This is a genomic window from Streptomyces sp. NPDC039423 (genome assembly GCF_055598725.1).
On sequence record NZ_JBVKAH010000005.1, the window covers coordinates 149,246 to 202,408 of the forward strand.

Here is a 53,163-nt window from a genome sequence, read left to right on the forward strand (position 1 = left end):
CGGCGAACACGGTGAGGAACAGTCCGAGGCCGCGCAACAGCGTCGCGTCCACTCCCAGGAGCCGCCCGAGCGCCCCGGGCGCGAGGGCGTACGCCAGGCCGTTGGCGCCGGTGACGACGGCGTCCAGGGCGAGAAAGCGACGCAGCGCTGTCTGCGGCCGGGTGGTGCGCGAGATGCCGGTGAGCAGGGCCTGGGACATGGCGGATCAGCCTCCGTGAAGGTCCTCGGTGATGGGCCCGGAGCCCGGCCGGAGTGCGAGACCGCCCGGGTTCCGGTGACCACCACGATGGCGTCCGCGACGGCGGGGGTCGATTACCGCGGAGGTCATGGAACCCCGGAAATCGGGGTCGTGGACGCGGGGTCATGGAAGCGGTTCCCCGGCCACGGGGTCATGGAGGCGGTGCCCCGGCCGCGGTGATGGCCCCGGTTCCCGTCAGGGGGCGACGAGGTCACGCACGCGCCGCTCGGTCCAGTGGCCCGCGGCACCCGGACAGGAGGCCAGGTAGCCGGTGACGGTGCCGGTGTCCCAGGCACCCGCCGCGAGGAGGCCGGCGGCGAGGTGGCGGAGGTAGTCGGCGGAGGGGCTGTTCCACTCGACGTCGTGCAGGCCCCAGGGGGCGGTGAAGGTGAGCATGGGCAGCCCGTCGAGCGTGCCGGGACGGACCAGGGTCTCGTAGCGGCCGCCGCCCAGGACCGCCCGGCCGTCGCGGAGGACCCCGGTCAGGTCGAGGTCGGTGTCCGGGCCGGGCTCGCGGTACATCTCCTGGGCGGCGATGTCGGAGAACTGCCCGGCGGTGATCCGGTGCGCCCGTGCCAGGACGCGGCCCTCCGCGGCCGGGTCGTAGAACGCCCGGCCGCCGGTCCACACCGGGGACTCGGTGGCGAAGTACAGGACGCCGTCCAGTTCCACGGGGACGGAGGCGGTGGGCAGCCGACGGTCGCGGCAGCCGGGGTAGGAGCGGGCCCCGCCCGGGGGCGTACCGCCGAGGATGTAGTGGGCCAGCCGGTCGACGTGCGTGTTGGAGCCGTAGGACGTGTACCAGACCTCCGTCGTCATGCCTCGAACGTAACGGGCGCGGCGCGTGAAGCTGCGCTGTTGACCCGCTTAAGAAAACCTCGATGGACGCGGCGGGTCCGGGTCGGCAGATTGGTCCCGTTCGCGATCTCCGCGTCCGCAGACCCCCTCCCCCCGCCTGGAGCCGCACCATGAAGGCACTCGTCAAGCACAAGGCCGAGCCCGGTCTCTGGCTCATGGACGTCCCGGAGCCCGAGACGGGCCCCGGCGACGTGCTGATCCGGGTGCTGCGCACCGGCATCTGCGGGACGGACCTGCACATCCGCTCGTGGGACGGCTGGGCGCGGCAGACGGTCTCGACGCCCCTGGTGCTGGGACACGAGTTCGTCGGCGAGGTGGCGCACGTGGGCTCGGACGTGCGGGACATCGCGGTCGGCGACCTGGTCAGCGGTGAGGGCCATCTGGTGTGCGGCAAGTGCCGCAACTGCCTGGCCGGCCGTCGGCACCTGTGCCGGGCGACGATCGGGCTGGGCGTCGGGAGGGACGGGGCGTTCGCCGAGTACGTGGCGCTGCCGGCGTCCAACGTGTGGGTGCACCGCACGAAGGTGGACCTGGACGTGGCGGCGATCTTCGACCCGTTCGGCAACGCCGTGCACACCGCGCTGTCCTTCCCGCTCGTCGGCGAGGACGTGCTGATCACGGGCGCCGGCCCGATCGGGATCATGGCGGCGGCGGTCGCCCGGCACGCGGGTGCCCGCAACGTGGTGATCACCGACGTGAGCGAGTCGCGGCTGGAGCTGGCCCGCAAGGTGGGCGCGACGCTCGCCGTGAACGTCGCGGAGACCGGCATCGACGAGGCGCAGCGGCAGCTCGGCCTGCGCGAGGGTTTCGACATCGGCCTGGAGATGTCGGGGCGGCCCGAGGCGATGCGGGACATGGTCGCCAACATGACGCACGGCGGCCGGATCGCGATGCTGGGCCTGCCCGCCGAGGAGTTCGCCGTCGACTGGTCGAAGATCGTCACCTCGATGATCACCGTCAAGGGCATCTACGGCCGGGAGATGTTCGAGACGTGGTACGCGATGACCGTCCTGCTGGAGGGCGGTCTCGACCTCAGCCCGGTGATCACCGGCAGCTACGGCTACCAGGACTTCGACGCCGCCTTCGACGAGGCGGCCACGGCCCGCAGCGGCAAGATCATCCTCGACTGGACCGTCTGACCCACCCCCAAGGAGTTCTCTGATGTACGCGTCCGTCCGCGACGAGCTGCGCGCCACCCTCGACGAGATCCGCGACGCGGGTCTCTACAAGCCGGAGCGGGTCATCGGCACCCCGCAGAGCGCCACCGTGTCCGTCCCCTCCGGTGACGTGCTGAACTTCTGCGCCAACAACTACCTGGGCCTCGCCGACCACCCCGAGGTCGTCGCCGCCGCCAAGGAGGCGCTGGACCGCTGGGGCTACGGCATGGCGTCCGTGCGCTTCATCTGCGGCACGCAGGACGTGCACAAGGAGCTGGAGCAACGGCTGTCGGCGTTCCTGGGGCAGGAGGACACGATCCTCTACTCGTCCTGCTTCGACGCCAACGGCGGTGTCTTCGAGACGCTGCTCGGGCCCGAGGACGCGGTGATCTCCGACGCCCTGAACCACGCCTCCATCATCGACGGCATCCGGCTGTCCAAGGCGCGCCGCCACCGGTACGCCAACCGGGACATGGCCGACCTGGAGAAGCAGCTCAAGGAGACGCAGGACGCCCGGCGGCGCCTCATCGTCACCGACGGCGTGTTCTCGATGGACGGGTACGTGGCTCCGCTGCCCGAGATCTGCGACCTCGCCGACCGGTACGACGCGATGGTGATGGTCGACGACTCGCACGCGGTCGGGTTCGTCGGCCCGGGCGGCCGGGGCACCCCGGAGCTGCACGGCGTGATGGACCGGGTGGACATCATCACCGGCACGCTCGGCAAGGCGCTGGGCGGCGCGTCCGGCGGCTACGTGGCGGCGCGTGCGGAGATCGTGGAGCTGCTGCGCCAGCGTTCCCGCCCGTACCTCTTCTCCAACTCCCTCGCCCCGGTGATCGCGGCGGCGTCGCTGAAGGTCCTCGACCTGCTGGAGTCGGCCGGTGACCTCCGGGAGAAGCTGGCGGCCAACACCAAGCTGTTCCGCACGAGCATGACCGAGGCGGGCTTCGAGATCCTGCCCGGTGACCACGCCATCGCCCCGGTGATGATCGGGGACGCCGCGGAGGCCGGGCGGATGGCGGAGCTGCTGCTGGAGCGCGGCGTGTACGTGATCGGCTTCTCGTACCCGGTGGTGCCGATGGGGCAGGCCCGCATCCGGGTGCAGCTCTCGGCGGCGCACTCGACCGAGGACGTGGAGCGGGCGGTGGCGGCGTTCACCAACGCGCGGGCGGCGATGGCCGGCTGACGGCTGGGTGACAATGGCAGGGTGATCGACCCCCGGCGGCTGCGCATCCTGCGGGCCGCGGCGGACCACCGTACGGTGACCGCCGCGGCCGCCGCGCTGTACCTGACCCCGTCCGCCGTCTCCCAGCAGCTCGCCGCGCTGGAGCAGGAGACGGGGCACGTGCTGCTGACGCGCAGCGGCAAGGGCGTGCGGCTGACGGCGGCCGGGGAGATCCTGCTGGAGCACGCCAACGAGGTGCTGGCGCAGCTTGAGCGGGCGGAGGCGGAGCTCGCGGCGTACGCGGGCGGGGCGGCGGGCGAGGTGACGGTCGCCGCGTTCGCGACCGGGATCGCCGAGGTGCTGGCGCCCGCGATCGGCCGGCTGGCCGACACGCACCCCGGCATCCGGGTGCGGGTGCGGGACGCGGAGGGCGACGAGTCGCTGCCGCTGGTCCTGGACGGCGAGGCCGATGTGGCGCTGGCCGTGGAGTACCGGGGCGCGCCGCGGGAGGGCGACCGGCGGCTGGCCCGGGTGCCGCTGTACGCGGAGCCGTTCGACGCGGTGCTGCACGCGGGGCATCCGCTGGGCCAGGAGCCGGAGGTGGCGCTGGCCTCGCTCGTGGACGCCGACTGGATCGCGCCGTACCCCGGCAACCCGTGCCACGACATGGTGGTCCTCGCCTGCGAGCTGGCCGGTTTCGATCCGCGGCTGGTGCACTCCTCGGACGACTTCCGCGCGGTGGTCGCCCTGGCGGGCGCGGGCGCGGGCGTGGCGCTGGTGCCGCGTTCGGCGCTGCGGGGCATCGAGCTGAAGGACGTGGTGGTCCGCCCGGTCGCGGGCCCGGCGGCGTTCCGGCGGGTCTTCGCGGCGGTGCGGCGGGGCGCCGAGGAGCACCCGCTGATCCGGCCGGTCCTGGAGGCGCTGGCGGCCGCGGCGCGCGGGCTGTCCGCGCCGGGCGGCTGACGGGTACGACACGGCCCAGGACGTGGCCCCGGGGCCGCCCGTTCAGCGGACGCGGAACACCGGTCCCCGTGCCGTGAAGGGCAGCGTCGCGCCCTCCGGGACGAGGTAGGCGTGCTCGCGGCGCACCCGGAGCGTGTCGCAGTGCCCGTCGGTGATGATCAGCACCGGCGCCCCGGGCGGGAAGTCCCCGGCGCGCTGGAGGAGGTCCAGGCCCGGCTGGAGGACCGTTCCGCCGCGGCCCCGGACCCGGACGCGCCCGGCTATGTCCGTGGGCGCCAGGTACCCGGCGTCGTACGCGGCCGCGTCGCAGAACACCACCCGGGCCGCCGGCACGTCCCTGGCCTCGGCGTACGAGGCGATGGCGCCGAGCGCTTTGCCGAGCAGCCGCCGGTCCATGGAGCCGGAGGTGTCGAGGACGACGCCGAAGGTGCACCGGGCGATCTCCTCGGGCGGGACGTACCGGCCGGCGCGCGGGATGTCGGGCGTGGCCGCCTGCCGGCGGGCCGGCCGCGCGAAGCTGCGCACCGGGTGCGGGCGGGGCACGAACTCGTCGAACCAGCGGGCCAGCCGGGCGTCCCACGGCACCGGCGGGTGCGCCAGCGCCCGGATCTCCTCGACCAGCCCGGCCGGCAGCAGACCGCGCTCCCCGCTCGTGTGCAGGTCGAGGCCCTGCACCAGGCCCCGCCGGTAGAACTCGTCCAGATCGACGTGGTCACGGGGGCGCGGCCCCAGCGGCTCGCCCAGGATGTCGCCGACGCCCTTGCCCCGCAGGGTCGCCAGGCGCCGCGTCCGGCGGGCGTCGGCGGCGATCCGGTCGTACACCTCCTCGGCCGACAGCCCCTTAAGGTCCGGGTCGTACAGCAGGCCCTCGGGCATGGCGCCGACGCCCATCTCCACCAGCCAGCCGTTGACGACGTAGTCGGCCGCGACGTTGAAGAGGTACGGGTCGCGGGCACCGCGCCGGTCGCCGTGGCGGAGCGCGGCGTGGAGCATCTCGTGGGCGAGGACGAACCGCCACTCCTCGTCCTCGTACCGGCGCAGCGGGTTCAGGTAGATCTCGCCCAGTGTGGCATCGACGGCGGCGATCGAGACGCCGTGGGCGCGGGCGAACCCGGCGTCGGCCACCAGCGTCATCCCGGAGGCGATGCCGCCGAGCAGCGGGTAGGAGGAGACGAACCAGCTCAGCGCCCGGTCCCACGGCTCCTTCGGCCTGACCTCGCCGGTCAGCGTGTCACGCCGGCCGCCGGCGACGTCCATCGTGGCGGAGACGGTACGGGTCAGGGCCTGCGCGAACGCAAGCTGCCAGTCGGGGGCGGAGTGCCACCGCGACCAGGCGACCAGGACCTGGTCGGGAGCGTCACCCGCCGTGCCGCGGTGCTCGTGTCCGGCGGGGATCCCCGTCCTGCGCCAGCGCGAGGCCAACTGCTCCTCGTCTCCGTCCGGGTAGGTCTGCGGATGGTCCTCGGGGGCGCGGCCGATGTGCAGGGTGAGCATGAAGCGGTTGACGACGGCGCAGCGGGCGGCGAGGTCGTAGGGGTCGGGCTGCGGGCGGCGCGTGTCCTGGTGGGCGGGAACATGCCCGAATCCGAGGTGCAGCAGGCAGTGGGCGAGGGCCCACGCCCAGTCGGCGGGCTCGGCCCGGCGACTGGGATGGACGTGGACGCGACCGTTGGAGTCGACGGCGGCGAGCCCGTGGCGGGGGCTCAGTTCACAGTCGCGGGAACGGCAGACGTCCGCGTCCAGCGCGGCGAGGGCCGGGTGGCGCTTGACGAGGGCCAGCCCGGCGAGGAACGCCTCGGCGGCCGGGTCGTCGCGCTTGCTCCTCGCGCGCGGTGCCGGGCTCACCGGCGGGGCTCGCTCGGCCGCGCGTAGCCGCTCACCGTCGGGCCTCCACCAGCCGGGGCATGTCGCGGGCGGCCTCGACGAGGAACCACGCGGGCAGTACGGGCCGGCCGTCCTCGTCGTCGCGGATGACGGCCTGGGCCACCTCGACGGAGATCTCGGCGAGCTGGACGAGCAGCGACTTGGCCCGGTGCGCGGCCTGCCGGAGCGCGGGCGGTATCCGGTCCTTGGACGCGGGCAGTTCCCGGATCAGACGCCCCCGGAACGCCTCGGCCAGGTAGTAGAGCAGGTCCCGGTCCTCGACGCGGTTCGGCCAGGACGCGTCGCCCTTGATGATGGCCTCGATGCCGTACGTGTGCCGGACGATCTTGACGTATCCGCAGAAGGAGACGGCGTGCGCGGGGGTGAGGGTGCCGTGCGCGACGATCTTCAGCGTGTCCTCGTCGAGCGCGTGCCCGAAGGAGTGCAGCGCGTCCGAGAGCATGTGCCAGGAGCGGGGCGTGGAGAACGGCTCCTCCGTCTTGGGCGGCTGCGACCAGAGGTGGTCGGGGCGGTCGGTGAGGTAGTCGGTGACCCACGGGTGGATGCCGTTCTCCCCCGCCCACACCAGCCAGTCGGTGACGGAGGCCCGCAGGTGGACGTGGGTGAGCCGGTTGACGAGCGCGGAGGCGATGGGGCGTGCCAGGGCGTTGTCGGTGGCGCGGTTGCCGGCGCCGATGACGAGGGACCCGGCGGGCAGTTCGTAGTTCCCGATGCGCCGGTCGAGGATCAGGGAGTAGAACGCCTTCTGCACATCGGGCGTCGCGGCGTTCAGCTCGTCGAGGAACAGGCAGTACGGCTCGTCCCGGGCGATGGCCTCCGGTGGGCAGAACACGGATCTGCCGTCACGGATCTGCGGCACGCCGATGAGGTCCTCGGGAGCGAGCTGGGTGCCCAGCAGGCTCACGCACTCCAGGCCCAGGGACTCCGCGAAGTCCCGGACGAGGGACGACTTGCCGATGCCGGGCGCCCCCCACAGGAAGACGGGGCGGACGGTCGCGAGGCCGAGCAGCAGCTCGGGGATCCGGGCGGGCGTGACGGTGACGGCGGCCTGCAGGGCGAGCTCCCGGGGGTGTACGGAGGCCCGGCGCGGCGGCGCGCCCGGACCGTTCGGCGCCCGAACGGACGTCGGACCCGTCCAGTCTGATCGCCCGCCGCCCTCGTCGCAGCCGGTTTTCCGGGCCTCCGGTCCCGCCCCGCGGGGCCGCCGGCGGGGAGGCCCGGCGCCCCCGGGCCGGCGGGGGTCAGCCGCGCTGCTTGCGGGCGGACATCCACGCGTAGACGAGCACGCCCGCGAAGAGGAACAGCACGCCCTGGTAGACCGCCGCGTAACCGGAGCCGGCGACCAGCCACATGGAGAACGCGAAGGCGATCACGGCGAGGACGGCGTCGCGGACGAGGCGGGGCCGGTCGACCCGGTCGGACCGGCCGGAGGCCAGGAAGTAGATCTGCGCGGCCGTCGACAGCAGGTACGGGACGGTAGCCGTGAAGGTGGTGACGAGGACCAGGACCTCGAAGACGCCCTCGGGGCCGGCCGTGTAGTTGTAGACGGTCAGCAGGGAGGCGAGGACGACGGTGACGAGGACGCCGTACGTGGGGACACCGCGCCGCTTGTGGGTGAACGCCTTGGGGAACAGGCCGTCCTTGGCCGCCGCGTACGGGGTCTGGGCGCTGAGCAGGGTCCAGCCGTTGAGCGCGCCGACCATGGAAACGAGCGCCATGCAGGCGACGGCGGTGCCGCCCCAGGAGCCGCCGAACATGGTGTTGACGGCGGCGGAGAAGGGCGCGTCGGAGTCGACGAGCCGGTCGTGGGCGACCAGGCCGAAGACGGAGAGGGTGCCGAGCAGGTAGATGACGGCGGCGCCGAGCGTACCGAGGATGGTGGCGCGGCCGACGTTGCGCTGCGGGTCGCGGACCTCACCGGCGCTGACGGCCGCCGACTCCACGCCCAGGTAGCTGAAGAGCAGGATGGCGGCGGACGCGGAGACCGCGCCGACGGCGCTGGAGTCACTGGCCTGGAAGGGGCCGAGGTTGGCGGAGTCGAAGAAGAACAGGCCGCCGACGGCCACCAGCAGGAGGGGCACGAACTTCAGGACGGTGGCGACGAGCTGGACCGCGCCGACGTAGCGGGTGCCGGCGAGGTTGGCGAGGGCGGGCAGCCACTGGAGGGCCAGCGCCGCGGCGATGGTCGCGGCCTTGGACTCGTGGACGGGCACCAGGACGTCGAGGTAGCCGACGGCGGCGACGGCGAGCGCGGCGTTGGAGACCCAGGTAGTGATCCAGTACGACCAGGCGGCCAGGAAGCCGGCGAAGTCGCCGAAGGCCTCCCGGGCGTACACGTAGGGCCCGCCGGTCATCGGGTGGCGCCGCGCGAGGCGGCCGAAGACCAGCGCCAGGGCGATGGCGCCGAGGGTGAGCACCGCGAAGGCGACCAGGCTGATGGTGCCGTAGGGGGCGACGGAGGCGGGGAGGAGGAAGATCCCGCCCCCGATGATGTTGCCCATGACCAGGGCGGTCGCGATGGGCAGTCCGAAGCTCCGGGCGTGCTTGGACCGCTCGTCGGGGGTCGGGTCGGTGATCAGGGGGGTGCTGGTCATGGGGGGTGGTGCGCCTTTCGCCGTACAAACCTGAACATGGTCAGGTACGGCGAACGCTGCACCAAATCACCCGTGTTTGTCCGGTGCGACGCGGTCGGCGACCGGAAATGCTTCTTCCGGTCGGGGGCGGGACGGGGATTCCTGCACGGGTTCGCCCGCCGGACCGAGCGGCACCTGCGGGCCCTGGGTCTCGCGCAGCCAGCGCCGCAGCACCCGGTGCACCTCCTCGGCGCCCACCAGTCGGCCGCCGTCCACGACCGGCGCGGACAGGATGCGCGGCGAGAGAAGGAAGGCCTCGGACTGCTCGCCGCCGAGGCCGCCGTGCGAACCGATCTGCTCCTCGAAGGCGTGCACGGTGCCGGTGGCGGTGTCGTACCGGGAGTTGATCATGATGTCGGCGACGTGCGGGAAGGAGTCGGTGCGCCGGACCGCGTCGGCGGCGCCGGGTCCGTAGGGGGCGAGCGGCCCGTCGTCGGTGAGGTCGTCGACCGGCACCTCCGCGCCGCCGGGGCCGAGCACCACCGAGCCGTGCTCCTCGCTGCGGACGAGCACGAAGCCGATGCCCGGGTGGTCCGCCAGGGTGCGCAGCAGGCCGGGGTGCCGGCGGTCGATCTCCTCGCGGGAGAGCCGGTAAGCCACGTCGGGGAAGGAGACCAGCCCCAGGTTGCCGGAGGCCAGCACGACCGGGTCGGAGGGGCGGGCCGCCGGGCGGTCCCGGCGCTCCTCCTCCGGCAGGTGCACCGCGGTGCGCAGCGCGCCCCGGGCCTCGGCGCCGCCGGGGGTGTGCCGGGCCCGGCGCGGTACGGGCAGCCCGCAGCCGGCCCGGACCAGGTCGCGCAGGGTCAGCCCGTACGCGGACGCGAACGTCTCGCCGCGGCTCTGGCCGTGGTCGGAGAGCAGCACGATCCGGTAGGGCCGCGGGGCGTGGGCGGCGACGTGGGCGATCAGGGCGATGGACCGGTCCAGCCGGCGGAGCACCTGGAGCGCGTCACGGCCGTGCGGCCCGGAGTGGTGGGCCACCTCGTCGTACCCGACGAGGTCGGCGTACACGGCGGTACGGCCGGCCAGCAGGTCGCCGATGACGGCGGCGACCACCACGTCCCGCTCGACGACGGTCGCGAAGGCGCGGATGAAGGGGTACAGCCCGCCGCGGCCGACCCGCGGGGTCTCCCCCGCCAGCCGGGACCGGGTGGCCTGGCCGATCTCCCGGCACACCTCGGCGACGAACGAGAGGGCGGTGCGGACGGCGTTGGCGGGATCGCGGAAGTACGCCACGTACCCGGCGCGGGAGCGGTTGCGGCGGCCGCGGCGCGCCGAGACCGACAGCACCAGGGCGAGCTGGTCGGCGCCGCCGCTGAAGAGGTTGCCCCGGCTGGCGCCGTCCAGGGTGAGCAGCCCGCCGTCGCCGGTGCGGGCGATGGCGCGGCGCTGGAGTTCGACGGCGCTCGCGGGCCGGTTGCTGACCATGAGCCGGCCGGTGTCCTTCTCGTACCAGCGGAAGGCGGGGACGTCGTGGTTGGTGCCGTGCAGGATGGCGAGCTGGCTGGCCCCGGTCTGGCTGGACCAGTCGGTGCGCCAGGACGTGAGGCGGTGGGTGGCGCCCAGCCAGCCGGCGACGGTCGGCATGACCCCGTCGGCGACCGCGTCCCGCAGCACCCGGTGTCCCACGCCGTCGAGCTGGAGGAACAGCGTGCCGGGCAGCCCGCCGGGGACGGCCGCCCGGGGCCGGGAGCGCCGCCGCCCCGCGAGCCGGTACAGGCGGCGCCGGTAGGCGTCGTCGTCCCGGACGGCGAGGGCGGTGGACGTCGCGGACGCGACGGCGGACATCACGGCCGCAACCACGACGGCGTTCTCCGGGGCGGACTCGCCCCGCCCGTCGGGGACGAGCCAGAGGGCGAACAGCAGCAGGGAGCCGTTGAGGAAGAAGGCGAGGAGGCCCAGCACCAGGGCGGGCACCAGCAGCAGCGCGCGGACGGCCAGCGGCCACACCAGCGCGCTCAGCAGGCCGAAGGCGCCCGCGGCCCAGGCGGCGGTGACGGCGGTACGGGTGGCGCTGTCCCCGTCGTCGGACTGGAGCCGGAAGTCGGGCAGGAGGCCGGCGAGCGCGAGCATCGTGAGCGTGGACACCGCCCACACCACGACGACCCGCAGCAGGGCACCGCCCGCCGTACGCCACCGTGCCGGTACCACGCCGTTCGCTCCCGCTCCCGCTCAGCGGCCGTCGTAACCCGCCGTCGGCATGGACAGCCGCCGGTGCACCTGGGCCTTCATCGCCGCGTCGTAGGCCGGTTCGTCCAGCCCGGCCTCCTCCAGGCGCACGCCCCGGCGCCGGCACTCCGCCGTGAAGTCCCGCGCGGAGGTCAGCGCCCGGTGCAGGACCCGTTCGTTGGGCACGACGAACAGGTCGACCGCCCCGGCCTCGACGTCGGCCCACAGCATCCGGTGGTCCGGCCGTATGCCGTAGAACAGGAGCTGCCGGCTGACGACGTAGCCCCGGCCGGCCGCCCAGCGCTCGCACATGGCGTGCTGGCTGCGGGTGTCGACCAGGAAGGGGTCGCGGTCCAGCTCCTCGAGCGGCGTCAGGCTGGCGATCGCCGCCACGCGTACGTCGTCCATGCCGCCGACACTACTCCGATTGGGTCCGGGCGAGGAGGCGCGCCCTTACGCTCGTAAGAGCGTGCGGGAGTGACGCGGGAGCGAGGAGGGCGGGCGTGCCGGTGGAGGTCACGTGGTGGGGTCATGCCACTTGTACGGTGCGGGACTCGGGCGTGCGGGTGCTGACCGATCCGCTCTTCGTGCGCCGGCTGGCCCATCTGCGGCGGCGGCGCGGTGCGCTGCCGCCGCCGGCCGCCGCCCGGGCGGACGCGGTGCTGATCTCGCACCTGCACGCCGATCACCTGCACCTGCCGTCGCTTGCCCGGCTCGCTCCGGGAACGCGCCTGGTCGTGCCCCGGGGCGCGACGCGCGCGGTGCCGGGACTGCGGCGGCTGGGCGGCTCGCGGGGCCTGCGGATCACGGAGGTGGCGGCCGGGGACGAGGTGAAGGTGGAGGGGCTGGTGGTACGGGCGGTGCCGGCGCGCCACGACGGGCGGCGGCTGCCGGTGGGCCCGCACGTGTCCCCCGCGCTCGGGTACGTGATCGGCGGGGCGGCGCGCACCTACTTCGCCGGGGACACCGGTCTGTTCGACGGGATGGCGGCGGCGGTCGGCGAGGTGGACGTGGCGCTGCTGCCGGTCGGCGGCTGGGGCCCCTTCCTGGGGCACGGGCACCTGGACGCGGCACGGGCGGCCGAGGCGCTGGCGGCTCTGGCGCCGCGCGCGGCCGTCCCGGTGCACTACGGCACGTACTGGCCGATCGGGATGGACGGGGTGCGGCCGCACGAGTTCCACGCCCCGGGCGACGAGTTCGTACGCCATGCCGCGCGGCTGGCGCCCGGGGTGGCCGTGCACCGGCTGGGTCACGGCGAGAGCGTACGGCCGGAGGTGTCCGGGTGACCGGGGCGATGGCCCTGCTGCCGCCCGAGCCGACCCAGCAGGCGGTCGGCTACCCGGCGCTGTTCCTCCTGGTGGCCCTGGGGGCGCTGGTGCCGGTGATCCCGACCGGGGCGATCGTCAGTTCGGCCGCGGTGGTGGCGTTCCACCAGACGTCGCCGGTGGCGCTGCTGGTGGTGTTCCTGCTGGCGGCGGGCGCGGCGTTCCTCGGTGACGTGGCGCTGTACTGGCTGGGCCGGCGCGGGGTGCACTCGCGGAACGGCTCGCGGTGGCTCCGGTCCCTGCGCGGGCGGGCGGCGCCGGACCGGCTGGAGCAGGCGCAGGCCAAGCTGCGGGACCACCGGGTGTCGGTGCTGGTCCTCTCCCGGCTGGTCCCCGCGGGCCGGATACCCGTGATGCTGGCGTGCCTGCTGGCGGAGATGCCTCTGCGCCGCTTCGTGCGCGGCAACCTCCCGGCGTGCCTGGCGTGGGCGCTGACCTACCAGTTGATCGGCATCCTGGGCGGCTCGCTGTTCGCCCGCCCGTGGCAGGGCGTCGTCGCGGCGATCGCCCTGACGGTGCTGCTCAGCGCGGTCCCGTGGGCCTGGCGCCGCCTCCGCCGCTCCTCCCCCTCGCCGTCCCGCGCCGCGCGCGGCGAGTGAGCCGAAGGGGCGCGGCCGGTGTCGAAAGGGAGAACGCGCGGAGGCCGTGAGGAACGAACGGCCGAGCACGATCGACCGTCGACACCGGCACGAGCGCCCCGGAGGCGAACCGAGCCCCTACAGTACGCGTGAGCAGAAGGGGCGCGACGGTGTCGAAAGGGAGAACGCGCGGAGGCCGTGAGGAACGAGGGGTCGAGCACGATCGACCGTCGACACCGGCACGAGCGCCCCGGAGGCGAACCGAGCCCCTACAGTACGCGTGAGCCGCCGACCGGGAGGTCCCAGAGGCGGTCGCGGGGCAGGCCGGCCTTCTCCCAGGCGGCGCGGACGCGGGTGATTGGTTCCATCACGGGTTCGGAGGAGAGGACGAACGTGGCCCAGTGCATGGGGGCCATGTTCCGCGCGCCGAGGTCCTGGAAGGCCTGGACGGCCTCTTCGGGGTCGGTGTGGACGTCGCGCAGCCACCAGCGGGGGGCGTAGGCGCCGATGGGCAGGAGCGCGAGGTCGATGCCGGGGTGGCGGCGGCCGATCTCCTCGAACCAGTGGCCGTAGCCGGTGTCGCCGGCGAAGTGGACGCGGTGTCCCTGCGGGTCGGTGAGCACCCAGCCGCCCCAGAGGGAGCGGCAGGTGTCGGTGAGGGTGCGTTTGGACCAGTGGTGGGACGGCACGAAGTCGAAGCGGACGCCGCGCACTTCGGCGTGTTCCCACCAGTCGAGTTCGGTGACGCGGGTGAAGCGGCGGCGGCGGAACCAGCGGCCGAGCCCGGCCGGGACGAGGACGGGGGTGTCGGGGGGCAGCTTCCTGATGGTGGGGGCGTCGAGGTGGTCGTAGTGGTTGTGGCTGATGACGACGGCGTCGACGGGCGGCAGGTCCTCCCACCGCACGCCGACGGGGGTGATGCGGGCGGGCGTGCCGAGGATGCGGCGGGACCAGACGGGGTCGGTGAGGACGGTGAGCCCGCCGATGCGGATGACCCAGCTTGCGTGCCCGGCCCAGGTGACGGCGACCGATCCGGGGGGCGCGGCGGGCAGCGGGCCGGGCTCGAAGGGCAGGTGCGGGATGTCCCGCAGGCCCTCGGCGGTGGGCCGTACGGCGCCTTCGCGGGCGAGCCGGGCCATGGCCCGGACGCCGGGGAGGGGGGCGGTGAGCCGGTCGGCGAAGGATCTGGGCCAGATGCGGGGTCCGCCGTGGGAGTGGGGCCCGCCATGGGGATGGGGACCGCCGTGAGGGCGGGGTCCGCCGTGGTGGGGGACGCCGTCGCCCCCGTGCCCGTCGTCCCCGAGCCCATCGCCCTCGTGCCGGTCGTCGCCGTGCCCGGCGGGGCCGGACGGGGCACCGTCCGCGGGGGGCCGGCCGGTGGGTGCCGTCCGTTCCGTCGTCATGTGTCAGCTCCGTTCACCGTGGTCACCGCAGTTCGCGCAACGCGGTGCCGAACGTGTCCAACGCTTCCGCCACGTGGGGCAGTTCCAGCGGGTCCGCCGCCGTGAGGGACTCGGCGCGCTGCTCGGGGGTGGCTCCGAGCAGGGGCCAGGTCGCCAGGCGCGCCCGGAGCGCGCCGAGCTCGTCGCCGAACCGGTGGCCGCCGGGGACGAGCACGCCCAGCCGGTCGGTCAGGTACTCCTCGAGCTCCATGGAGTCGGTCACCCCGCGGTCGGCGAGCCGGCCGCGGAAGGGGCCGAGGTCGGCGTACAGGTGCCGGCCGGCGGCCGGGGGCAGGGCGAGCGCGCCGGCGGTGAGCACCGTGTGGTGGGCGGCGGCGGCCACGCGCCCGTGGAGGGCGGCGGCGGCCGTCGCGCGCGCGGTGACGGGCGCGGGTTCGCCGAGCGCGTGGGCGGCGGCCGCGGCGACGGGGCCGGCGACGTGCGCGCCGAGGGCGGTGAGCCGGTCCAGGGTGCGGGCGCGGTGGTCGCGTCCGGGCCCCGCGGGCGGGAAGCGGGCGATGGCGGCGGGCCAGGCGGCGGGGGTGAGCGAGCCGGCGAGGTCGCACAGGACGGTGACGTCGTCGGGGCACATATCGGCGGGGCTGACGAGCACGGTGCCGTGCGGGTCGTGGAGGGTGTCGCGCCAGGTCTCGTCGCTGATGACGTGGAGGCCCTCCTCGACGGCGGCCTCGCACGCCTCGAGCACGACCTCGGGCGGGGCGACGGTGGCGGTGGGGTCGTCGACGACGGAGAGCAGCAGGACCGTCGGGTGGCCGCCTTCGGCGCGGACCCGTCGTACGGTCTCCAGGAGGGCGTACGGGTCGGGGACGCCTCCGCACTCGGCGGGGGTGGGCACGTGGTAGGCGGGCCGGCCCAGGAGCCTGGCCTGGGGGGCCCACCAGGCGGGGCAGGGCCGGGGCATCAGGACGTCGCCGCCGTGGGCGGCCATGAGTGCCGAGAGCAGGGGCTGGGCGCCGGGTGCGGCGGCGACGTCCTCGGGGTGGCAGCGCAGTCCGCGCCGCCACCAGTAGCCGCAGGCCGCGTCGCGCAGCACGGCGCCGCCGCCCGGGGGTTCGGGTTCGGTGCGGTCGGCGGCGGCCGCGAGGACGGCGGTGAGCTCGGGCAGGACGGGCAGGCCGGATTCCGGCGCGTGCGGCCCGTAGCGGACGGGACCGCGTCCCCGGGGGTCCGGCTGCCGCATGTCCTCACCTCCGCCCGCTCGGCGCTGCCGCTGGGGTGCGGGGACATGTGCCCGGCCCCATAGCCCTTTATACGGAGGTTCCTCGCATGTCGCCGCTCCACGGGCCGGTGCGGGCCGGCCGCCGTCCGGGACGGCGGCCGTGTGCGGGGCGTGCCGGGACCGCCGCGTACGGGGTCCGCCACCTCGCGGCCGCCAGGGGGTGTCTTGTCAATCAGGCCGGCAAGATCGGCGAGACGCCCCTAGGTCCCGTCCACAACCTCCCGGGGCAATACACCTAGGCGGCGACGTCCCGCATGATGTCCTCCCGCATCTGGGAGCAGCACCGGCTGATGAGCCGGGAGACATGCATCTGGGAGATGCCGAGGTCCTCGGCGATCCGGCTCTGGGTCATGTCGCGGAAGAACCTCATGTAGAGGATCCTCTGCTCGCGTTCGGGCAGGTTCCGCAGGCGCGGCTTGACCGATTCGCGGTCGATGACGACGTCGAGGGCCGGGTCGGGGCCGCCGAGCGCGTCGACGAGCGTGTACCCGTCCTCGGTGCCGGGCAGCTCCGCGTCCAGGGAGAGGGCGGTGAAGCTGTCCAGGGCCTCCAGGCCCGCCATCGCCTCCTCCTCGGTCATGCCGGCCTTCTTGGCGATCTCGGACACGGTGGGAGCGCGGCCTCCGACCGTGTGCGAGAGCTCCTGGTAGGCGGCGCGGACGCGGCCACGCAGGTCCTGGACCCGGCGCGGTACGTGGAGGGTCCACATGTGGTCGCGGAAGTGGCGCTTGATCTCGCCGGTGATGGTGGGGACGGCGAAGCTCTCGAAGGCCGCGCCGCGTTCGGGGTCGTACCGGTCCACGGCCTTGACCAGGCCGAGGGCGGCGACCTGCTTGAGGTCCTCCAGGGACTCGCCCCGGTTCCTGAACCGGCCCGCGAGCCGGTCCGCCATGGGGAGCCAGGCGCGGACGATGTCCTGCCGGACGGCTTCCCGTTCCTCGCCCTCCGGCAGTGAGGCCAGGCGCTGGAACGCCTCGGCGGTGTCGGGGGCGTCGTCGTGCGGATGCTTGGTGTGAGCGAGGGTACGCATTGCTTTTCAGCTCCCTGAACGGTGCTGACGGTTGGCTGTCACCCCGAGGAGAGCTCCTTTCTCCGGGCAGGGGACACGCCCGGAACGGATGGCCGCTCCTAGGGACGTGCCTCCGGTCCGAAGCACGAGATGCGCATGCCCGGGGCCGACCCCGGCAAACTCCTCCTTCCATGCTGGCCGCCTTCCGGCGTTTCCGCTCCTCGGAGCCGCGGTACCCGGGGCCGTGCTGCCGGGACGCCCCGTAGTTACCGACGAGTACGACACGGGTTCCCGGCCCGATCGGAAGCCCCGTACGAGGCCAGGAGGACCGCAGATGAGCATGGATGTCGCCGACCGGATACTCGCCCGGCTGCGCGAGTGGGACGTCGAGTGCGTGTTCGGCTATCCGGGTGACGGGATCAACGGGCTGATCGCCGCCTGGGGCCGCGCCGAGAACCGGCCGCGTTTCATCCAGGCACGGCACGAGGAGATGGCGGCCTTCGAGGCGGTCGGCTACGCCAAGTTCGGGCGCCGGCTGGGGGTGTGCGTGGCGACCTCGGGCCCCGGCGCGATCCACCTCCTCAACGGCCTGTACGACGCCAAGCTCGACCACGTGCCGGTGGTGGCGATCGTGGGCCAGACGCACCGCAGCGCGATGGGCGGCTCGTACCAGCAGGAGGTGGACCTGCACGCGCTGTTCAAGGACGTCGCCTCCGACTTCATCGCCACGGTCACCGTCCCCGAGCAGCTTCCCAACGTCCTCGACCGGGCGATCCGCACCGCGTACGCGCGCCGCTGCCCCACCGTGGTGATCGTGCCGGGCGACGTGCAGGAGCTGGAATACACGCCGCCGACGCACGAGTTCACGATGGTGCCCTCCAGCCTGGACCGCAGCGCCTGGACGGCCGTGCCCGCCGACGACGCCCTGGAGCGGGCCGCCGACGTACTGAACTCCGGCGAGAAGCCCGCCCTCCTGATCGGCCAGGGCGCGGCGGCGGCCCGCCCGGAGGTCGAGGAGGTCGCCGAGCTGCTGGGCGCCGGCGTCGCCAAGGCGCTGCTCGGCAAGGACGCGCTGTCCGACGAACTCCCCTACGTCACCGGATCGATCGGACTGCTGGGGACCCGCCCCTCCTGGGAGCTGATGCAGGGCTGCGACACCCTGCTGACCATCGGCTCCAGCTTCCCCTACAGCCAGTTCCTGCCGGAGTACGGGCAGGCGCGGGCGGTGCAGATCGACATCGACCCGCACATGGCCGGCATGCGCTACCCGTACGAGGTCAACCTCATCGGCGACGCGCGCGCCACCCTGCGCCGGCTGATCCCGCTGCTGCGGCGGAACGGGAAGCGCGGCTGGCGGGAGAAGATCGAGAAGTCGGTGCGGCGCTGGGACGAGGTGATGGAGCGGCGCGCGGCGGTGGGCTCCGAGGCCGTGAACCCGGAGCACGCGGCACGGGCCCTGTCACCGCTGCTCCCCGACCGTGCGCTGCTGACCTGCGACTCCGGTTCGGTCACCAACTGGTACGCGCGCCACATCACCCTGCGCGGCGACATGCGCGCCTCGCTGTCCGGGACGCTGGCCACCATGGGGGGCGGGGTGCCGTACGCGATCGGCGCCAAGTTCGCGCACCCGGACCGCCCGGTGGTGGCCCTGGTCGGGGACGGGGCCATGCAGATGAACGGGCTGGCGGAGCTGATCACCGCGGCCAAGTACCGGCACCAGTGGGACGATCCGCGCCTGGTGATCGGCGTCTGGAACAACCGTGACCTCAACCAGGTGACGTGGGAGCTGCGCGCCATGGGCGGCGCCCCGTCGTTCCTGCCCTCCCAGGAGCTCCCCGACGTGCCCTACGCGCTGTTCGCCGAGTCGATCGGGCTGACCGGGCTGCGGGTGGAGAAGGCGGACGAGGTGGAGAGCGCCTGGCGGATGGCACTGGCGGCGGACCGCCCGGCGGTCGTCGAGTTCGTCACCGACCCCTCCGTACCGCCGATCCCGCCGCATGCGACCTGGCAGCAGTTCGAGTCGACCGCCGCGGCACTCGTGAAGGGCGACGCCGAGCGTGGCGCGGTCGTGAAGCAGGGGCTGAAGGCGAAGCTGCAGGAGTTCCTGCCGGGAGGGAAGCCGCGGCGGTAGTGCCGGGCGCCGGTGCCGGGCCCGCCGCGGGCGCGGTGGTCCCGGGGCCCGCCCCCGGGGCGGTGGTCCCGCGGCCCGGCACCACCGTCCCGGGGGCGGCCCGTTCCGGCAGGCCCGGCTCGCGCTCCGGCAGGCCCGGCTCGCGCTCCGGCAGCAGGAAGTCCTCGTAGCGCCCCAGGGCGAGGACGACGCCGAGCATCGCGGGCGGCAGCAGCAGGGGAACCAGCAACGACAGCAGTCCCATGACCCGGTCCTTCCGTGTGGGGCCGCCGCCCGCCGTCCGTGCCGGGACCGCCCCTTCCCCGCCGCCCGCCGACCGTCACCAGCCGGCCGTCACCCCCTGGGCGTCACCCATCGGGCGTCACCCGTCGGCCGTCACCCGTCGGCCGTGCGGCCGCACGGCCGGATCGGCGGGTCCCCCGCTCCCCCGGATCCCAAACCCGGGTTTGCCCCCGCCCGGTCGGGTACCCGCCCGGCGACCGCACGCGAAGGACCGTGGAGGGCGCCATGCAGCGAGGCAGCGACCGGCTCAGCCGCCGCCAGGACGACGAGATGAAGCACCAGCTCAAGGGGCTTCTCAGGTCCGGGCATCCGACGAGGACCGAGGAGTGGCACGACCCCGAGCCGGTTGCCGAGGACGACCCGGAACTGGCCCCGCCCCGGGGCCACACCGAGCCCTTCGAAGCACTGCGCCTGGAACTGGGCCGGCACCTGGCCCGGACACCCTTCCCGGCGCACCGGGGCGACCTGCTGCGGATGCTGCGGGAGCGGCACGCGCCGGACCCGCTCCTGGACCGGGTGGCGACGCTGCCCGGCGACCGCACCTACCGCAGCGTGCAGGACGTGGCCGTGGCCCTGGAACGGCCGCCGCACCTGGCGTAGCGACCCACGACCGGAAAGGAAGCAACTGTGCAGATCGCGTTTCTCGTGGCGCCCGAGGGCGTCGAACAGGTGGAGCTCACCGACCCGTGGCAGGCCGTGAAGGACGCCGGTGACACCCCCGTGCTCGTCTCGACCGAGCCGGGGAAGATCCAGGCGTACAACCACCTCGACAAGGCCGACACCTTCCCCGTCGACCGGGCCGTCGCCGACACCTCCGTCGGCGACTACGGCGGCCTGGTGCTGCCCGGTGGCGTCGCCAACCCGGACTTCCTGCGGATGGACGAGAAGGCCGTCGCCTTCGTGCGGGGCTTCTTCGAGGCGGGCAAGCCGGTCGCGGCGATCTGTCACGGACCGTGGACGCTGGTGGAGGCCGATGTGCTGCGCGGCCGGACCCTCACGTCCTGGCCGAGCCTGCGGACCGACATCCGCAACGCCGGCGGTGAATGGGTGGACGAGCAGGTGAAGGTGTGCGGCGCGCGGCCCGGCACCCTGATCACCAGCCGCAAGCCGGACGACCTGAAGGCGTTCTGCGAGGCGTTCACGGCGGAGTTCGCCAAGGTCTCGGGCGGCTGACCCCTCGGGGGCGGCACGCCCGGACCGGCTCCTCGTCCCGCGCGGCGGACGAGGAGCCTCGTCGTGTCGTGGGCGCGGACGGTGCGGGGCCGGCGCCCGTCTCAGGCCTGGCGGCCGACCATCGCGAGCAGCTTCGTCTGCTCGTCGGCGTCCGCCGGCGCCTTCACCGGGGCGGCGAACAGGCCCGTGCCGGACAGGCTGTCGGCGTACGGGGTCACCTCCCGTACGGCGAAGTCGACCAGGTCCCGCGGCAGCCGCTCGTCCGCGCCGATCGCCCGGGACAGGTCCCAGGCGTGGACCACCAGGTCCGAGACCATCTGCGAGCAGTAGGCGGGGACCGGCGTCGGTCCGAAGGACAGGTGGACCGTGCGGTCCATGGCGCCCTGCTCCAGGAACGCGGCGCGCGACTCCGCCGCCGCCCGGTCCCACACGGCGACCGGGTCGTCGCCCAGGACGTCACCCGCGAAGGCGTCGCCGACCTCCTCGCTGGTGCGCCGTTCCCGCACCAGCGGGGCCACCCACAACTGCTCGACGGTCAGATGGTTGACGAGGTCCCGTACCGACCAATCGGTGCAGGGGGTCGGGGCGTCCCACTGGTCGGGGCGGACGGCGTGCACCCGCTCGCCGAAGAAGTCGAGCGCCTCGCCGTGCCGGGTGAGGAGCGTGCTGGGCACATGGGGGTTCGGCACCGTGGGTCACCTCCGTGGATGGGTCGGCGTCACCCGCCCACTCTTCCCGGCCCCGGCGAAGGACGCCAGGCGAGTGACCCGGCCGGGAACGGGTGCCCCCGGAGCCGGGCCGTCCCGGGAGCCCCCGAGCGGTGCTTCGGAGCGGGTGACCCGGAGCCGTGGCCCGGAGCGCTGTCGCGTACGGTCGGCCGTACGCCCGGCCGGGGAGCCGCCCCCGCACCGCCGACCGGGGGGTCTACGCGTGGGGGACGACCGGAAAGGGTACGCGCGCAGCATGTTCGATACTTCCGCCCCGCCGGCCGCCGAGACCGTACGTGGCCGGGTCACCGCCCGGTTCAGCGCCTGGGACCGGGAGGTCTTCCACCGTGTCGCGACCCGGCACTGGCCGGGGGGCGACCAGGTGCTGCCCCGGCTGAGCCATGCGGCCAACCACGGACTGCTGTGGTTCGGCGCGGCGGCCGGCATGGCCGTCCTCGGGCGCGGCGCCCGGTCGCGCCGGGCGGCGGTGCGCGGCGTGGCGTCCCTGGCGCTGGCGTCGGCGGCGATCAACACGGTGGGCAAGCGGTCCGTGCGCCGGGCCCGCCCGGTGCTGGACGCGGTGCCCGTGGTGCGGCGGCTCAAGAAGCAGCCGTTCACGACGTCGTTCCCGTCCGGTCACTCCGCGTCCGCCGCCGCCTTCGCGGCCGGCGTGCTGCTGGAGTCGAAGGGCTGGGGCGCGGCCGTGGTCCCGGTGGCCGGCGCGGTGGCGCTGTCCCGGGTCTACACGGGCGTCCACTACCCCAGCGACGTGCTCGTGGGCGCCGCGCTCGGCGTGGGCGCCGCCTTCGCCGTACGCGGGATCGTGCCGACCCGGTCGCAGTTGCCGGCCCCGGGGCGGCCGCACGCCGACGCGCCCGCGCTGGCCGGCGGTGAGGGCCTGGTGGTCGTCGCCAACCGGGGCTCGGGCTCCGGCGACACGACCGCCCTGGTGCGGGACGCGCTGCCGGGCGCCGAGGTGCTGGAGTGCGACCCGGAGGACATGGCGGCGGCGCTGGAGAAGGTCACCTCGTCCGGGCGGTGCCGGGCGCTGGGGGTCCTGGGCGGGGACGGCACGGTCAACCGGGCCGCGGCGACGGCCGCCCGGCACGGCCTGCCGCTCGCGGTGTTCCCCGGCGGCACCCTCAACCACTTCGCGTACGACCTCGGCATCGAGTCGGTGGACGACACGTGCCGCGCGCTGGCCTCGGGGGACGCGGTCCGCGTCGACCTGGGACGGTTCACCCCCGGCCCGGACGGCGCCCCGCACGGCTACTTCGTCAACACCTTCAGCCTGGGTGTCTACCCGGAGCTGGTGCGGCTGCGGGAGCGCTGGTCGCCCCGGATCGGCGGCTGGCCCGCGGGGGTCCTGGCCGCGTGGAAGGTGCTGCGCGGGGAGCATCCGCTGGAGGCGGAGGTGCACGGCCGGCGGCGCCCGATGTGGCTGCTGTTCGCCGGGAACTGCGTCTACCGGCGCATGGGGCCCACCCCGGGCCGCCGCTCCGACCTGGCGGACGGCCTGCTGGACGTGCGGGTGGTGCACGGCGGCCGACTGCCCGGGCTGCGGCTGCTGGCGGCGGCGCTGGCCGGGCCGCTCAGCAAGTCCCCGGTGCACGCGGCCGAGCAGTTGCGGCGGGTGCGGATCTCGGGCCTGGCGCCCGGGACGCCGCTGGCCTACGACGGCGAGGTGACCGGGGCACCGCCGGAGCTGTACGTCGACAAGGAGGACGAGGCCCTGACGGTCTACCGTCCCCAGCAGGGCCGCTGAGGCTCCCGGCCGGGGCCGCCCCGGGGGGCGTGCCTGCCGGGCTCACCGCCCGAGCGTCCCCGCGTCCCCCATCACGATCACCGGCTTCTTCGCCGGGTCCAGGGCGCGCAGTAGCTGCCGCATGTCGTCGCGCCGCAGGGCGATGCACGCGCGCGTGGGCCCGCCGTGGTCGACGTGGATCCACACGCCGCCGCCCTTGCCGGGCCCGAGGGGCCGGACCTTGTCGAGCGGCGACGTGCCGGGGACGCGGTTGTAGTCGATGGCCACCACGTGGTCGAAGGATCCCTCCAGCGGTTCGCCCAGGAAGCCGGTGCCGGGCATGTCGAACTCGTCGCTGCGGTCGTAGGGCAGCAGGGTGCCCGGGTCGGGCAGGCGTCCTCCGGCGTCCCCGAGGGTGAACACCCCGATGGGCGTACGGAGGTCACCGGCGCGGTGGTGGGCCGTCCAGCCGCGGAGCGCGTTGTGGGCGGGCCACGGCTGGCTGACGGTCTTCCACCCGGTCGCCGGGTCGCGCTCGTACAGGACGGCGGTCGACTGGTAGGCGTGCGGCCCGTCGCCCTTGACCACGAGCGCCTGGGACGTGGTGGCGGGAATGCGGGCGCGGGTGGCGGGGCCCAGGCCGGGGATCCGGGCCGGCGGGGCGGGTGCGGGCGCGCCGTGCGCGGTGCCGGCGGTCGCCGAGCCGGGCCGGCCGGCGGGTTCCGGTGCCGTGCGGGCGCCGGCGCATCCCGTGAGGAGAAGCCCGGCGCACATCGCGCCGATGAGCGTGCGGCGTCCCGTTCGGTTGACGACGGACATCTCGGAACCTTTCCCTCATCGCCGGGGCCGTACGGCGTGGACTGCGGCCACCAGGCGATGATCTGCTGATCCGGTCGTCCGGGCGCGGTGATGAGGGGGCGACGCGCGTGAAGTTCCCCCGGTCCACCTAGGGCGTGCGGCGAAAGCGGCGCCGTCCGCCCGGGGCGGGTCCGGGGCGGGGCTCGGGCGGACCGGGTCAGAGGAGGGGCCCGAGGGGTCCCAGATCGAGGTTGAGGTCCTCCGGTTCGAGTCCGAAGCGCGTGCGGAGGAGCTCCATGCGGTCCTCCAGCAGCATCAGGGTGAGCCCGATGCGCTCCTCCTGGTCCTCGGTGAGGTCGCCGCCCTCCACCCGCCGCAGCGCCTGGCGCTCCATGAGCTGGCGCAGCAGTTCCACCACGGTGAGGACCAGCCGGGCCAGGTCGCGTTCGACGGTGTCGGGGTCGAGCTCCACCTTGCGGTGCGACGCGGTCACAGGCGCACCTCCCGTGCCGCCGGCCGCGGGAGCGCCTCCCCGGGCCCCCAGGGTGAGGGCACGTCCTCGTTCACCGAGCTGATGAGGGCCTTGAGGTCGACGCGTACGAGATCGACGTCGGCGATCCGGAGGGTGAGGTCACCGGTGAGCACCACGCCGCCCGCCAGCAGCCGGTCGAGCAGGTCGACCAGGGCGATACGGCGTTCGGACAGGGGTTCCACGGCGGTCACCGGCCGGCCTCCTGGCTCTCCCGGACGCCGTCGGGGGCGGGCGCGGGGGCGTCACCGTGCGCCTCCTCGTCGGCGATGCCGGCGAAGGAATAGGGGGCCCAGGGCCCGGTGAGCTCGACGCGGACACCCGGTTCGGGGGTCTCGTCGACCAGGGCGACGAACCGCTGGCTGAGCGCGCGGTCCACCAGGTAGGCGGCGTTCAGCACGTTGACGCCGGACGCTCCGGAGAGCCGGGCGTCCTGCGGCCGGTGGACGGTGGTGGCCTCCGCGTACCGGGACAGCTCGTCGTGGAGCCGCCGGCACAGCGCGTCGGCGCGCTGCCAGTCGCCGTCGCGGGTGCGGCGGGCCTGGAGCCGGCGGCGCAGGTAGTCGCGGCCGGCGGCCCCGGTGGCGGGCGCCTCGGGGGCGGGCTCGGGTGCCGTTCCGGCGCCGGGCTCGGCGTAGACCTTGACGCCCCATTCGACCCGGCCGTCCAGCCGCTCCAGGGCCCGTACGAAGCGGTCGTGGCCGTCCTCCAGGAGGCGGCGCACCCCGCTGTCGTCGCGGCAGACGGTGGCGAGCCGCAGCGGGAGCGGGCAGGTGACGGTGGACAGGGCGGCGACCACCGCGTCGTGGGCGCGCGCGGTGGCGGCGAGCCAGTCGAGGTCCTCCAGCCGGGCGCGCAGCGGTCCCTCGTCGAACTCCTCGGGGGCGACGGAGCCGGTGACGGCGACCAGGTCGCCGTGGCGCAGCAGCCGGAGCGGTTCGCCGCCGATGCCGTGGGTGCCCTCGGGGAGGACGCCGTCGAAGGGGCGCGTGACGGCGTAGACGTAACGCAGCCGGTCGGTGCTCATGCGGTGCGTCCCTCCAGTTCGGCGATGCGGCGCCGCAGTTCGGCGTTCTCCTGGGACAGTTCGCCGCCGCGGGCGCGGGAGGAGAGCGCCGGGTCGCTCTCCCACCAGTCGATGCCCATCTCCTTGGCCCGGTCGACGGAGGCGACGACGAGGCGCAGCTTGATGGTGAGCAGTTCGATGTCGAGCAGGTTGATCTTGATGTCGCCGGCGATGACGACGCCCTTGTCCAGGACGCGTTCCAGGATGTCGGCGAGGTTGGCGCTGCTGCCCTCGGAGGCGTACGGGCTGGGCAGGCCGCTGGGGCGTGGGGTGCTCATGACGTTCTCGGGCCCTTCTCCAGGCGGTCGAGGAGCTCGTCCTCCCGGCGGTCGAATTCCTCTTCGTCGATCTCGCCCGCCTCGAGCTGTTCGTTGAGCCGGGCGAGTTCGCGTTGTACGGCGGCGGGGTCGTAGTACTGCCGCTCTGCCTCCGTCACCACCTGGCGCAGCACCCAGGCGGTGCCGCGCAGGGGCGCCGCCGGCAGGAGCAGCAGCTCTCCCAGCAGGCCCATGCCCGGTCCTCCCTCTCCGTCGTTCCTCCGGCGCGTCCCGCGCCGCGTTGTGCCACGTGACCGGTCGTACGGCCCGTGACGGGGTGGGTCACTCCACGAAGCTGTAGGGCGGCAGCGGCCCGTTCACCTGGAGCACGAGGTGGTGGTGGGCCTGCTGGAGCTTGTCGATCGCGGCGACGAAGGCGTCGGCCCGGTCGCGCTCCACCAGGAAGGAGATGTTGGCCAGCCAGCCGCCGCTCTCCGGGCCGGGGCGGACGTCGGCGGCCTCGGTCTCCAGCGACTGCTGGATGTGGACCGCGTCGCTCGACTCGCGCTGCTGGACGGCCGCCGCGACGCGTTCGCCGAGAGCCAGCTTCTGCTCGTAGGTGCCGCCGCCCGCCGCGCGGTTGGCCTCGCTGAGCTTGCGCAGCTCGGGGTTGTCGGCGAGGACGCGGTGCAGGACGGCCTCCTCGTCGTGGCTGGCCTTCACGTTGTACTCGACCTTGTCGTCGAGGGTGCGCAGCCGTTCGAGGTAGTGCTCCTCGCGCTCGCCGAGGACGGCGAGGACGGCGTCGTCGTCGGGCGAGACGCCGCCGAAGCGCATGGGCAGGACCGCGCCGGCCGCGCCCGCCTCGGCGAGGACGTTCTGGTGGGCCATCAGGTCGCGCCGCTTGGGCCTGAGGTCGTCGGGGGCGTCGCTGACGAGCGCGGCGAGCGCGCCGTGCTTGAGCACCCGTACCGGCTGGGCCGGTTCGCCGATGCCGCCCATCTTCTCGGGGAGGCCTGGATGTGAGCTCCGGGCGATTCCGTAGACGTACGTGCTCACTCCGTTTCCTCCTTCTTACGGGACGACGAGCGGCTGCTGGACGAGCCGCTGGACGAACTGCCGGACGAGCCCTTGAGGGCGTCGGATATGGTCTCGGCGGCGCCGGACAGCGCCCCCTTGGACTTGCCGCGGGCACCGGACTCGGTGATGTCGCCGACGAGGTCGGGCAGTCCGGGGTTCTTGCGGGGGCCGGCCTCCAGGTCGAGGCGGTTGCAGGCCTCGGCGAAGCGGAGGTAGGTGTCGACGCTGGCGACGACGACCCGGACGTCGATCTTCAGGATCTCGATGCCGACCAGGGACACTCGGACGAACGCGTCGATGACGAGTCCGCGGTCCAGGACGAGTTCGAGGACGTCGTACAGGCCACTGCTGCCGCCGCCGCTCTGCTGTGCCGGAACTACGGTCATGGTGGGGTGCCTCCCTCCCTAGGAACGGTCGGACCTGCCGCGCTCGTAGCGGCGGACGCGCCGGTAGCCGCTGAGCTCGCCGTTGGCGTCGAGTTCGACCTCGTACGAGGCGAGCAGGCTCATCGTGTCGGGGACACGTGCCAGTTCGAGCACTTCGACGTTGAGCGTCCAGCCGTCCTCGGTGCGTTCGAACGACGACACCGACTCGGTCTCCATGCCGGTGAGTTCGGCGAGCTGGGCGCATGCGCCGCGCAGTACCTGCATGGGGCTCGGCGACTGTTCCTGGGGCTGTTGTCGTGCCCGGGCGCTTGTCGCCCGGGCGCTGCTGTTCTTCTCTGTGTTCTCTGATGTGTTCGCCATGGATGCCTCGCTCTCCTGGTTGCCGTGACTCGGATCCGCAAACCCTTGGCCCGTGGTGGGTTGAGGCCGGATCAGCGCAGTGCGTCCAGACGCCGCCGCGCCGGCCCGAGGGCGCGCGGGCGGGCCGCCGCACCGTCCCACGGGGTGCTGCGGGCCTGTTCGAGGACGTTGGTGACGGTCCAGCGGCGGGCGTGCGTGGCCGGGTCGTCGAGCTGGTCCCAGCGCAGCGGGGTGGCGACGGGGGCGCCCGGCCGGGCGCGTACGGAGTAGGGCGCCACGGCGGTCTGGGCGTAGCCGTTGCGCTGGACGTCGAGATAGAGGCGGTCGCCGCGGGGCTGTTTGCGGGCCGCGGTGGTGAGTTCGCGGGGGTGGGCGGCGGCCAGGGCCTCGGCGACGTCGTGGGCGAAGGCGCGTACCTCGTCGAACTCGCTGTGCCCGTCGAGCGGGACGATGACGTGCAGGCCCCTGGAGCCGGTGGTCATCAGGGCGGAGGGCAGCCTGAGGGCGTCGAGGAGTTCGCCGAGGAGGTGCGCGGCCCGGCGTACGGCGTCGAAGTCGTCCTCCGCGGGGTCGAGGTCGAACACCATGCGGTCGGGCGTCGTGGGCCGGTCGGCCCTGGACTGCCAGCGGTGCAGCGTGACGCAGGCCTGGTCGGCGAGGTGGACCAGCGTCGCGGTGTCGTCGCACACGGTGTGGGTGACGGTGCCGCCCTCCTTGGGGAGTTCGGCGCGGTGGACCCAGTCGGGGTAGCCGGCGGGCGTCTCCTTCTGCATGAAGCGGGGGCCGCCGATGCCGTCGGGGAGCCGTTCGAGCATCAGGGGCCTGCCGCGCAGGTGGGGCAGCATGAAGGGCGCGACGGAGCGGTAGTGGTCCACCAGGCCGGCCTTGGTGATGCCGTCGTCGGGGAAGAGGACCTTGTCCGGGCGGTGGATGTCGACGGTCCGGCGGCCGGCCCGGACGGCCCGGGTGCTGCTCGTACTCATCGCGTGCGTCTACCCGGGCGGGCCACCGCCACACGCCGTAATCCCGTTGCGGGAGCGGGGCGGGCGGGCGCAGCATCCGGGCCATGAGTGTCTTCCTGCGAACGCCCCGGCTGGTCCTGCGCCCCGTGACGGAGAACGATCTGGACGAGGTGTGGGCGCTGGACAACGATCCCGAGGTGATGCGCTACCTCAACGGCGGGCGGCCGGTGTCGCGCGAGGAGGTGCGGTCGGGGGCGCTGCGGCGGCTGCGGGGGCCGGGGTTCTGGGCCGCCGAGGCCCGTGACTCGGGCGAGTGGCTGGGGTGGTTCTCGCTGGAGCCCGACCCCGTGCGGGAGGCGGGCCGGTGGGAGGTGGTGGAGCTGGGCTATCGGCTGCGCCGGTCGGCCTGGGGCCGCGGGTACGCGACCGAGGGGGCCCGGGCGCTGGTCGACAAGGGCTTCCGGGAGCTGGGGGTGCGGCGGGTGGTCGCGCGGACGATGACGGTCAACGCGGGCTCGCGGCGCGTGATGGAGAAGTGCGGGCTGCGGTTCGTGCGGACGTTCTTCGAGGAGTGGCCGGAGGTGATCGAGGGGTCCGAGCAGGGCGATGTGGAGTACGCGTTGTCCCGCGAGGACTGGCCGGGCGGCCGCGGGCGGGAAGCCGGAGCGGGCGGGTGACCCCGCCGGGGTGCCGCTCCTGGCCGCGCCGGGGTCCGGTCACGGGGCGCGCGCGGCCGCCGGCCCCGGGGCGCGGGCCCCGGGGCCGGTCGTGGGCCGCGGCCGGGCCATTCAGGGGGTGACGGCCCGCTCCACCAGGAGCTGGACGGCCGCCACGATCGCCTCGGCGTCGATGCCCGCCTTCCGGAGCTGTTCCTCGGGGGTGGCGGAGGCCGGCATGTCGCGGACCGCGAGCCGTGCCGTGCGCGGGGCGGGGCGCCCGTCGGAGAAGGCCTCCGCGACGGCGTCGCCCAGCCCGCCCTCCGGGTGGTGGTCCTCCACGGTGAGGAGGCAGCCGGTGGCGGCGGCCGCGTCGGCGAGCGTGTCGGTGTCCACCGGCTTGAGCGAGTACAGGTCGATCACCCGCACCGGGATGCCGTGCTCGTCGAGCAGGTCGGCGGCCTTGAGCGCCTCGTGGACCGTCACTCCGGCGGCGACGACGGTCGCCCGGTCGTCGTCGCCGTGGGCGCGCAGCACCTTGGACCCGCCGACCGGGAACGTCTCGTCCGGCCCGTACAGGACGGGCATGTCGGCGCGCGAGGTGCGCAGGTAGCGGACGCCCTTGAGGTCGGCCATGGTGGCGACCAGCCGGGCGGTCTGGTTGGCGTCGCACGGGTACAGCACGGTGCTGTCGTGGACCGAGCGGAACATGGCCAGGTCCTCCAGGCCCATCTGGGAGGGCCCGTCCTGGCCGATGGCGACGCCCGCGTGCGAGCCGACGAGGTTGATGCCGGCCCGGCTGACGGCGGCCATGCGGACGAAGTCGTACGCCCGGCTGAGGAAGGCCGCGAAGGTCGAGGCGTACGGCACGTAGCCGCGGGTCTGGAGGCCGACCGCGGCGGCCACGAGCTGCTGCTCGGCGATGTAGCACTCGAAGTACCGGTCGGGGTGGGCCTTGGCGAAGAACTCGCTCCGGGTGGAGTCGCCGACCTCCGCGTCCAGCGCGACGACATCGGCGCGGGCGGATCCGAGGGCCTCCAGGGCGTGTCCGAAGGCGGTGCGGGTGGCGACGGTGTCGCCGATGTCGAAGCGGGGAAGCTGGGGCTCGGGCGGCTCGCCGTCGCTGTTGAGGGTGGCCTTGCGCCCGGTGGCCGCCGCCGGCTTCTGGACGTCGACGTGCAGGGAGCGGGGCCCGCCCAGTTCCGCGATGGCGGCCTCCGGGTCCTTGAGGGGCTTGCCGTGGAATCCCTCCAGGTCCTCCACCGCGGTGGCGCCCCGTCCCTTGCGGGTGGCGGCCAGGATGACGGTGGGCTGCCGGATGGTGGACCGGGCCTCGGCGAACGCCCGGTCGAGGGCCTGGACGTCGTGGCCGTCGACCTCGATGGTGTGCCACCCGAAGGCGTGCAGCCGCCGTTCGTACGCGGCGAGGTCGTGCCCGTGGCGGGTGGGGCCGCGCTGTCCGAGCCGGTTGACGTCGACGATCAGGGTGAGGTTGTCGAGGTGGTTGTACGCCGCGTGCTCGACGGCCTCCCACACCGAGCCTTCCGCCATCTCGCTGTCGCCGGACAGGACATACACGCGGTAGGGCACCTCGTCGAGGCGTTTGCCGGCCAGGGCGATGCCGACGCCGACGGGCAGGCCCTGGCCGAGGGAGCCGGTGGCGACGTCCACCCACGGCAGCCGGGGCGTCGGGTGCCCTTCGAGGCGGCTGCCGAGCTTGCGGAAGGTGAGCAGTTCGTCGTCGTCGACCGCCCCGGCGGCCTTGTACATGGCGTACAGCAGCGGTGAGGCGTGCCCCTTGGAGAGCACGAACCGGTCGTTGCCGGGGTGTTCGGGGTGGTCGAAGTCGAACTTCAGGTGGTGGGCGAGGAGGACGGCGGCGATGTCGGCCGCCGACATGGACGAGGTGGGGTGGCCGGAGCCGGCGGCGTCGGCGGCGCGTACCGCGTCGACGCGCAACTGCTGTCCGAGGGTGGCCAGTTGTTCGTGGTGCATGTCACTCCTTGCCGTCGCGGCCGTGGTCGCCGCCGTAGCTGCCTCGTCCGCCGCCCGGTCCTGCCGGGATGCGGGCCAGCTCGGGCGAGGCGGTGTCGAGCGGTACCTGCCAGGACCGGAGCAGGCCGAGCTGTACGGCCTGCCGCGGCAGAGCGGCGTCCAGCAGCCAGTCGGCGGCGACCCGCACCCGGTTGCCGGGCATCGCGGCGAGGTGGTAGCCGCGGGTGACGGCGCCCGCGACGGGGCCGGACAGCTTGACGCCCATGGGGTTGGCGGCCGCCTTGACCCCGCCGAGGTCCACGGCGAAGCCCAGGTCGTTGTGCTTGTACGGGGCGGCCTCGCCGAACCCGAGGGAGGCGGCGACGTTGCGGGCGGCGACCTTGCCCTGCCGGGCGGCGTGCTGCGCCGTCATGGGCGTGAACTCGCCGGGCCGGGTGAGGTCCGGTACGGCGGCGGCGTCACCGCACGCGAAGACGTCGGGGTGGCCGGGGACGCCGAGCTGCGGGGTGACGACCAGGCGGCCGCGTTCGACGGGCAGGCCGAGCTGGGACACGAGCGGGTCGGGGCGTACGCCGACGCACCAGATCAGCGACCGGGTCTTCACGAACTCGCCGTCGTCGAGCAGCACCCCCTCCGCCGTGGACTCCTTGACGGACGTCTTGGTGCGCACGTCGACGCCGCGGGCGCGCAGCACCTCGTCGGCGGTGCGGGAGAGCTTCTCGTCGAGGCCCGGCAGGACGCGGTCGGCGACGTCGAGGAGCATCCAGCGGGGCTTCACCCCGGTGGGCCAGGCGGGCTGCTTGCGGACGAGGGCGTCGGTGAACATCTTGCCGTGCGCGGCCAGTTCCGTACCGGTGTAGCCGGCGCCGACCACCACGAAGGTGCAGCGCGAGGTGCACTCGGCGGGGTTGCCGGCGGCGGAGGCCAGCTCGATCTGGCGGGTGATGTGGTCGCGCAGGTACAGCGCCTCGGGCAGGCCGCGGAAGCCGGTGGCGTTCTCGGCGACGCCCGGGATGGGCAGCAGCTTGCTGACGCTGCCGACGGCGAGCACGAGCCGGTCGTAGGTGAGGGTGCCCTCGGTCCCCTCGGGGTCCGTGTAGTGGACGGCGCGCGCGTCGAGGTCGACGTGGTCGGCCTGGCCGAGCACCAGCCGTACGTGGCGGAGGGTGCCGGGGAGCGAGACGGTGATCCGGCGCGGTTCCAGGACACCGGCGGTGACCTGGGGCAGCAGCGGCAGGTAGAGGAAGTAGTCGGTCGGGTTCAGCAGCACGATCTCCGCGCGGCCGCGCAGGCTGCGGGAGAGGTTTCGGGCGGTCTGGTACCCGGCGAAGCCGGCGCCGACGATCACGACGCGCGGCAGGGCGCGGGAGCCGTCGGGGCGGCCGGGGTGGCCGGCGGGGCCGGGGCCGGGGAACGGGCCGGACGGGCTGACGGACGGGGTCACAGGGCCTCCAGCGTCATGTCTGCGTGCGTGCACGGCCGCGTGATGCGGACGGACCTTCCCGGTGCCCCGGAGCCTGCCGCCCAAACGCGGCATTCCGGTCGCCGCACGGGTCCACGGCGGGTCACCCGCGTTCGGGCGGATGTCGCCGCACCGCACCCGCGTGTCTCATTTGGTGAGAACTGCGTATCACTATGCGACACGGTCGCGTACGGTGGCGGGACCAACGACCGCTGGACCAGAGGGAGTACGGCCATGGCCGACGCTGTCTACACGCACGGGCACCACGAGTCGGTGCTGCGCTCGCACCGCTGGCGGACGGCCGCCAACTCCGCGGCGTACCTGGTCGGCGAGTTGCGGCCCGGGCTCGACGTCCTGGACGTGGGCTGCGGCCCCGGCACCATCACGGCGGACCTGGCCGCGCTGGTCGCTCCGGGCGGCCGCGTGACGGCGGTCGACGCGGCCGGTGACGTCCTGGAGCAGGCCCGCGCCACCGTCCGCGAACGGGGCCTGGACAACGTCCGCTTCGCGGTCGCCGACGTCCACGCGCTGGACTTCCCGGACGACTCCTTCGACGTCGTCCACGCCCACCAGGTCCTCCAGCACGTGACCGACCCCGTACGGGCGCTGCGCGAGATGCGGCGGGTGTGCCGCCCCGGTGGCGTCGTGGCCGCCCGCGACAGCGATTACGCGGCGTTCGCGTGGTACCCGGAGGTACCGGTGCTGGACGACTGGCGGCGGCTGTACCGGCGGGTGGCGCGCGCCAACGGCGGCGAACCGGACGCGGGCCGCCGGCTGCTGTCCTGGGCGAGGCGGGCCGGGTTCACGGACGTCACCGCCTCCGGCTCCACCTGGTGTTACGCCACCCCCGAGGAGCGCGCGTGGTGGAGCGGGCTGTGGGCGGACCGCACGACCGCCTCGGTGTACGCGCGGCTCGCGGTCGACGGCGGACACGCCACGGAGCGGGACCTCGCCGCGATCGCCGAGGGCTGGCGGGAGTGGGGCCGGCGCGAGGACGGCTGGTTCCTGGTCCCGCACGGCGAGGTGCTGTGCCGGGTGTGACGCGGCGGGGCGCGGGCCCGGAGCTCCGGGGACGGCGGCGGCAGGGCGCGGGCCCGGAGCTCCGGGGACGGCCGAACCGATCTCACTCCCCCGCGCCGTCAACTACCCTCCCCCGTATGGAGATCCTCGGCACCACGCTGCGTGTCTGCGTCGACGACCTGGAGACCTCGGTGGTCTTCTACGAACGGCTCACCGGCAGCCGCGCGCTCCGTTTCGAGCGCGGCGGCGTGTCCGTGGCGGCCATCGGCTGCTTCCTGCTGATGAGCGGCCCCGAGAGCGAGCTGGAGATCCTCCGCAAGGTGGCGGCGACGATCGCCGTCGAGGACGTGGACGCCGCGCACGCCACGCTCACCGAGGCGGGCGCGAAGGTGCTCGCGGGCCCCGTGCCGACGCCCGTGGGGCGCAACCTGATCGCGGTGCACCCCGACGGATCCGTCTTCGAGTACGTCGACCAGCGCCGCTGACACCGTGCCCGCAGGACACCGAGCACCAGTCCGATATGCTTAGTTAGACGGTTTATAACGCCTTTGTCTGTTATGGCAGCAGGTGAGTATCGACGATGCCTTCGGAACGACAGAACGACGGACCACGGCGCGCGCCCCGCGGTGGCGGGGACGACCGCCCGCGACGCCTGTCGGCGCCGAAGGCCATGCGCTCCGCCTCCCAGCAGTTGCAAGAGCTGCTGGGCAGGCCGCCGGAGTCGATTTCCGCGCTCCGGCCCACCGATGACGGGTGGGAGGCCGAGGTGGAAGTGCTCGAACTCGAGCGGATCCCCGAGACGACCAGTGTGCTGGCCAGCTACCGGGTGACGCTCGACGCGGAGGGTGAGCTCATGGCGTACGAACGGATCCGGCGCTACACGCGCGGGCAGATCGACCGGCGCGCCTGAGCATCGGATCCGGACCGCGCAGAGGCGGTCCGTGAGAGGAGGCACCATGACGGTGGTGCCGCAAGGAGGCGGAGGCCCCGTCGCCCGTGGCGGAGGCGGCGGCGGGTCCTCGTCATCGTTGTACGACGTGCTGGAACTGATTCTCGATCGCGGGCTGGTCATCGACGTCTTCGTCCGCGTCTCCCTGGTGGGCATCGAGATCCTGAAGGTCGACGCCCGCATCGTGGTGGCCAGTGTGGACACCTATCTGCGTTTCGCCGAGGCGTGCAACCGACTCGACCTCGAAAGCGGGCGCAAGGCCCCGACGCAGTTGCCCGAGCTGGTGGGCGAGATGACGGAGGGCGGGGCCCGGGGCAAGAGCAAGGGAGCGCTCACGGGGGCGGTGGAGGCCTTCTCCGATTCGTTCCGGAAGGGACGCGACGACGAGTCCGAGGAAGAGCCAGAACCGGTAGAGGAGCGGGAGAGGTCACGGCCGCGCCGTCCTCCCCGGCGCCGGGAAGAGTGAGTCATGGCGGTCTACGTCTATGCGATCACAGCGGCGAGCCACCCCCTGGGGCTGGACGGGGTCACGGGCGTCGGTGAGCCGGCCGAGGAGCTGCGCGTCGTGACGGAGGGCGACCTTGCCGCCGTCGTCAGTGACGCCCCCGACGGTCTGCGCGCCAAACGCCGCGACGTCCTCGCGCACCAGACCGTCCTCCAGGAGCTGCTGGGCCAGGCCGGTGTGCTCCCCCTGCGCTTCGGCGCCCTGGCACCCGACGACGACGCGGTGCGTGACGCCCTGAAGGAACGGGCCGACAACTACCGTGAGCGGCTCGCGGCCCTGGACGGCTGTGCGGAGTTCCACCTGAAGGCGTCCTGCGACGAGGACCTCCTGCTGCGGCAGGTGCTGCGGGAGTCCGAGGAGGCCCGGCGCCTGAACGAGGAGATCCGCAGCGGGCAGGGCGGTCAGGACCTGAAGATCTCCCTCGGCGAGCTGATCGCGACCGAGGTCACGGCCCGGCGCGCGGCCCTGGCGTCCGCCGTCACCGACGCGCTGCTCCCGCTGGCCCGGGAGATCCGGGAGTCGGAGGCCGCCGGCGACGACTTCATCAGCACGTCGTTCCTCGTGGAGCGGGCCCGTGAGAGCGCCTTCCTGGAACGGCAGGCGGACCTCACCGCGGAGTACGGCGAGGACTTCGACTTCCGGCTGCACGGACCGCTCCCGCCGTACAGCTTCGTCTAGGGGGTGCGCGGACATGGGCCTCATCACCCAGTTGATCACCCTGCCCCTCGCCCCCGTCCGGGGTGTCGGGTGGGTCGTGCAGAGAGTCACCGAAGCGGCGGAGGAGGAGTACTACGACGCCCGGCCGGTCGTGCGGGCGCTCGCGGATCTGGAGCAGGAACTGATGTCCGGAGAGATCGACCAGGAGACCTTCGACCGGCGCGAGGACGAGCTACTGGACCGGCTCGAGGAGATCCAGAGCTTCTGGGACGGCCGCCAACCATGACGGCGCAGAAATGACGGGCGAGGAGGACTCCCCACGATGAATCACGCGACGACCGGTGCGGCACTGCTCAGCGGCTATGTGCTGGGCCGGACCAAGAAGGGCAAGCTCGCCATCAGCGTGGCGACCTGGATGCTCAGGAAGAAGATCAATCCCAAGGAGATCGCGTCGGCGGTCACCGGGTCACCGGCCATGGACGCCCTCAGTGAGCGGGTACGCAACGAGCTCCTCACCGCCGGCAAGGAGGCCGCGGCCACGGCCGTCGCCGCCCGCGCGGACAAGCTCGCCGACACCCTGCACTCGCGGACGACCGGGCTCCGGCAGACCCTCCCCGACGTTCCCGGTGCTCCGGGCGGCGAGGACGGGGACGGCGAGGGCGAGGGGGCCGAGGAAGCCGAGGAGAAGCCGTCCCGCAAGGGCCGCAAGGCCAAGAAGCAGCAGGAGGACGAAGGCGCCGAGGACCGGGACGAGGAGACGGACGAGGAGACGGACGAAGAGACGGACGAGGACAAGGACACGGCGGAGGACACGGACGGCGACCGGGGCGGCGGGGACGGCGACGAACCGGCCGCGGAGAAGCCGGCCGGCAAGGCGAGGAAGCCCAAGGGCGAGTCCGGCCGGGCAGGCCGCGCGCCCGCCCGCAAGGGAGGCGGAGCGGCCCGCGAGAAGAAGGGCGACACGTCCACGTCACGGCGTGAGGGGCGTGGCACCGGCACGGCGAGGAGGTCCGGGTCATGACCGACACCACCAAGGGCACGGGCGCGGTGGCCGGTGTGGGTGACCGGCTCAAGGACGAGCTGCGCCAGTACGTGGAGGCCCGGGCCGAGCGGGCGGTCAGCACCATCGGCGAACGCCTGGGAGAGGCCACCAAGCAGCTCGGCGAAGGCGGCGGGTCCCTGGGCAACGTCATGGGCACGCTCGCCAAGGGCGGTGAGGCACTCGGGCAGGGCAAGTCGCCCGGCGGCGCCGCCAGGTCGATGGCCATGCACCAGGTGACCGGGGGCATCAAGGACAAGATGAAAGGCCTGGTCGGCAAGATCACCGGTAAGGGAGGCAAGGGCGGCAAGGGTGAGACGCGGGGCAAGAGCGTCGTCATCATCGAGGACGTGGACGTGGGTGTCCCCGTACGCCAGGCGTACGACCAGTGGACGCAGTTCCAGGAGTTCTCCCGCTTCGCCAAGGGTGTGGTGAACGTCGAGAAGTCCGACGAGACGACCTCCTCCTGGCAGACGAAGGTCGCCAAGTCCAACCGGAGCTGGAAGGCGCAGACCGTCGAGCAGCTTCCGGACGAGCGCATCGTCTGGAGCTCCGAGGGCCCCAAGGGCACCACCAAGGGTGTGGTGACCTTTCACCCCCTGGGCGACAACCTCACCAAGGTGCTGCTGGTCCTGGAGTACTTCCCCAAGGGCCTGTTCGAGAAGACCGGCAACATCTGGCGCGCGCAAGGCAGGCGGGCCCGGCTGGACCTGAAGCTCTTCCGGAAGTTCGTCACGATGAAGGGCGAGCCCGCCGAGGGCTGGCGCGGTGAGATCCGCGACGGCGAAGTGGTGCGCGAGCACGACGACGCGGTGAAGGAGGAGGAGGAACAGAAGGCCAAGGAGGACCAGGAGGGCCAGGAGGACCAGGAGGGCCAGGAGAGCGACGAGGACGAGGGCGGGCCCGAGGACGAGGAGGGCTCGGAGGACTCGTACGACGAGGAGGAGGACGAGGAGGAACCCGAGGACGAGGACGAGGAGGACGAGGACCGCGCCCCCGCGAAGGGCGGCCGCGGCAGGCAGGCCGACCGCTACGAGGACGACGACGAGGGCTACGAGCGGGACGCGGACGACGCGGAGGACTGGGACGAGGAGGACGACGAGGCCCGGGACGACGAGGAAGGCTGGGACGACGAGGAGGAAGACGCCGCCGAGGAGCAACGCCCAAGCCGCCGGGCCGGAACCCGGGGCTGACCGACGCCGAATCGAGGTCGACCCGCCGTGACCGAACCCGTCTCCAGCAACCCCGGCTCGTTCCCGTCCCGGGCGGCGCCCGCGTACGGCCAGGGCTCGTCGGCGAACCTCGCCGACATCCTTGAGCGCGTGCTCGACAAGGGCATCGTCATCGCGGGTGACATCCAGATCAACCTCCTCGACATCGAACTGCTGACCATCAAGCTGCGGCTGCTGGTGGCGTCGGTGGACAAGGCGAAGGAGATGGGCATCGACTGGTGGGAGCACGACCCGTCGTTGTCCTCCCGCGCGGACGACCGGCCCAGCCTCGCCGAGGAGAACCGGCGCCTGCGCGAGGAGGTCGAGACCCTGCGCCGCGACGGTACGCGGGCGCTCGACCGGGCCGAGCCCACCCGCGAGGCGGCCGAGGGCCGGCGCCGTCCCTCGTCCCGCTCCGGCCCCACCCGGCGGCGGCCCCCCGAGGACGACCGATGAGCGGGAGCGTCAGCTACCTGTACGGGGTCGCGGAGACGGCCCCCGCGCTGCACGAGGCGGTGAGCGGCCTCCGGGGCGTCGCCGGGGCGCCGGTGCGCGTGGTGGCCGACGGGGAGGTGGCCGCGTTGGTGAGCAGCGTGCCCGCCGCGGACTTCGAGGAAGGGCCGCTGGCCGCTCACCTGGAGGACCTGGACTGGCTGGAGGCCGTCGCCCGGGCCCACCACGGGGTCGTCGACGCCGTGGCGGCCCGGTCCACCGTGCTGCCGCTGCGGCTGGCCACCATCTACCGGGACGACGAGCGCGTGCGGGCCATGCTCCTGGCGGGCCGGGCCGCGTTCCGCTCCCGCCTCGCGCGGCTGAGCGGGCACGTCGAGTGGGGCGTCAAGGTCTACGCGGAGCCCTCCGCGGCGGCGGAGGCGCGGGCGGACGGAACCCCCGGTGACGCGGGGGCGGCCGCGCCGGAGCTGACCCCGGGGCGGGCCTACCTCCGCGGCCGGAGGCATGAGCGCACGGCCAGGGACGAGGCGCACCGGGCGGCCGCCGAGGCGGCGCTGCGCATCCAGGAGGCGGCCCGCGCCCATTCCGTGGAGCACGTGCGGCACCGGGTCCAGCAGGGCCCGCTGGTACGGGGTACCGGCGAGAACGTCAGCAATGACGCGTTCCTGGTCCCCTCCTCGGGGTCCGAGGCCTTCCTGGCGGCCGTCCGGGAGGCGGAGGCGGCCGGCGGCGCACTGGTGCGGGCCCAGATCACGGGCCCCTGGGCGCCCTACTCGTTCGCCGCCGACGCGGTCCCGGACGCCGCCGACGCGGTCCCGGACCAGGAGGCGGTTCCGGCACCGGGCCAGGAGGGGGCTCCCGCACCGGGCCAGGAGGGGGCGAGGCCGGGATGACGCGTCCAGCACCGCCCCCGGAGCCGGGCTCCGCCGAGCTGCCGCAGCGGCAGGTGGCCCTGATCGACCTGCTGGACCGGCTGCTGACCGGTGGGGTCGTCCTCACGGGCGACGTCGTCCTGTCGATCGCCGACATCGATCTCGTACGGATCTCCCTGCGGGCACTGATCGTGTCCATCAGCGCCGAGAATCCCGCCCCCTGGGGGAACTCCGGCACGGCATCCGCACCCGGTCGTCATGGCGCCTGACCGGGACCGCTACGAGGAGGTCGCCGACGCGGCGGCCCGGGCGTTCCGGCTCCTCCCGGCCGCCCCGGGCGAGCTGCCCCGGCCGGGCGGCTCTCCCGCGTCCCGCCCGGCGCGGCGGATCAACGCCGACCCGGACACCGTGGAGCGGGACCTGATGAAGCTGGTGCTGACGCTGGTGGAACTGCTGCGGCAGCTCATGGAGCGGCAGGCCCTGCACCGGGCCGACGCCGGGGACCTCACCGAGGAGGAGGAAGAGCGGCTCGGCTCGACCCTGATGGTGCTGCACGACCGGATGACCGGGTTGTGCGCGCGGTACGGACTCACCATGGCGGACCTCAACCTGGACCTCGGCCCGCTGGGCACACTGCTCCCACCCGACGAAGCACCCTGATCGTACAAACCTCCAATATCCCAATTCTTCCCGCTTCGCCCCCTTTCCAGGCGGGTAGAGCTTGTCATGAGGCGGGTTCCGCACCCGGCGCACCGGCCGCTGCGGGCGACCGCCCAGGAGGTGACGCACATGGCCATGAGCAAGAAGGCCAAGAACGTTGCGCGGACCGCCAAGGGCAAGGCGAAGGAAGCCACCGGAAGGGCGTCCGGCAACGAGAGCCTGGAGGCGAAGGGGCGGGCCGAACAGATCAAGGGCGACGCCAAGCAGACGGTGCAGAAGGGCAAGGACACGCTCAAGCACTGACCCGCCGCGTCAGACCGGCCGGGCGATCACCTCTCCGGAGGTGATCGCCCACCGTTCGTGGTCGCGCCAGTCGCCGTCGACGAGGAGGAACGCCGGGGAGTAACCCTCGCGACGGAAGCCGGCGCGGCGCACGAGCGCCAGGGACGCCTCGTTGCCCGGCTGGATGTTGGCCTCCAGCCGGTGCAGGCCGAGCGGGCCGAAGGCGTGGCGGACGACGAGACCGAGGCCCTCGCCCATCAGACCGCGTCCCGCCGCGTGGGCGAAGGCGCCGTAGCCCAGGGTGCCGTTGAGGAAGCCTCCGCGAACGATGTTGTTGATGTTGATGAACCCGGCGATCGCGCCGCCCGCTCCGCGCTCGCAGACCAGGAACGGCTCGGTGGCCGGGCTTTCGATGCGGGGGCGGGCGTAGGCGTCGTACGCCTCGGCGGTCTCGGGAAGGAAGAGCCACGGCCGGTGCAGGTCCCTGCTCTCCCGCGCCCGTGCGGTGAACTCCTCGGCGTCCTCGGGGGTGAAGTGCCGGATGCCGACGCGCGGCCCCTCGGCGAGGTACGGGACGTGGGAATCGTTCGCGCGCATCCGCTCAGGCTAGGGCCTGTCTTTCGGATCAGGCCGGAGCAGGGAGCGGGGTCTGGTGCGTGCGGATGCAAGGCGGAGGAGAGAGCCACTGCGGAGCATTGGCGACCGACGACAACGCGGCAGACGCGCGTGCCAGGGCACGCGAGCCCGGCAAGATCCGGAAGACAGGCCCTAAGTCGTGGGGTTCGGGGCGCCCGGTGGGACGTGGGGGCTCACGGCGCCCTCCTGGGGCACCTGCTCCCCCCGGTCCCGCGCGTTCTCGCGGTCGCGAGTGTCCGGCCGGTCCCGTACGTCCCGCCGGTCCCACGCGTCTTCCCGGTCGCGCGTCTCCTCCCGGTCGCGCGTGTCCTTCGGGCCCCGGGAGTCCTTGGGTCCCGGCGAGCCCTCCGGACCGAGTGCCTCCCTCGGCCCTCCGGATCGTCCGGCGTTCCGGGTGGCCTCGGGGCGGCGGGGGCACTTCTCCCCCTTCTTCATCACGTCCACCGAGAAGGTGCGGCCGCCGAGGTCCGTGCCGGGGGCGGGGTGCTGGGAGCAGACCTTCCAGTTCGACGGCCACAGCACCGTGCGGCCGTACCCGCTGGCGTCGTACACCTCCACCTTGGTGCGGTGGTCCAGCGTGGTGAAGACGGTCATGAGTCCCTTGCCGGTGAAGTCCGGCACGGGCCGGCGGGCGGCCGCGCCGGCCGTGTCGCCCGCCGCCGTGCCGCCCATGGCCGTCAGGGCGAGGACCAGCCCGATCGCCGGTCCCGCCGTCACCGTGGCCACACGCTTCACTTCTGCCTCCTGGGGGTGGAAAACGCCGCCGCCCCCGGCGACCAGGATGGGGGGGGTTCCTGGCCACCGGGGGCGGTGAGGCGGTCCGTACGGGTGAGGCTCCCCCGTCCGGCGGCACGCTCGGCGTGCTCGGCGTGCTCGGCGGGTCCGCGTGCTCGGCGGGTCCGCGTGCTCAGTGGTGGGCGACGACCGGCTGCGGCTCGTCGGTGGCGACCTCGGCCGGGTCGGGCCGCTGGATGAGCAGGGCCGTCACGACGCCGATGCCGAGCAGCGCGAGCGCGGCGTACATCGCGTGCTGGTAACCGGCCTCGGTGACGCCCCCGGCGTCACTGCCCGCGGTGATCATGGCGGAGGCGAGGGCGATGCCGAGCGAGGCGCCGATGCCGAAGCAGGCTCCGTTGAGGCCGGAGAGGGAGCCCGGCTTGTCCTTGGGGGCAGTGGTGACGGCGAGGCCGTTGAGGCCGGTGAGCATGAAGCCGCCGTAGGTGACGCCGAGCGCCGCGAGGGCGGCGACGAGGATCCACTCGTTGTGCAGGAACAGCGTGGCGAAGACGAAGATCGCGAAGTTGGCGACGGCTCCGGTCACCACGACCGTGCGCCAGCCGACCTTCGGGCCGATGCGGCCGGTGAGGGGCGCGGAGATCACACCGATGAGCTGGATCGGGGTGAGGAAGAGGACCGCGGCGGTGACGGCGCTGAGGCCGAGGCCCACCCGGGCGTCCTGGGAGAACAGCGGGATGGTCAGCGCGATGGCGCCGAAGGCGCCGCCGAGGGTGCAGACCGTGGTGAGCAGCAGCGGCCAGGCGCGGCGGGAGGCGAGGACGTCGAGGTCGATGACCGGGTTGGGGGCGCTCTTCTGCGAGACGACGAAGAAGACGAGGGAGGCGAGGCCGCCGAGCAGGAAGAGCAGCGTCAGGGCGGAGGTCCAGCCCCAGGCGCCGCCCTGGGCCAGGCCGACGAGGACACCGGTGAGGCCGAGGGCGAGGGCGGCGATGCCCCGGGAGTCGAAGCGGGCGCCGGCGTCGGTGGTGGGCGGCACGTCGGGGACGTACCGGCGCACGCCGATGAGGCCGGCCACCGCGATCAGGGTGGAGCACACGAAGATGCCGCGGAAACCGATGGTGTCGGCGATCTGACCGCCCGCGATGGCGTCGACACCGGCGAGGCCGCCGTTGACGGCGGTGATGATGCCGGCCGCCTTGCCGAAGCCGGCCGGCGTGAGGAGCTGGTTCAGGGTGAGGAAGGCGAGGGTGAACATCGCGGCCGAGATGCCCTGGAGGATGCGGCCCGCGATGAAGACCTCGATGCTGGGCGCGAAGACGCACAGCAGGTTGCCCGCGATCAGCACGACGGCGCAGACGAGCATCATCGGCTTGCGGCCCCGCTGGTCGCTGAGGCGGGCGAGGGTGACCTGGCCGATGGCGGCCATCAGGAAGAACAGGGTCTGCGACAGACCGGCGGCGGCGGTGGTCGTGCCCAGGCGCTCGATGACGTCCGGCAGGGCGGGGCTGAGCATGGTCGCGTTGATCTGGTAGCCGAGGACGGCCAGCACCATCGCCAGCAGCATGGGGCCGCGGCCCGCGAGATCGGATCCGGCTCCGGAACGTGTCCGGCCGAGCGAAATGGACATGTCGGCCCCTTTGCCTTGGATGTCATGCCGTGTTCGTGGACAACGGGCCCTTGCTTGTCAGACAAGTGCCGCTGAGACAGATTGGAATCTACGCGCGTAAACGTCAATACCTTCCCGCCAACTTTTCCGTTGCGGCTGGATCTGTGCAGCTCAGCGCGGCTGAATCGAGACCTCGGCACCGTTGCCCGGCCCTCCGAGGTGGGCAACACTTGCCGACAAGTGAGCGGACGGAGGGGCAGTGGTGGTCAGCAGCGCACAGCAGCGGAGACCGGTGGTGGTGCTGTACGAGCGGATCGTGGACGCCATCCACGCCGGCACCTACCCGCCCGGGTCGACCCTCCCCTCCGAGCCCCGGCTCGCCACCGAACTGGGCGTGAGCCGCCCGGCGCTGCGCGAGGCCCTGCTGCTGCTCCAGGAGGACGGCCTGCTGTCGGTGCGCCGGGGCGTCGGCCGGACCGTCGCCGACCGCCCGCCGCGCCGCGGGTTCGAGCACATCCAGCCGCTGGAGGAGCTGATCGGCGCGGGTGTCCCGGTCCGCGTGCGCGCCCTGCTGCGGACGGTCGAGGAGCCGACCGACTTCACCGCCCAGCACCTGCTCGCGGCCTCCCGCGCCCGGCTGCGGTTCTGGGAGTCGCTGCTGGCGGCGGACGGCACGGCGGCGGCGCTCAGTCAGGAGTGGGCCGCCGCGGAGGACGTTCTGGAGGCCGCCCACCCGGCGTTCGCGCGGGCGCTGAACGCGGTCGCGGACCGGCCGGAGGCGGCCCGTACGTCGATGCTCGCCGTCCTGGCCGGGGCCTCGCGCGGGGTGCCGCTGAGCGCGCACAGCGGCGTGACCGCCACGCTGGTGGGGCAGCGGCGCGGCGAGCAGCTCGGCCGGCCGGCCGACACCCCGGCCGTGCTGGTCACCCAGGTCGTCCGGGCCGGGGACACCCCCGTCCTGGCGGCCAAGCACATGCTGCCGACGGGCGCCGCGGCCCTGCCGGTCCTCCAGTCCAACTAGGTCGTGTTTCGAAAGTGGCGCCGTCCGCCCGGAGGGCGGGGCCGGGGGCGTCCGGTGCGCGGCGCCGGGCCTGCGTGCGGGAGGCCCGTCCGGCGGGGATCACCGCCGGCAGCGGCCCTCCGGAAGGGCTGTCGTCTGCGTCACGGCGCCGCCCCACGGCGTGGCGTACACTCCCGCAGCATGCACTTGTCTGACAACGTCCCCGCCGACGCTCCCGCCACCGCCGACTGGATCCGCCGCGCCCCGAAGGCGGTCCTCCACGACCACCTGGACGGCGGTCTGCGTCCCGCCACGATCATCGAGCTGGCCCGTGAGTGCGGCTACACCGGACTGCCGACCGAGGAGCCGGCCGCCCTCGGTGAGTGGTTCCGCGACGCCGCCGACTCGGGTTCGCTGGAGCGCTACCTGGAGACGTTCGCCCACACCTGTGCGGTGATGCAGACCCGCGAGGCGCTGTTCCGCGTCGCGGCCGAGTGCGCCGAGGACCTGGCGGCGGACGGGGTCGTCTACGCCGAGGTGCGGTACGCCCCGGAGCAGCACCTGGCGGCGGGCCTCACCCTCGACGAGGTCGTCGAGGCCGTCAACGACGGCTTCCGGGAGGGCGAGCGCCGTGCGGGCGGCCGGATCACGGTCGGCACGCTGCTGACGGGCATGCGCCACACGGACCGCTCACTGGAGATAGCCGAGCTGACCGTCGCCCACCGCGAGCGCGGCGTGGCCGGGTTCGACATCGCGGGCGGCGAGATCGGCAACCCGCCCTCCCGTCACCTGCCGGCCTTCCAGCACCTCAAGCGGCACAACTGCCACTTCACCATCCACGCGGGTGAGGCGGTCGGCGCGGAGTCGATCCACGAGGCCGTGCAGGTGTGCGGTGCCGAGCGGATCGGCCACGGCGTGCGGATCACCGATGACATCCAGGTGCACGAGGACGGGACGGCCACGCTCGGCCACCTGGCCGCGTACGTGCGCGACAACCGGATCGCGCTGGAGGTCTGCCCGACCTCCAACCTCCAGACGGGCGCCGCGAAGGACTACGCGACGCACCCGATCGACCAGCTTCGCCGCCTCGGCTTCCGCATCACCCTCAACACCGACAACCGCCTGGTGTCCGGCACGACCATGAGCCGGGAGTTCCAGCACATGGTGGACGCGTTCGGCTACGGCCCCGAGGTCTTCGAGGAGTTCACCGTGGCCGCCGTCGAGGCCGCGTTCCTGCCGCTGCCGGAGCGCCGCCGGATCATCGACGAGGTCATCCGCCCGGGCTACGCGGCGCTCTAGGTCCGGACACTCCCTAGCCGCACGGCGCCCCGGGGCCGCACGGCGCGGTCGGCCACCGGGGCGACGACGGGAGGCGTCTCCGCGGCCGCGGAGGCGCCTTTCGTCGTCGCGCCGGTACGGCCCCCGGGCGGGCGAACGTCCGGCCCCGGGCGTGGCGGGGCGGCCGTGCGGTGGTACCTCGATGGGCATGGAGCCCCAGGTGTCCCCGTTCCTCCGCACGGCCGCGGCCCACGCGTGGCGCCTGCTGGTCGTCGGCGCGGCCGTGTACGGCGTCTTCGCCGTACTGGGCCGCTTCCACGAGATCGGGGTCGGGCTCTTCCTGGGCCTGGTGGTCACCGCGATGCTGCGGCCCGTCGCCGATCTCGTGGCCCGCCGGCTGCCCCGCGGGGTCGCCGTGGCGCTCACCCTGCTCGCCGGGATCGCGCTGGTCCTCGGGGTGCTGGCGTTCGTCGGTGAGGCGGTGGCCGGCGAGACGACCACCCTGGTGCGGGAGTTCCGCCAGGGGGTGGACCGCATCGAGGAGTGGCTGGAGAAGCCGCCGTTCCGGCTGCGTCCGGACACGCTGTCCGACCTGCACTCCCGGATCGCCGAGTTCCTCTCCAGCCATCGCTCGGCCCTCCTCAGCAAGGCGGTCAGCGGGGCGAGCGAGGCGGTGCACGTGCTGACCGCCCTGGCGCTCGGCCTGTTCTCCTCGGTGTTCTTCATCCACTCGGGCGACCGTCAGTGGAGCTGGTTCTGCGCCCAGCTCCCGGAACGGCTGCGGTCGCGCTGGACCCTGACGGGCCGTGCGGCGTGGCGTACGTTCACCGGCTACACGCACGGGATCGTGCTGGTCGCCGCGACCAACGCGATCCTGGTCGGGGTGGCGCTGTACTTCCTCGGGGTACCGCTCGCCGTGCCGCTGGCGCTGCTGGAGTTCGTCGCCGCGTTCGTCCCGCTGGTGGGTTCCCCGGTGGCGCTCGCGGTGGCGGCGGTGGTCGCCCTGGCGGCGAAGGGGCCGCTGACGGCCGCCGTCGTCGTCGCGCTGATCGTGGTCATCGGACAGATCGAGGGGCATCTGCTGCACCCCCTGGTGATGAGCTGGGCGGTCCGTCTGCACCCCCTGGTGGTGGCGGTGTCGGTGATCGCGGGAGCCGTCGCGGCCGGTGTCGTCGGCGCGGTGGTGGCCGTGCCCCTGGTGTCGGTGGCGTGGGCGGTGTTCACCGCGCTGCGGGACGCCCGGCGGGCCCGGCCCGTGGAGGCTCCGGGCACCTCCTGAGCCCGTTCCCGGCCCGCCGCCGGTGGCCGGGATGCGCCGGTACGGCACGTGGCACGGATGTCCGGCCGCTGACGGGGCAGGCGTACACAATCCGTGCGTGCGGCGGTCCGGTCGTATCCGTGCCGGGTGGGTGCGCGGGTGAACACGCGGACGTGGACAGGCGACGTGGACAGGCGGCGACAGGAATGCGGGGAGTGCTGATGAGGGTCCGCCCGTGGTCGGTTCGACCGGACTTCCGGCTCACGGCCCATGTGGTGGCCGGCCGCTACCGGCTCGACGATCCGCTGGGCCGCGGGGGCGCGGCCGATGTGTACGGAGGCCTGGACCTGCGGCTGCGGCGGCCCGTCGCGGTGAAGGTGTTCCGCCCGGAGGGGGACGCCGAGGCGGAGGACCGCTTCGACGGCGAGGCCCGGCTGCTGGCGCAGCTCCAGCACCCCGGCCTGGTCACCGTGTACGACTGCGGCCGGGACGACGGCCGGCCGTTCCTGGTGATGCAGCTCGTCAAGGGCACCACCCTGCGCCGGCGCATAGCCCGGGGTCCCCTCACGCCCGCCGAGGCCTGCCGGATCGGCTCCGCCCTGGCGTCGGCGCTCGGGCACGTGCACGCGGCGGGAGTGGTCCACCGTGACATCAAGCCGTCGAACATCCTGATGGACGAGACGGGGGTCCCCTACCTGACCGACTTCGGCATCTCCCGGCTGCTCGACAGCACCGTCCACACCGCCACCGGCGCGCTGATGGGAACCGCCGCGTACATGGCGCCCGAGCAGGTGATGGGCAGGGGCGCGGGGCCGGCCGCCGACGTGTACAGCCTCGGGCTAGTCCTCATCGAGTGCCTGAAGGGCGAACTGGAGTACGGCGGTCCCCCGCTGGAGTCCGCGATAGCCCGCCTCCACCGGGAACCGGTGATACCGCCGGACCTCCCGCCGGAGCTGGTCGAGCTGCTGGTGGCCATGACGGCCGCCGACGAGAACGACCGGCCGGACGCCATGACCTGCTGCCGGGCGCTGGCCGCCCTGGCGCCGGGCGGCGACTCCGGCCCGCCGGTGGCCCGCCCGGCCGACGCCCACGTCCCCCCGCACGACACCCTGTCCTACCAGGCCGGGCACCGGGCCGGACGCCGGGCCGAGCACGTCGGCCCCGCGGACACCGGAACGCCGGCCGAGGGGCCCGCGGCGCCCGGACGCGCCCCCCGTCGCACCGGCCGGGCCCTGATCACGGCGGGCACGGCGCTGGCCGCGCTCGGCGTCGCGCTGACCGGTTCCACCGTGCCCCCGGGCGACGGGCAGAACGTGGCCTCCCGTCCCCCGCACCCGGCCCCGACGGACCGCGCCCCCGCAGCCCCCGCGGCCCCGGCCGCTTCCGCCCCTCCGGCGAGCCCGGCCTCCGCCACCGCGCCGCCCGCCGGCGCCCGCGGGAGCGCGGTGAGGGTGAACCCGGTCGCCGAACGCGCCGAGGCGCACAACCCGGCTCCCTCCCCGGAGGCACCGGCCGCCTCGCGGGGCCGGTCCGGCCAGGAGCCGGGCCACGGCAAGGCGAAGGGCCGTCCGGCGCACGCGAAGCCGAAGAAGAACCACCACCGCTGACCTGACGGGCTCCGTGCCCCGCCCGACCGCGCCGCCCGGAGCCGGGGTCCGGTCAGCGCAGGGCGGGTGCGTCCAGGGTGAGGGTGCGGGCGTCGGCGTCCAGCGTGGCGGGCAGGCCGAGCGGGACGGTCAGGTTGGTGGGGCCGTGCCCGAAACCGAGCTGTTCGACCACCGGTATGCCCAGCGGGGCCAGGCGGTCCAGCAGGGTGGCGCGGACCTCGGCGTAGGGGCCGCACTCCTCCCAGGAGCCGAGGGCGATGCCCGCGACGCCGTCGAGGTGACCGGCACGGAGGAGGTGGGTGAGGATGCGGTCCAGCCGGTACGGCTCCTCACCGACGTCCTCCAGCAGGAGCAGGCCCCCGCGCGCGGAGGGGCGGGCGTACGGCGTGGCGAGCTCGGCGGCGAGCAGGGCCAGGCAGCCGCCGAAGGTGACCCCCCGCGCCCGGCCGGGGACCATGGTGCGGGCGTCCGGGAGGCCGAGGGTGAGCACCGTCTCGGGTTCGAGGAGGGTGGCCCGCAACGACTCCTGGGTGGCGGCGTCCTGGAGGAAGGTGACCGCCCCGGCCATCGGGCCGTGCAGCGTGGCCAGGCCCATCCGTACGGCGAACGCCTCGTGGAGCGCCGTCACGTCGCTGTAGCCGACGAACACCTTGGGCCCGGCGTCCCGTATGGCCGTCCAGTCGAGCAGATCGGCCATCCGCTGCACGCCGTACCCGCCGCGGGCGCAGACCACCGCGGCGACGGACGGGTCGCACCACGCCTCCGTGAAGTCGCGGGCGCGGTCCTCGTCCCTCCCGGCCAGGTACGGCAGTTCCGGGTGGACGTCCAGGACGTGCGGCATGGCCACAGGGTCGAGGCCCCAGCCGCGCAGGACGTCCAGGCCGGCCTTCAGGCGATCCTCGGGAACGGGGCCGCTGGGGGCGACGACGGCGACCCGGTCGCCCGGCCGCAGACGCCGGGGCCGGGTCAGCGGGGTCACCGTCATTTCCTCAGCTCCAGTGGGGGGACGTCGTCCCGGGTGATGCCGAAGACCCGCACGTAGAGGCCCAGTTCGGCTTCCAGGGCCCGCACCAGGGTGTCCGCCCGCCGGAAGCCGTGACCTTCGCCCTCGAAGGCGAGGTACGCGTGCGGGACGCCGCGGCCCGCCATCGCCGCGAGGAACCGCTCGCACTGGGCGGGCAGGCAGATCACGTCGTCGAGTCCTTGCAGCAGCAGGAAAGGGGAGGTGATCCGGTCGACCTGGGCGAGCGGGGCGCGGTCCCGGTAGCGGCCGGGGACGTCCGCGAGCGGTCCGATGAGGGACTCCAGGTAGCGGGACTCGAAGTCGTGCGTCTCCTCGGGCCACGCGGTCAGGTCCAGGACCGGGTAGAGGAGGGTGCCGCAGGCGTACACGTCGGTGGCGGCGAGCGACGCTGCGGCGGTCCAGCCGCCCGCGCTGTCGCCGCGGATCGCCAGGCGGTCCGGGTCGGCGGTGCCCTCGGCGGCGAGCGCCTCCGCGACGGCGGCGCAGTCCTCGACGTCCACGACGCCCCACTGCTCCCGCAGCCGGTCGCGGTAGTGCCGGCCGTAGCCGGTGGAGCCGCCGTAGTTGACCTCGGCGACGCCGATGCCGCGCGAGGTGAAGTAGGCGATCGCCAGGTCCAGGACCAGGGGAGCGTGCCCGGTGGGTCCGCCGTGCGCCCACACCACGTAGGGCGGCAGTTCGTCGTCGGGGGCGATCCGGTCGGGGTTGTGCGGCGGGTAGACGTGGGCGTGGATCTCCCGGTTGTCGGGGCCGGTGAAGGTGCGGATGTGCGGCTCCGGGTAGTACGCCGGGTCCACCTGGTCGTCGTGGGCGGCGCCGACGACCCGGGTGCGTCCGGTGCTGGTGTCCAGCTCCACGACCTCGTAGCCGCTGCGGGGGCTGGCCGCCACCCCGATGACGCGCGTTCCGTGGCCGGCGAGGGTGGGAGCCCATTCGGTCCAGGGGCCGGGGGCGTCGACCACCTCGCCGGTCTCCGGGTCGAGTATGCCGAGGCTGGTGGTGCCCTTGCCGTGGATGACGGCGATGGTCCCGTCGTCCAGCGGCTGGAACCACTTCAGTCCGATCTTCCACAGCGGCCCGCCGAACTCCTCGGACCGCCCGGTGCACAGGGGGGCGGTCACGCCGTCCGGCCCCGTCCGCCGCAGCTCCCACCAGCCGCCCGCGTCGGAGACGTACAGCAGGGAGCCGTCCAGCGCCCAGCCGGCCTGGCAGACCGACTCCTCGGTGCCGCCGGCGACGGCGCGGACACCGGTGAACGGTCCGTCGTCCGTGACGTCGCCGGTCATCACGACCGTGCCGTCCCACGGCATCCGGGGGTGGTCCCAGGCGAGCCACACGGCCCGCCGGCCGTCCGGCGAGAGCCGGGGGCCGGTGACGAACCGGTGCCGGTCGTCGGTCAGCTCCCGCACCGCCCGCCGGTCCCCGGCCGCCGACCCGTCGAGGGGCACGGCGGCGACGACCCGGCGCACGTCGCCCGGGCCGGGGCCGGTGAACTCCTCCAGGACGCACCACACCTCGTCCCGGTCCGGGTGGATCACGGGGTCCACCCAGCGCAGCCCGCCGCCCACGCCCGACACCGGGGTGAGCGGCACCGGGTCACCCGCGCGGTCCGGCTCGTAGGCGTACAGCCGCTGGTCGGGGAAGTGGCTGAAGACGACGAGCGGCCCGCCGCCCCGCTCGCGCACCGCGCCCGCCCACGGCTGCCCGCCGTACTCGACGACCCTGCTGCGGACGTTCCACGGGGTGGGCAGCACCTGATCCTCGGTGCCGTCGGGGCGACGGCGCACCAGGGCGCGTCTGCCGCCCTCGGCGGGGCGTGGCTCGGTCCACCAGACCTCGTCGCCGACCACACCGACGTACTCCGGGCGTCCACCGTGCGCGGCGGCGAGACGCGCGCCGATCGGTGACGGCCAGGTTCCGTATGCCCCCGTGGGTACCATCGCGGATTCCCCCCTACGCGGTCTGAAGGTAGTGGTCGAGGACGCGGATGCCGAAGTGCAGCGCCTCGACCGGGACGCGCTCGTCGACGCCGTGGAACAGCGCCTGGTAGTCGAAGCCGATGGGCAGCCGCAGTGGCGAGAAGCCGTAGCCGGTGATGCCGAGCCGGGCGAAGTGCTTGGCGTCGGTGCCGCCGGACATGCAGAACGGCACGACGTGGGCGTCCGGTTCGAAGTGCTCCAGCGCGGCCCGGAGTTTGGCGTACGTCGGTGAGTCGACGGGTGCCTGGAGGGCGATCTCCTGGTGCGCGAACTCCCAGTCGACGTCCGGCCCGGTGAGCATGTCCATGGTTTCGGCGAACTCCAGGTCCGAGCCCGGCAGCACCCGTCCGTCGATGTGGGCGGTGGCGACGCCGGGGATCACGTTGACCTTGTAACCGGCGTGCAGCATGGTCGGGTTGGAGCTGTTGCGGACCGTCGGCTCGACGAGCGCGGCGGCGCGGCCGAGCTTCGACAGCAGGACGTCGGCGTCGAAGTCGTCCGCGTCGAGGTCGGGCTGGAGGCCGTGCAGCGCGGCCAGTTCGGTGAGCGCGGCGCGCACCGTGGGCGTCAGGCGCACCGGCCATTCGTGCGCGCCGATGCGGGAGACGGCGTGGGCCAGCCGGCTCACCGCGTTCTCCCGGTTGACCTTGGAGCCGTGGCCCGCGCGGCCCTCGGCGGTCAGCTTGAGCCAGGCCGTGCCGCGTTCACCGGCGCCGATCGGGTAGATCTCCAGGTCGGGTCCGGCGTGGAAGGTGTAGGCGCCGGACTCGCCGATCCCTTCCGTGCAGCCCTCGAAGAGGTCCCGGTGGCGGCGCACCAGGAAGGCGGCGCCGTCGGCGGCGCTGGCCTCCTCGTCGGCGGTGTAGGCGATGACGATGTCGCGCCGCGGCCGGATCCCGTGGCGGGCCCACTCGCGGACGACGGCCAGGACCATCGCGTCCATGTTCTTCATGTCGACGGCGCCCCGGCCCCACACCAGCCCGTCGCGCACCTCCCCGGAGAAGGGGTGGACATCCCAGTCGGCGGGGTCGGCCGGCACCACGTCGAGGTGGCCGTGCACCAGCAGGGCGTCGGCCGAGGGGTCGGTGCCCTCGATACGGGCGACCACGTTTGTGCGGCCCGGGGTGCGCTCCAGCATCGCCGGTTCCAGCCCGGCCTCGGCGAGCCGCTCGGCCACGTACTCGGCGGCGGGGCGCTCCCGGCAGTCACCGCTGCCGTGGTTGGTGGTGTCGATGCGGATGAGCTCGGAGGTGAAGGTGACCACCTCGTCGAGCGCCTGCGAGTCCGTGTCGAACGGTGCCGTCACGTCAGCCATACTGCTCCTCCACTGCGGCCGAGACGATCGTGGTGACCGCCTTGAAGGCGCGGATGGCTTCGTACATCGTCTCGCTGGTGTACGCGACGCGCCGTTCCCCGCTGGGCGCCACGCCGGGGACGACGGTGGCGGCCGCCGCGAGGTGCTCCGCGTCGAACTCCAGCTCCACGGTGAACGGTCCGCCCCGCACCGGTTCGTACCGTACGGCGAGAGCGGTCGCGTCCTTGGCTGCGGCGCGGATGTCGGCGGCCGTCCGGGTGGGGGTGCGGCACACGGCCGCGTACCGCGACACATGGTCCTTGACGGCGACCTTGCGGGCCTCGGGGGCGTACCCGAGGGCGTCCTCGCAGGTCAGGTCGTCGCCGGTAACGAGGATGACGGGCACGCCGTGCTCGGCGACGACATGGGCGTTGAGCATGCCCTCGCTCGCCCGGACCCCGTTGAGCCACACGCCGGTGATGGAGTTGGCGAGGTAGGTGTGGGCGAGGACCCCTTCGCTGCCCGCGCCCGTGTGATACCCGACGAACGCGATGCCGTCCACGTCCCCGTGCTGGACGCCCTCGACCATGGAGAGGGACTTGTGTCTGCCGGTGAGCATCTCGACGCGCTCGTCGAGTTGCTCCAGCAGCAGGTTGCGCATGGTCCAGTGCGCCTCGTTGACGAGGACCTCGTCGGCGCCGCCGTCGAAGAAACCCAGCACGGCCGCGTTCACGTCGGAGGTGAACATGGACCGGCACCGCTCCCACTGGGGCGTGCCGGGCAGCACGTCGGCCGGCCAGGTCACACCGGTGGCGCCTTCCATGTCGGCGCTGACAAGGATCTTCA

57 protein-coding genes (2 of these 57 only partly in view) are annotated in these 53,163 nt (G+C 73.8%); 27 read left to right on the forward strand and 30 right to left on the reverse strand.

Annotation, left to right across the window (positions count from 1 at the left end; genetic code table 11):
* Together ACZ7LK_RS17945 and ACZ7LK_RS17950 are read right to left on the reverse strand one after the other, a co-directional pair.
* Positions 1–199: the 5' end (the start) of a hypothetical protein gene (locus ACZ7LK_RS17945; protein WP_469461614.1), read on the reverse strand. 233 nt of this gene lie to the left of the window's left edge; 199 of the gene's 432 nt are visible here — the first part of the coding sequence; the start codon lies at positions 197–199; the stop codon falls past the left edge of the window.
* A 234-nt stretch (positions 200–433) separates the two neighbouring features.
* Positions 434–1,057, reverse strand: a complete 624-nt coding sequence (locus ACZ7LK_RS17950; RefSeq protein ID WP_392273994.1) for a histone deacetylase — start codon at positions 1,055–1,057, stop codon at positions 434–436.
* A 149-nt stretch (positions 1,058–1,206) separates the two neighbouring features.
* Between ACZ7LK_RS17950 and tdh the strand changes: the two genes are divergently transcribed.
* Genes tdh through ACZ7LK_RS17965 form a run of 3 tightly spaced genes read left to right on the forward strand, consistent with a single transcriptional unit; the run spans position 1,207 to position 4,381 of the window.
* Positions 1,207–2,235 carry an L-threonine 3-dehydrogenase gene (gene tdh, locus ACZ7LK_RS17955; RefSeq protein WP_469461613.1) on the forward strand — a complete coding sequence of 343 codons (1,029 nt, stop codon included), beginning with the start codon at positions 1,207–1,209 and terminating at the stop codon, positions 2,233–2,235.
* 22 nt (positions 2,236–2,257) lie between these two features.
* Entirely contained in the window at positions 2,258–3,439 is a 1,182-nt protein-coding gene (locus ACZ7LK_RS17960; RefSeq protein WP_471141764.1) for a glycine C-acetyltransferase, read from the forward strand.
* A gap of 21 nt (positions 3,440–3,460) precedes the next feature.
* Entirely contained in the window at positions 3,461–4,381 is a 921-nt protein-coding gene (locus tag ACZ7LK_RS17965; RefSeq protein ID WP_471141767.1) for a LysR family transcriptional regulator, read from the forward strand.
* A 42-nt stretch (positions 4,382–4,423) separates the two neighbouring features.
* Here ACZ7LK_RS17965 and ACZ7LK_RS17970 read toward each other — a convergent pair whose 3' ends face one another.
* From ACZ7LK_RS17970 to ACZ7LK_RS17990, 5 genes are all read right to left on the reverse strand, one after another.
* On the reverse strand, positions 4,424–6,226 hold the full coding sequence (locus ACZ7LK_RS17970) for a vWA domain-containing protein (protein WP_471141770.1): 1,803 nt from the start codon (positions 6,224–6,226) through the stop codon (positions 4,424–4,426).
* Between the two features lie 31 nt (positions 6,227–6,257).
* Complete coding sequence (locus ACZ7LK_RS17975; protein ID WP_471142220.1) at positions 6,258–7,319, reverse strand: ATP-binding protein; 1,062 nt, start codon at positions 7,317–7,319, stop codon at positions 6,258–6,260.
* 187 nt (positions 7,320–7,506) lie between these two features.
* Complete coding sequence (locus ACZ7LK_RS17980; RefSeq protein ID WP_392273999.1) at positions 7,507–8,859, reverse strand: amino acid permease; 1,353 nt, start codon at positions 8,857–8,859, stop codon at positions 7,507–7,509.
* A gap of 66 nt (positions 8,860–8,925) precedes the next feature.
* Positions 8,926–11,049: a phage holin family protein gene (locus tag ACZ7LK_RS17985; RefSeq protein ID WP_471141774.1), complete on the reverse strand. Its 2,124-nt coding sequence runs from the start codon at positions 11,047–11,049 to the stop codon at positions 8,926–8,928.
* Between the two features lie 21 nt (positions 11,050–11,070).
* Positions 11,071–11,475, reverse strand: a complete 405-nt coding sequence (locus ACZ7LK_RS17990) for a hypothetical protein (RefSeq protein ID WP_392274001.1) — start codon at positions 11,473–11,475, stop codon at positions 11,071–11,073.
* 95 nt (positions 11,476–11,570) lie between these two features.
* Here ACZ7LK_RS17990 and ACZ7LK_RS17995 point away from each other — a divergent pair, with 95 nt between their 5' ends.
* Together ACZ7LK_RS17995 and ACZ7LK_RS18000 are read left to right on the forward strand one after the other, a co-directional pair.
* Positions 11,571–12,353, forward strand: coding sequence for an MBL fold metallo-hydrolase (locus ACZ7LK_RS17995; protein ID WP_471141778.1), 783 nt, complete (start codon positions 11,571–11,573; stop codon positions 12,351–12,353).
* Between the two features lie 8 nt (positions 12,354–12,361).
* Positions 12,362–12,991, forward strand: a complete 630-nt coding sequence (locus tag ACZ7LK_RS18000; RefSeq protein ID WP_392274368.1) for a DedA family protein — start codon at positions 12,362–12,364, stop codon at positions 12,989–12,991.
* A 248-nt stretch (positions 12,992–13,239) separates the two neighbouring features.
* Here the strand turns inward: ACZ7LK_RS18000 and ACZ7LK_RS18005 are convergent, their stop codons facing one another.
* From ACZ7LK_RS18005 to ACZ7LK_RS18015, 3 genes are all read right to left on the reverse strand, one after another.
* The gene (locus ACZ7LK_RS18005; protein ID WP_471141781.1) at positions 13,240–14,373 is read right to left on the reverse strand and encodes an MBL fold metallo-hydrolase; all 1,134 of its coding nucleotides are present in this window, start codon (positions 14,371–14,373) and stop codon (positions 13,240–13,242) included.
* A gap of 22 nt (positions 14,374–14,395) precedes the next feature.
* Positions 14,396–15,613, reverse strand: coding sequence for an aminotransferase class I/II-fold pyridoxal phosphate-dependent enzyme (locus ACZ7LK_RS18010; protein ID WP_392274004.1), 1,218 nt, complete (start codon positions 15,611–15,613; stop codon positions 14,396–14,398).
* 274 nt (positions 15,614–15,887) lie between these two features.
* Positions 15,888–16,682, reverse strand: a complete 795-nt coding sequence (locus ACZ7LK_RS18015) for an RNA polymerase sigma factor SigF (protein ID WP_392274005.1) — start codon at positions 16,680–16,682, stop codon at positions 15,888–15,890.
* Positions 16,683–16,995: 313 nt separating this feature from the next.
* Here ACZ7LK_RS18015 and ACZ7LK_RS18020 point away from each other — a divergent pair, with 313 nt between their 5' ends.
* The 3 genes from ACZ7LK_RS18020 to ACZ7LK_RS18030 all read left to right on the forward strand — a co-directional run bounded on the left by ACZ7LK_RS18020 (position 16,996) and on the right by ACZ7LK_RS18030 (position 20,247).
* Positions 16,996–18,792: a thiamine pyrophosphate-requiring protein gene (locus ACZ7LK_RS18020; RefSeq protein ID WP_471141785.1), complete on the forward strand. Its 1,797-nt coding sequence runs from the start codon at positions 16,996–16,998 to the stop codon at positions 18,790–18,792.
* Between the two features lie 507 nt (positions 18,793–19,299).
* Positions 19,300–19,674 (forward strand): DUF2795 domain-containing protein, encoded by a 375-nt coding sequence (locus ACZ7LK_RS18025; RefSeq protein ID WP_392274007.1) that lies wholly within the window; start codon positions 19,300–19,302, stop codon positions 19,672–19,674.
* Between the two features lie 27 nt (positions 19,675–19,701).
* A complete protein-coding gene (locus ACZ7LK_RS18030; protein WP_469461597.1) occupies positions 19,702–20,247 on the forward strand; it encodes a type 1 glutamine amidotransferase domain-containing protein in 546 nt (181 codons plus the stop codon).
* Positions 20,248–20,348: 101 nt separating this feature from the next.
* On the opposite strand, the gene ACZ7LK_RS18035 is transcribed toward ACZ7LK_RS18030, so the two are convergent.
* The gene (locus ACZ7LK_RS18035; RefSeq protein ID WP_469461595.1) at positions 20,349–20,936 is read right to left on the reverse strand and encodes a TIGR03086 family metal-binding protein; all 588 of its coding nucleotides are present in this window, start codon (positions 20,934–20,936) and stop codon (positions 20,349–20,351) included.
* A 274-nt stretch (positions 20,937–21,210) separates the two neighbouring features.
* Here ACZ7LK_RS18035 and ACZ7LK_RS18040 point away from each other — a divergent pair, with 274 nt between their 5' ends.
* Positions 21,211–22,719 carry a bifunctional phosphatase PAP2/diacylglycerol kinase family protein gene (locus ACZ7LK_RS18040; RefSeq protein WP_392274010.1) on the forward strand — a complete coding sequence of 503 codons (1,509 nt, stop codon included), beginning with the start codon at positions 21,211–21,213 and terminating at the stop codon, positions 22,717–22,719.
* 42 nt (positions 22,720–22,761) lie between these two features.
* Here ACZ7LK_RS18040 and ACZ7LK_RS18045 read toward each other — a convergent pair whose 3' ends face one another.
* The 10 genes from ACZ7LK_RS18045 to ligD form a co-directional block, all read right to left on the reverse strand.
* Positions 22,762–23,517, reverse strand: a complete 756-nt coding sequence (locus ACZ7LK_RS18045; protein WP_392274011.1) for a L,D-transpeptidase family protein — start codon at positions 23,515–23,517, stop codon at positions 22,762–22,764.
* 196 nt (positions 23,518–23,713) lie between these two features.
* Complete coding sequence (locus ACZ7LK_RS18050) at positions 23,714–23,989, reverse strand: gas vesicle protein K (RefSeq protein WP_392274012.1); 276 nt, start codon at positions 23,987–23,989, stop codon at positions 23,714–23,716.
* Entirely contained in the window at positions 23,986–24,210 is a 225-nt protein-coding gene (locus ACZ7LK_RS18055) for a gas vesicle protein (RefSeq protein ID WP_392274369.1), read from the reverse strand. The genes ACZ7LK_RS18050 and ACZ7LK_RS18055 overlap by 4 nt, the downstream gene beginning before the upstream one ends.
* Before the next feature lie 5 nt (positions 24,211–24,215).
* A complete protein-coding gene (locus ACZ7LK_RS18060; protein WP_471141791.1) occupies positions 24,216–25,052 on the reverse strand; it encodes a GvpL/GvpF family gas vesicle protein in 837 nt (278 codons plus the stop codon).
* A complete protein-coding gene (locus tag ACZ7LK_RS18065) occupies positions 25,049–25,369 on the reverse strand; it encodes a gas vesicle protein (protein WP_392274014.1) in 321 nt (106 codons plus the stop codon). Before ACZ7LK_RS18065 ends, ACZ7LK_RS18060 begins: the two co-directional genes overlap by 4 nt.
* Positions 25,366–25,602: a gas vesicle protein GvpG gene (locus tag ACZ7LK_RS18070; RefSeq protein ID WP_392274015.1), complete on the reverse strand. Its 237-nt coding sequence runs from the start codon at positions 25,600–25,602 to the stop codon at positions 25,366–25,368. Before ACZ7LK_RS18070 ends, ACZ7LK_RS18065 begins: the two co-directional genes overlap by 4 nt.
* An 88-nt stretch (positions 25,603–25,690) precedes the next feature.
* Positions 25,691–26,407 carry a GvpL/GvpF family gas vesicle protein gene (locus ACZ7LK_RS18075; protein ID WP_392274016.1) on the reverse strand — a complete coding sequence of 239 codons (717 nt, stop codon included), beginning with the start codon at positions 26,405–26,407 and terminating at the stop codon, positions 25,691–25,693.
* Positions 26,404–26,814: a gas vesicle structural protein GvpA gene (locus ACZ7LK_RS18080; RefSeq protein ID WP_392274017.1), complete on the reverse strand. Its 411-nt coding sequence runs from the start codon at positions 26,812–26,814 to the stop codon at positions 26,404–26,406. The genes ACZ7LK_RS18075 and ACZ7LK_RS18080 overlap by 4 nt, the downstream gene beginning before the upstream one ends.
* A gap of 18 nt (positions 26,815–26,832) precedes the next feature.
* Positions 26,833–27,174, reverse strand: coding sequence for a gas vesicle protein GvpO (locus tag ACZ7LK_RS18085; RefSeq protein WP_392274018.1), 342 nt, complete (start codon positions 27,172–27,174; stop codon positions 26,833–26,835).
* Positions 27,175–27,245: 71 nt separating this feature from the next.
* On the reverse strand, positions 27,246–28,157 hold the full coding sequence (gene ligD, locus ACZ7LK_RS18090) for a non-homologous end-joining DNA ligase (RefSeq protein WP_471141797.1): 912 nt from the start codon (positions 28,155–28,157) through the stop codon (positions 27,246–27,248).
* Between the two features lie 83 nt (positions 28,158–28,240).
* On the opposite strand from ligD, the gene ACZ7LK_RS18095 reads away from it, so the two are divergent.
* Complete coding sequence (locus tag ACZ7LK_RS18095) at positions 28,241–28,813, forward strand: GNAT family N-acetyltransferase (RefSeq protein WP_471141800.1); 573 nt, start codon at positions 28,241–28,243, stop codon at positions 28,811–28,813.
* A 111-nt stretch (positions 28,814–28,924) separates the two neighbouring features.
* Here the strand turns inward: ACZ7LK_RS18095 and ACZ7LK_RS18100 are convergent, their stop codons facing one another.
* Both ACZ7LK_RS18100 and ACZ7LK_RS18105 read right to left on the reverse strand, forming a co-directional pair.
* Positions 28,925–30,787, reverse strand: coding sequence for a transketolase (locus ACZ7LK_RS18100; RefSeq protein WP_471141803.1), 1,863 nt, complete (start codon positions 30,785–30,787; stop codon positions 28,925–28,927).
* Position 30,788: 1 nt separating this feature from the next.
* On the reverse strand, positions 30,789–32,135 hold the full coding sequence (locus tag ACZ7LK_RS18105) for an NAD(P)/FAD-dependent oxidoreductase (protein ID WP_392274370.1): 1,347 nt from the start codon (positions 32,133–32,135) through the stop codon (positions 30,789–30,791).
* A 348-nt stretch (positions 32,136–32,483) separates the two neighbouring features.
* On the opposite strand from ACZ7LK_RS18105, the gene ACZ7LK_RS18110 reads away from it, so the two are divergent.
* The 13 genes from ACZ7LK_RS18110 (at position 32,484) to ACZ7LK_RS18170 (ending at position 39,918) form a co-directional block, all read left to right on the forward strand.
* A complete protein-coding gene (locus ACZ7LK_RS18110) occupies positions 32,484–33,290 on the forward strand; it encodes a methyltransferase domain-containing protein (protein WP_469461583.1) in 807 nt (268 codons plus the stop codon).
* A gap of 116 nt (positions 33,291–33,406) precedes the next feature.
* Positions 33,407–33,754, forward strand: a complete 348-nt coding sequence (locus ACZ7LK_RS18115) for a VOC family protein (protein ID WP_392274023.1) — start codon at positions 33,407–33,409, stop codon at positions 33,752–33,754.
* A gap of 95 nt (positions 33,755–33,849) precedes the next feature.
* Positions 33,850–34,179 (forward strand): gas vesicle protein GvpO, encoded by a 330-nt coding sequence (locus tag ACZ7LK_RS18120; protein WP_392274024.1) that lies wholly within the window; start codon positions 33,850–33,852, stop codon positions 34,177–34,179.
* 46 nt (positions 34,180–34,225) lie between these two features.
* Positions 34,226–34,684 (forward strand): gas vesicle structural protein GvpA, encoded by a 459-nt coding sequence (locus ACZ7LK_RS18125; protein WP_392274025.1) that lies wholly within the window; start codon positions 34,226–34,228, stop codon positions 34,682–34,684.
* Positions 34,685–34,687: 3 nt separating this feature from the next.
* On the forward strand, positions 34,688–35,401 hold the full coding sequence (locus ACZ7LK_RS18130) for a GvpL/GvpF family gas vesicle protein (RefSeq protein ID WP_469461580.1): 714 nt from the start codon (positions 34,688–34,690) through the stop codon (positions 35,399–35,401).
* Positions 35,402–35,414: 13 nt separating this feature from the next.
* Entirely contained in the window at positions 35,415–35,666 is a 252-nt protein-coding gene (locus ACZ7LK_RS18135) for a gas vesicle protein GvpG (protein WP_392274027.1), read from the forward strand.
* Positions 35,667–35,702: 36 nt separating this feature from the next.
* Entirely contained in the window at positions 35,703–36,401 is a 699-nt protein-coding gene (locus ACZ7LK_RS18140; protein ID WP_471141809.1) for a hypothetical protein, read from the forward strand.
* Positions 36,398–37,612 (forward strand): SRPBCC family protein, encoded by a 1,215-nt coding sequence (locus ACZ7LK_RS18145; RefSeq protein WP_469461576.1) that lies wholly within the window; start codon positions 36,398–36,400, stop codon positions 37,610–37,612. The genes ACZ7LK_RS18140 and ACZ7LK_RS18145 overlap by 4 nt, the downstream gene beginning before the upstream one ends.
* 27 nt (positions 37,613–37,639) lie before the next feature.
* Positions 37,640–38,086, forward strand: coding sequence for a gas vesicle protein GvpJ (gvpJ, locus tag ACZ7LK_RS18150; protein ID WP_392274030.1), 447 nt, complete (start codon positions 37,640–37,642; stop codon positions 38,084–38,086).
* On the forward strand, positions 38,083–38,976 hold the full coding sequence (locus ACZ7LK_RS18155; protein WP_392274031.1) for a GvpL/GvpF family gas vesicle protein: 894 nt from the start codon (positions 38,083–38,085) through the stop codon (positions 38,974–38,976). The genes gvpJ and ACZ7LK_RS18155 overlap by 4 nt, the downstream gene beginning before the upstream one ends.
* Complete coding sequence (locus tag ACZ7LK_RS18160; RefSeq protein WP_392274032.1) at positions 38,973–39,224, forward strand: gas vesicle protein; 252 nt, start codon at positions 38,973–38,975, stop codon at positions 39,222–39,224. Before ACZ7LK_RS18155 ends, ACZ7LK_RS18160 begins: the two co-directional genes overlap by 4 nt.
* Positions 39,214–39,615 (forward strand): gas vesicle protein K, encoded by a 402-nt coding sequence (locus tag ACZ7LK_RS18165; protein ID WP_392274033.1) that lies wholly within the window; start codon positions 39,214–39,216, stop codon positions 39,613–39,615. Before ACZ7LK_RS18160 ends, ACZ7LK_RS18165 begins: the two co-directional genes overlap by 11 nt.
* 129 nt (positions 39,616–39,744) lie before the next feature.
* Positions 39,745–39,918 carry a CsbD family protein gene (locus ACZ7LK_RS18170; RefSeq protein ID WP_392274371.1) on the forward strand — a complete coding sequence of 58 codons (174 nt, stop codon included), beginning with the start codon at positions 39,745–39,747 and terminating at the stop codon, positions 39,916–39,918.
* Positions 39,919–39,927: 9 nt separating this feature from the next.
* Here the strand turns inward: ACZ7LK_RS18170 and ACZ7LK_RS18175 are convergent, their stop codons facing one another.
* The 3 genes from ACZ7LK_RS18175 to ACZ7LK_RS18185 form a co-directional block, all read right to left on the reverse strand.
* Positions 39,928–40,494, reverse strand: a complete 567-nt coding sequence (locus ACZ7LK_RS18175; RefSeq protein ID WP_471141814.1) for a GNAT family N-acetyltransferase — start codon at positions 40,492–40,494, stop codon at positions 39,928–39,930.
* Between the two features lie 171 nt (positions 40,495–40,665).
* Positions 40,666–41,268: a hypothetical protein gene (locus ACZ7LK_RS18180; RefSeq protein WP_471141816.1), complete on the reverse strand. Its 603-nt coding sequence runs from the start codon at positions 41,266–41,268 to the stop codon at positions 40,666–40,668.
* A gap of 172 nt (positions 41,269–41,440) precedes the next feature.
* Entirely contained in the window at positions 41,441–42,898 is a 1,458-nt protein-coding gene (locus ACZ7LK_RS18185) for an MFS transporter (RefSeq protein ID WP_392274036.1), read from the reverse strand.
* Between the two features lie 241 nt (positions 42,899–43,139).
* Between ACZ7LK_RS18185 and ACZ7LK_RS18190 the strand changes: the two genes are divergently transcribed.
* The 4 genes from ACZ7LK_RS18190 (at position 43,140) to ACZ7LK_RS18205 (ending at position 48,020) form a co-directional block, all read left to right on the forward strand.
* Positions 43,140–43,898: a GntR family transcriptional regulator gene (locus tag ACZ7LK_RS18190; protein ID WP_471141819.1), complete on the forward strand. Its 759-nt coding sequence runs from the start codon at positions 43,140–43,142 to the stop codon at positions 43,896–43,898.
* A 180-nt stretch (positions 43,899–44,078) separates the two neighbouring features.
* Positions 44,079–45,176, forward strand: coding sequence for an adenosine deaminase (locus ACZ7LK_RS18195; protein WP_392274038.1), 1,098 nt, complete (start codon positions 44,079–44,081; stop codon positions 45,174–45,176).
* A gap of 181 nt (positions 45,177–45,357) precedes the next feature.
* The gene (locus tag ACZ7LK_RS18200) at positions 45,358–46,434 is read left to right on the forward strand and encodes an AI-2E family transporter (RefSeq protein WP_471141822.1); all 1,077 of its coding nucleotides are present in this window, start codon (positions 45,358–45,360) and stop codon (positions 46,432–46,434) included.
* A 200-nt stretch (positions 46,435–46,634) separates the two neighbouring features.
* Positions 46,635–48,020, forward strand: a complete 1,386-nt coding sequence (locus tag ACZ7LK_RS18205; protein ID WP_469461562.1) for a serine/threonine-protein kinase — start codon at positions 46,635–46,637, stop codon at positions 48,018–48,020.
* A 52-nt stretch (positions 48,021–48,072) separates the two neighbouring features.
* On the opposite strand, the gene ACZ7LK_RS18210 is transcribed toward ACZ7LK_RS18205, so the two are convergent.
* The 4 genes in view from ACZ7LK_RS18210 to ACZ7LK_RS18225 are tightly spaced (at most 13 nt apart) and all read right to left on the reverse strand, a layout consistent with a single transcriptional unit that may run on beyond the window.
* Positions 48,073–49,005, reverse strand: a complete 933-nt coding sequence (locus tag ACZ7LK_RS18210) for a S66 peptidase family protein (RefSeq protein WP_471141826.1) — start codon at positions 49,003–49,005, stop codon at positions 48,073–48,075.
* Complete coding sequence (locus ACZ7LK_RS18215; protein WP_471141829.1) at positions 49,002–50,984, reverse strand: prolyl oligopeptidase family serine peptidase; 1,983 nt, start codon at positions 50,982–50,984, stop codon at positions 49,002–49,004. Before ACZ7LK_RS18215 ends, ACZ7LK_RS18210 begins: the two co-directional genes overlap by 4 nt.
* Positions 50,985–50,997: 13 nt before the next feature.
* The gene (locus ACZ7LK_RS18220; protein ID WP_392274043.1) at positions 50,998–52,338 is read right to left on the reverse strand and encodes a M20/M25/M40 family metallo-hydrolase; all 1,341 of its coding nucleotides are present in this window, start codon (positions 52,336–52,338) and stop codon (positions 50,998–51,000) included.
* On the reverse strand, positions 52,331–53,163 hold the 3' portion of the coding sequence (locus ACZ7LK_RS18225; protein ID WP_392274044.1) for a M55 family metallopeptidase. It continues 1 nt past the right edge of the window; only the last 833 of its 834 coding nucleotides appear in the window; the start codon is cut by the window's right edge — 2 of its three bases fall inside, at positions 53,162–53,163; its stop codon occupies positions 52,331–52,333. The genes ACZ7LK_RS18220 and ACZ7LK_RS18225 overlap by 8 nt, the downstream gene beginning before the upstream one ends.

What these genes read in the sequence shown, in the direction of transcription:
- ACZ7LK_RS18020 (WP_471141785.1), top strand. Translation starts at nt 16,996, where the DNA reads ATGAGCATGGATGTCGCCGACCGGATACTCGCCCGGCTGCGCGAGTGG.
- ACZ7LK_RS18095 (WP_471141800.1), top strand. Translation starts at nt 28,241, where the DNA reads ATGAGTGTCTTCCTGCGAACGCCCCGGCTGGTCCTGCGCCCCGTGACG.
- ACZ7LK_RS18210 (WP_471141826.1), bottom strand. Translation starts at nt 49,005, where the DNA reads ATGACGGTGACCCCGCTGACCCGGCCCCGGCGTCTGCGGCCGGGCGAC.
- ACZ7LK_RS18060 (WP_471141791.1), bottom strand. Translation starts at nt 25,052, where the DNA reads ATGAGCACCGACCGGCTGCGTTACGTCTACGCCGTCACGCGCCCCTTC.
- ACZ7LK_RS18140 (WP_471141809.1), top strand. Translation starts at nt 35,703, where the DNA reads ATGAATCACGCGACGACCGGTGCGGCACTGCTCAGCGGCTATGTGCTG.
- ACZ7LK_RS18170 (WP_392274371.1), top strand. Translation starts at nt 39,745, where the DNA reads ATGGCCATGAGCAAGAAGGCCAAGAACGTTGCGCGGACCGCCAAGGGC.
- ACZ7LK_RS18205 (WP_469461562.1), top strand. Translation starts at nt 46,635, where the DNA reads ATGAGGGTCCGCCCGTGGTCGGTTCGACCGGACTTCCGGCTCACGGCC.
- ACZ7LK_RS17960 (WP_471141764.1), top strand. Translation starts at nt 2,258, where the DNA reads ATGTACGCGTCCGTCCGCGACGAGCTGCGCGCCACCCTCGACGAGATC.
- ligD (WP_471141797.1), bottom strand. Translation starts at nt 28,157, where the DNA reads ATGAGTACGAGCAGCACCCGGGCCGTCCGGGCCGGCCGCCGGACCGTC.
- ACZ7LK_RS18185 (WP_392274036.1), bottom strand. Translation starts at nt 42,898, where the DNA reads ATGTCCATTTCGCTCGGCCGGACACGTTCCGGAGCCGGATCCGATCTC.
- ACZ7LK_RS18175 (WP_471141814.1), bottom strand. Translation starts at nt 40,494, where the DNA reads ATGCGCGCGAACGATTCCCACGTCCCGTACCTCGCCGAGGGGCCGCGC.
- ACZ7LK_RS17980 (WP_392273999.1), bottom strand. Translation starts at nt 8,859, where the DNA reads ATGACCAGCACCCCCCTGATCACCGACCCGACCCCCGACGAGCGGTCC.
- ACZ7LK_RS18070 (WP_392274015.1), bottom strand. Translation starts at nt 25,602, where the DNA reads ATGGGCCTGCTGGGAGAGCTGCTGCTCCTGCCGGCGGCGCCCCTGCGC.
- ACZ7LK_RS18115 (WP_392274023.1), top strand. Translation starts at nt 33,407, where the DNA reads ATGGAGATCCTCGGCACCACGCTGCGTGTCTGCGTCGACGACCTGGAG.
- ACZ7LK_RS18130 (WP_469461580.1), top strand. Translation starts at nt 34,688, where the DNA reads ATGGCGGTCTACGTCTATGCGATCACAGCGGCGAGCCACCCCCTGGGG.
- ACZ7LK_RS18135 (WP_392274027.1), top strand. Translation starts at nt 35,415, where the DNA reads ATGGGCCTCATCACCCAGTTGATCACCCTGCCCCTCGCCCCCGTCCGG.
- ACZ7LK_RS18220 (WP_392274043.1), bottom strand. Translation starts at nt 52,338, where the DNA reads ATGGCTGACGTGACGGCACCGTTCGACACGGACTCGCAGGCGCTCGAC.
- ACZ7LK_RS18045 (WP_392274011.1), bottom strand. Translation starts at nt 23,517, where the DNA reads ATGTCCGTCGTCAACCGAACGGGACGCCGCACGCTCATCGGCGCGATG.
- ACZ7LK_RS18165 (WP_392274033.1), top strand. Translation starts at nt 39,214, where the DNA reads ATGGCGCCTGACCGGGACCGCTACGAGGAGGTCGCCGACGCGGCGGCC.
- ACZ7LK_RS18100 (WP_471141803.1), bottom strand. Translation starts at nt 30,787, where the DNA reads ATGCACCACGAACAACTGGCCACCCTCGGACAGCAGTTGCGCGTCGAC.
- ACZ7LK_RS18000 (WP_392274368.1), top strand. Translation starts at nt 12,362, where the DNA reads ATGGCCCTGCTGCCGCCCGAGCCGACCCAGCAGGCGGTCGGCTACCCG.
- ACZ7LK_RS18120 (WP_392274024.1), top strand. Translation starts at nt 33,850, where the DNA reads ATGCCTTCGGAACGACAGAACGACGGACCACGGCGCGCGCCCCGCGGT.
- ACZ7LK_RS18085 (WP_392274018.1), bottom strand. Translation starts at nt 27,174, where the DNA reads ATGGCGAACACATCAGAGAACACAGAGAAGAACAGCAGCGCCCGGGCG.
- ACZ7LK_RS18065 (WP_392274014.1), bottom strand. Translation starts at nt 25,369, where the DNA reads ATGAGCACCCCACGCCCCAGCGGCCTGCCCAGCCCGTACGCCTCCGAG.
- ACZ7LK_RS17950 (WP_392273994.1), bottom strand. Translation starts at nt 1,057, where the DNA reads ATGACGACGGAGGTCTGGTACACGTCCTACGGCTCCAACACGCACGTC.
- ACZ7LK_RS18200 (WP_471141822.1), top strand. Translation starts at nt 45,358, where the DNA reads ATGGGCATGGAGCCCCAGGTGTCCCCGTTCCTCCGCACGGCCGCGGCC.
- ACZ7LK_RS18125 (WP_392274025.1), top strand. Translation starts at nt 34,226, where the DNA reads ATGACGGTGGTGCCGCAAGGAGGCGGAGGCCCCGTCGCCCGTGGCGGA.
- ACZ7LK_RS18015 (WP_392274005.1), bottom strand. Translation starts at nt 16,682, where the DNA reads ATGCGTACCCTCGCTCACACCAAGCATCCGCACGACGACGCCCCCGAC.
- ACZ7LK_RS18215 (WP_471141829.1), bottom strand. Translation starts at nt 50,984, where the DNA reads ATGGTACCCACGGGGGCATACGGAACCTGGCCGTCACCGATCGGCGCG.
- ACZ7LK_RS18005 (WP_471141781.1), bottom strand. Translation starts at nt 14,373, where the DNA reads ATGACGACGGAACGGACGGCACCCACCGGCCGGCCCCCCGCGGACGGT.
- ACZ7LK_RS18025 (WP_392274007.1), top strand. Translation starts at nt 19,300, where the DNA reads ATGCAGCGAGGCAGCGACCGGCTCAGCCGCCGCCAGGACGACGAGATG.
- ACZ7LK_RS18145 (WP_469461576.1), top strand. Translation starts at nt 36,398, where the DNA reads ATGACCGACACCACCAAGGGCACGGGCGCGGTGGCCGGTGTGGGTGAC.
- tdh (WP_469461613.1), top strand. Translation starts at nt 1,207, where the DNA reads ATGAAGGCACTCGTCAAGCACAAGGCCGAGCCCGGTCTCTGGCTCATG.
- ACZ7LK_RS18010 (WP_392274004.1), bottom strand. Translation starts at nt 15,613, where the DNA reads ATGCGGCAGCCGGACCCCCGGGGACGCGGTCCCGTCCGCTACGGGCCG.
- ACZ7LK_RS18040 (WP_392274010.1), top strand. Translation starts at nt 21,211, where the DNA reads ATGTTCGATACTTCCGCCCCGCCGGCCGCCGAGACCGTACGTGGCCGG.
- ACZ7LK_RS18110 (WP_469461583.1), top strand. Translation starts at nt 32,484, where the DNA reads ATGGCCGACGCTGTCTACACGCACGGGCACCACGAGTCGGTGCTGCGC.
- ACZ7LK_RS18155 (WP_392274031.1), top strand. Translation starts at nt 38,083, where the DNA reads ATGAGCGGGAGCGTCAGCTACCTGTACGGGGTCGCGGAGACGGCCCCC.
- ACZ7LK_RS18160 (WP_392274032.1), top strand. Translation starts at nt 38,973, where the DNA reads ATGACGCGTCCAGCACCGCCCCCGGAGCCGGGCTCCGCCGAGCTGCCG.
- ACZ7LK_RS18080 (WP_392274017.1), bottom strand. Translation starts at nt 26,814, where the DNA reads ATGACCGTAGTTCCGGCACAGCAGAGCGGCGGCGGCAGCAGTGGCCTG.
- ACZ7LK_RS17990 (WP_392274001.1), bottom strand. Translation starts at nt 11,475, where the DNA reads ATGGACGACGTACGCGTGGCGGCGATCGCCAGCCTGACGCCGCTCGAG.
- ACZ7LK_RS18195 (WP_392274038.1), top strand. Translation starts at nt 44,079, where the DNA reads ATGCACTTGTCTGACAACGTCCCCGCCGACGCTCCCGCCACCGCCGAC.